Genomic DNA, 56030 nt, shown 5'->3' on the forward strand with positions numbered 1-56030 from the left:
TGAAGTTCTCCACACCATTGCCGCCACCGCCCAGGTTCTTGAAGTCCGGGGCGTTGGGGTTGAGCGTGTAGGTGTAGGAACCGTCCGCGGCGAGAACCAGTGTGCCGTAGGTGCCGGTATAGGTACCGGCGATTACCGGGCCGCCTGCCACGCGGTCAGCGCCCTGGATATCGTTGGTCAGCACATTCCCGGTCAGCTCGACTTGTTGCTCGGTCGCCTTGACCACGTTGTCATCATCGAACGCCTGCGGCGCATCATCATGGATGATCACATCCAGCAAGCCCTGGGCGACATCACCGTTACTGTCACTGACCAGGACCGGCAGGTGCTCGGTCAGCGACTTGGCCCCATCGTTCTCGATATGTTGCCCGGATGCCGTGAGCGTGTAGGTGTAACTCACCTCGCCCGTGCTCGGGTTGTAGCCGGTAATCGTCAGGATATTGCCCAGCCCGGTGGTGATCGACTGGCCAACGCCGGTCACCACACCGCCCGTCACCACGTTGATGCCACCAACACTAAGGTTGAACACGCCATCCTGAGCCACCACGGTAAAGCTGCCCTGCCGGGTCAGCGCCGCCGCATCACTGGCAGACCCCAGTGGCAGATTCGCCTCGTTCAGGTTCAGTTCACCCGGGGCGATATCCAGGCCCAGCAACGTGACTGGATGATTTTCGTCTACCGTCGGGATGGACGGTTCTGTAGGTACCGTGCCGCCGTCACCACCGACAGGCCGACCGTTGAGCGAACTGCCATTGCTGGGGTCAAGGCCGCCCACTTCGCGGTTGGCAAGTTCGGGAAAGCCATTGAAGCCTGCCGTCGGGAAGCCCACCACGGGATCGACACGGGCGCCGACTTCATCGAGCATGACGAAACTGTGGCCACCTCCCAGTGCCCCGGATGCGCTCGGGCTGCCTGACCCGGCGGCGGTCGCCTCAGCGCTCTGGGTCGGGTCGTCGCCCGCGGCAATCGCCTGCTGGATACGCTCCACATCACTCAATTGCGCGTCGCTCGGCGCTACGTCGTGGCCCGGCGCATGGGGGGCCCGGTTGGCGAGCAGGTCCGGCGTCATCTCCAGGCTGCTGTCACGGCCCAGGGTCAACTCGGCACCGTTCTGCAGGCGTACCGCCACAGCCCCTGCAGCACCCGTTTCCAGTTGCTCGCCAGCGAACAGGCGATCGCCTTCGATCAGAGGGCGCCGACTACCATCGCTGGCGACTGCGAATACCTGGCCAATTACCTTGCTGACCACACCGACTAACTTAGCCATGAGCGAACACCTCCCCTTACTGATCGGCTACATCAGCCAATGACATTGCGCAGGCAGGTGTGGGCATGGAGTCCGAAAAATCTCAACGGCGAGAATCGTTCTCTCAGGCACTACTTTGGCGATAGTAATAATGTAAATTGGCCATCAAAAGCTGCCAATTTTTTGTCGCCAATACTGCTTTCACCTATCCGTTCCGCGTCCTTAGCTGTAAAAAACCTGGAACTTGCTGAAGTGCTTGTACGTCGCGCCTTGCAACGGTTCGCGAATTCACTTGAATGAAACAATGTCTTGCTTTGCATAGACCGCATAAGTTTTTTTTCGCATAGGTGTTATGAAAAAATCTTCTTAGCTCGCGCGTTAAATGTTCTTAGCTCTGTTGTTACAAACATGAAACGGTTTGAACTATAAAAATCGTCATTTTATTGGCGAAAAGCAGGATTTTTTTGTGACCAGGGAGAAGTAGCCCATGCGCGTTCTAACCCCCCTCGCCAGCGCAATGCTGGTGGCCATGGCATGCACGAACGTCGAAGCAATGTCCCTCAACGAAGCCATCCAGAGTGCCGTGGATTACCACCCGCAGATCAGCTCGAACCGCAACAGCAAGCTTTCGGCCGATGAGGATGTCAAATTCGCCCGTGGCGGCTACTACCCGACCGTGGATCTGGTGGCAGGTTATGGCCGCCAGCGCTCTGACAACCTCAACACCCGCAGTCTCAACCCGAACGGCACGACCAACCACAACAAGGAAACCCTGAACTACACACAGTCGGAACTGCGCCTGCGGCAGATGATCTTCGACGGTTTCAACACCGCCAACGAAGTGGGCCGCACCGAGGCAGTTGCGACTTCTCGGGCCTACTACACCCAGGCCGTTGCCCAGGACGTGGCCTTGCGTACCGTCGAGGTGTATCTGGAGGTACTCAAGCGTCGAGAGTTGGTAGACCTGGCCAAGAACAACCTGCAGGCACACTTGCGCGTCAACGACCAGATCGGCCTGCGCAGCGAGCGCGGCGTAGGCAGCACTGCCGACCTCGACCAGTCCCGCGCCCGTCGCGCCCTGGCAGAAAACAATCTGGACACCGCCGAAGTCGACCTCGCCGATGCCGAAGCCAACTTCTACAGCGTGGTCGGCCGCGTGCCAGACGAACTGGAAGGCCCACGGTCGATCAAGGTGGAAATACCCGCCACGCTCGACCAGGCACGCGAAGGCATGCGCCAGAACAACCCGTACCTCAAGTCGGCCCAGGCCGACGTCAATGCCGCCGAACAGCAGTACGAAGTGGCCAAGTCGCCGTTCTACCCACGCCTGGACGCGGTGCTGGCCACCGGCGCCAACAACAACATCGGCGGCGAGCAGGGCCATGCCAACAATGACTGGCAGGCGGGCGTCGAGCTCAGTTACAACCTGTTCCGTGGCGGCAGCGACAAAGCCCGGCTGCAATCCGACGCGCACAAGATCAACCAGGCCCTGGACATCCGCAACAATGCACTGCGCGAGCTGACCGAAAACCTCAGCCTGTCCTGGAACGCCATGAACAACGCCCGCAAGCAAACCCCGACCGCACGTGAATACGCCGAGACCACCCAGCGTGTGCGCGCCGCCTATCAGGATCAGTTCGGCCTGGGCCAGCGCACCCTGCTCGACGTGCTCGACAGCGAAAACGAGCTGTACAACGCCAACCGTCGCTACACCGAAGTGCGTTACACCGAAGAGTTTTCGATGTACCGGGTGCTGGCGACCATGGGGGAACTGCTGAGCAAGCAACGCATTTCACTCCCACCAGAGGCTATCGCCAACAACGAGGTCCGGACCGAAGCCAGATTGCCCGAGATGCGCTGAGCGTCGCACGCACTGGCACGGATCGCCTGCACAGCAACCCATCCACCCTGGCGGGAGTAGGCCATCGTGACCAGTATGCAAAGTGCGCAACCGCGCCCGGATGTCGATGACCCACTGCTTGATGGCCTGCTGATCCTGTGCCGGCTGCACGGCCGCCCGGCCAGCCGCGCCAGCCTGTGCAGCGGCCTGCCATTGGCCCAGCAACGCCTGGGCATGGCCTTGCTGCCGCGGGCTGCAGCGCGTGCCGGCCTGCAAGCACGGGTGCTGGCACGGGCGCTGGATGACATTTCGGCGCTCAACCTGCCCGTGCTGCTGTTGCTCGACAATGGCCGCAGCGCGGTGTTGCAACGCTGGGGCGATGACGGCCGTGCGCTGATCCTGCCCTGCGAAGCTGAAGGCGGCGAGCAATGGGTCGAGCGTGAAGCGCTGCAACAGGCCTACAGTGGCCAAGCCCTGTTCGCCCGCCCCCGGCATACCCTCGAAGACGTGCGTTCACCGCTGCTGCCGCGGGTCAACTCCTGGTTCCGCGACACCCTGCGCCATTCCCGCTGGTTGTATGGCGATGCCCTGCTGGCCAGCCTGCTGATCAACCTGCTCGGCCTGATGGTGCCGCTGTTCGTCATGCAGACCTACGACCGCGTGGTGCCCAACCAGGCACTGTCGACCTTGTGGGTGCTGGTCGCCGGCCTGTTCCTGGGCACCGCTTTCGAGCTGGTGCTGCGCATGGTCCGCGCCCACTTGCTGGACCAGGCCGGCAAGAAGACCGACCTGATCCTCTCCGCCACCCTGTTCGAGCGCATCACCGGCATGGCCATGAAGGCCAAGCCCGCCACCATCGGTGGTTTCGCCCAGAGCATCCATGACTTCCAGGGCCTGCGCGAATTTCTCACCGCCGTCACCCTGACCAGCATCATCGACCTGCCCTTCGTGGCCCTGATGCTGCTGGTAATCGGCCTGCTCGGTGGCTGGCTGGTACTGATTCCGCTGATTGCCTTCCCGCTGGCGGTGGGCTTTGCCCTGATCATCCAGGCCCGTCTGCGCGACACCGTGCAGAAAAGCCTGAGCCTCGGCGCCATGCGTCAGGCCCTGCTGATCGAAACCCTGGGCGGCCTGGAAACCCTCAAGGCCTGCGGCGCCGAAAGCGAACGCCAGTACCAGTGGGAGCACACCAACGCCGCCATCGCCCGCCTCGACGCCCACGCCCGCAACCTGGCGTCACTGGCCAGCAACGGCACGCTGTTCATCCAGCAGTTCTGCGGCATGGCCACCATCGTCGCCGGGGTGTACAGCATCATCGCCGGCAACCTCAGCGTCGGTGCCCTGGTCGCCAGCTACATGCTCGGCAGCCGGGTGCTTGCCCCGCTCGGCCAGATCGCCGGGCTGATCACCCGCTACCAACAGGCGCAGCTGACCATGCGCAGTACCGATGCACTGATGGCCCTGCCCCAGGAACGTCAACTCGACCAGCAGGCCCTTGAGCACACCACGCTCAAAGGTGGCCTGGCGCTGAGCCACATCACGTTCCGTTACCCGGGGCAAGTCAGCCCGGCATTGCACGATGTGAACCTGGCCATCACCCCCGGCGAGCGCATCGGCATCATCGGCCGCAGCGGCTCGGGCAAAAGCACCCTCGGGCGCCTGCTGATGGGCTTCCATCACCCCGACGAAGGCCAGGTGCTGCTGGACAACCTCGACCTGCGCCAGCTGGACATCGCCGACCTGCGCAGCCAGATCGGCTACGTGGCCCACGACCTGCCGCTGCTGGCCGGCAGCCTGCGCGACAACCTGACCCTCGGCGCGCGCCACATCAGCGATGCACGCATGCTCGAAGTGGCCGAACTGACCGGCGTCAGCGAACTGGCCCGGCAACACCCCAACGGTTTCGACCGCCCGGTGGGCGAGCGCGGCCAACTGCTCTCCGGCGGCCAGCGCCAGGCTGTACTGCTGGCTCGCGCGCTACTGCTGGAACCACCGATCCTGATCCTCGACGAACCGACCAGCCACATGGACAACAGCAGCGAAGAACAACTGCGCCAGCGCCTGCTGGCCTGGGTGCCGGGCAAGACTGTGCTGCTGGTCACCCACCGCACCTCGATGCTCAGCCTGGTGGACCGCCTGGTGGTGCTGGACAACGGCAAGATCGTCGCCGACGGGCCGAAGGATGCGGTGGTCGACGCCTTGCGCAAGGGCCGTATCGGCTCGGCCCTGTAGGAGCTCCCTATGCCTCTCATGCAAAGCGTACGCAGCAGCCATGGCACCGACAAACGGGCCGAACGTGACTACATGCCGGAACTGGCCGGCGCTACCTTGCAGGATTCGCCACGCCTGTCGCGCCTGACCGTGTGGCTGGCTGCGGCACTGCTGCTGGTGGCCCTGGTCTGGGCCAGCCTGGCGGTGCTCGACGAAGTGACGGTCGGCGAAGGCAAGGCGATCCCGTCGAGCAAGGTGCAGGTGGTGCAGAACCTCGAAGGCGGGATCGTCACCGAGATCTTCGTGCGCGAAGGGCAGATGGTCGAGAAAGGCGCCACGTTGCTGCGCCTGGACGACACCCGGTTCAAGTCCAACAAAGGCGAAAGCGAGGCTGACCGTTATGCCCTGACCGCCCAGGTCGAACGCCTCTCGGCAGAAGCCGAAGGCCGCCCGTTCGTGCTCTCGGACGAAGTACGCGCCAAGGCGCCCCAGGTCGCCGAAGACGAGATCGCCCTGTACAGCTCGCGCCAACGGCGCCTGGCCAGCGAAAAGCAGACCCTCAACGAACAGCTGCGGCAGAAGAACCAGGAGCTGGCCGAGTTCCGTTCCAAAGTCGATCAGTACCGTTCGGCCGTGGCACTGCTGCAGCAGGAGACGGACATGTCGGCGCCGCTGGTGAGTAAAGGTGCCATCTCCCCGGTAGAGATCCTGCGCCTCAAGCAACGCACCGTGGAGGCCCGCGGCCAGCTCAATGCCACCAGCCTGGCGATTCCCCGCGCCGAAGCGGCGATCGCCGAGATCAAGAGCAAGATCGAGGAGTCTGACGCCAGTTTCCGCTCGGACGCTGCCAAGGAGCTGAACGACAAGCGCACCGAGCTCTCCAAGATCACCGCCACCAGCATCGCCATCGACGACCGGGTCAACCGCACTACCGTGGTGTCGCCAGTGCGCGGCATCGTCAAGCTGCTGAAGGTCAACACCATCGGTGGCGTTGTGCAGCCGGGCAGTGACCTGGTGGAAATCGTGCCAATCGAGGACAACCTGTTGATCGAGGCCAAGGTGCGCCCGCAGGACGTAGCCTTCCTACACCCGGGGCAACCGGCGATGGTCAAGTTCAGTGCCTATGACTACACCATCTACGGCGGGCTCAAGGCCAAGCTGGAGCTGATCAGCGCCGACACCGTCACCGATGACAAGGGCAATGCGTTCTATCTGATCCAGGTGAGAACCGAGAAGAACCACCTCGGTGGGGACAACAAGCCGTTGCTGATCATCCCTGGGATGGTAGCCACGGTAGACATCATCACCGGGCAGAAGAGCGTGCTGGATTATCTGCTCAAACCAGTGCTCAAGGCGCGAACTGAGGCGCTGCGGGAAAGGTGATTGGTTTGGATTGCGTTTGGGTTGCCAGGTGCATGTCGGGGGATTTCACAGGCTCCCATGATTGCGCTCGAACACATCAGCCCCCATCGCCTTGATCTGCCCTTCGATCAGTGCTTCGAAGGGCCGTAACAGGTCATCGAAATTCACTGGCGACTCCAACTCATTCAACGCCTGCACCACCGCCTCAATGGTCGACACCGCCCCCGGCTCCGGCGCCTTGCGCAGGCGGTAGCGAGATGGCGCCACTTCGGCCAAGGTCACCCGTGGCAGCGCGTCGAGCAGCGGATTCATGTACAGCAACTTGCGTGCCTTGCGCCAGGTGCCGTCGGGGACGATCAGCATCAATGGCCCGTCGTCCGTTTCGCCGTAGGCTGTCAGCGCTTGCGCCTGCTCACCCGGGAACAGCAGCACAGGCCGGTAGCCGGGGGTCGCCAACAGTTCGGCAAGGTCAGCGAACACCTCCCCGACCCGCAGTTCGGCATTCACCAGGCCCAGGGCGGCCAGGCGGGCGGTATTCAGGGCGTGGGCGGTTTCACTGGGGTGCTGCAGCAGCACCACACGGGTGCGGCTGTCGAGGCTGGGGATCAGCGGGCAGAGGCAATGGTCGAGCGGGCGCTGGCAGCGTTCGCAGCGGGGTCTGGGCATGGGGTTCTCCGTTGGCGGAGGGATTTTGCCACAGGCTGGACATTTGGGCCCGCTTTGCGGGCCCAAGGGCCTCAGCGGTTGAACCGCTCGGCCAGGCTATGCAGGTACTCGGCCATGCGCTCCAGGTCCTGACTGATCTCGGCCCCTTGCTTGGCCTGCCCCGCCGACTGGTCGCACAGCTGGGCAATGCGCACGATCTGCTGGTTGATGTCCTCGGCCACATGGCTCTGCTGCTCCGACGCCGTGGCCATCTGCTGGCTCATGCCGGTAATGCGGGTGACCGCCTGGGCAATCCCGGCCAGCGCCGTCTGCACGGCCTCGACACTCTGCACGCTGTCCCGCGAGATCTGCTCGCCGCGGCTGGCGGTGCTCACCGCCCGTTCGGCGCCGGCACGCAGCGAGGCGATGATCTGATGGATCTCGTCGGTGGAGGAACGTGTGCGCTGAGCCAGCGAACGTACCTCGTCGGCGACCACGGCAAAGCCCCTGCCCTGCTCGCCGGCGCGTGCCGCTTCGATCGCGGCGTTGAGCGCCAGCAGGTTGGTCTGCTCGGCAATCGAGGTGATCACGTCGACCACACTGCCGATCGACTGGGTCTGCTCGGCCAGGGCATTGACCGCCTGGCCGATGTCGCTGACCGCCTCGTTCATGCTGCCCATGGCCTTCAGGCTCTGCTGCGCAAGCTCGCTGCCGCGCTGGGCCAGTTGGTCGGCGTCACCTGCGGCATGAGCCGTGCTTTGCACGTTGTGGGTGACCTCCTGGATGGTCGCGGCCATCTGCGCGATGGCCGTGGCCGACTGGTCGGTCTCGCTGCGCTGGCGGTCGAGCATCTGCGCCTGGGCATCGGACAGGTCGGCCGATTGCGCGGCGCGAGACTTTACTCCAACGCCGGCATCCACCAGGCGGGTAAGCGCGGTTTGCAAGCGCGCTTCTTCACTGATGATGGCGAGGTCGAGCTGGCCCATCAGGCCAGGGTTATCACTGTAGGTCAGGGCCACCAGGGGGCTGGTGAACGCCTTCGGGTGTTCAGCAAGCGTGCGACGGATCGGTTGGTCTTGCTGACGTTCGATCAGGTACCAGGCCACCAGCAAGCTGGTCATCAGCACACCCAGCGCCAGATAAGGTGGCAGCCAGAGGTAGCCGGCCGCCGACAGCAGGCCAGCGCCGATCAATGGCCCGCCGCCGGCCAGGCCGCGCCCGAACCGGGCAGCCCAGGGCGTCGGCGACTTGCCTGCGCGCAGCCGTGCGTACAGGGCTTCGGCACGGCGGATCTGCTCGCGGGTCGGTACCGAGCGCACCGACTCGTAGCCACTGATGCGGCCGTTCTCGTAGATCGCCGTGACATAGGCGCTGACCCAATAGTGATCGCCGTTCTTGGCGCGGTTCTTGACCACTCCCATCCAGGGTTTGCCTTGCTTGATGGTCTCCCACATATGGCCGAATACGGCGGGGGGCATGTCTGGGTGACGCACCAGGTTGTGCGTCTGGCCGACCAGTTCGTCGTAGGTAAAACCGCTGATCGCGACAAAAGCGTCGTTGCAGTAGGTGATGCGACTATCGAGGTCCGTGGTGGAGATCAGGCGCTGCTCGCGGGTAAAAGTTCTTTCGTGCTCAGTGACGGGCAAGTTCATGCGCATCTTGAACGGTCCTTCGAAGAGGGATATGAGGGGGCAGCGCAACTAAATATCTAGCAGAGCGTGGGGAGGTTAGCGGCTAATTTGAAATATTATTTAGGACATTCAGTCGGATTGTCCTACGAAATCTCACCCTTCAACCGACATTCAATTGGCTCTTGAGCAGATCCCGGAATGTTTGAATCAGCGGCTCACGACTACGCCCCCTGCGCACGATCAGCGAGAATGGCGCCTGATACCCGAAAGTGGCCGGCGATAGCACTCTGAGGTCGCCCTTGTCGACCCATGCCTGGGCGTAGTGCTCGGGCAGGTAGCCAATGTAGGCGCCCGAGAGAATCAGGATCAGTTGCGCCTCCATGCTTTCCACCGTCGCCGCACTGTGCTTGAAGCCGTGCCTGGCCAGTTCGGCCTGGCTCCAGTAGCCACGCCCCACCATGCGTTGCTGGGTCACCACCTGCTCGGGGATGCGCCGCTCGGCGAACAGCGAGTGGCGGCTGCTGCAATAAAGCCAATGCTGTTCGCGGTAAAGCGGCAGATAAAGCAAGCCACTCATGCGCGAGGAAAACGCACCAATGGCCAGGTCCAGACGGTTGTCCTGCACCCCAAGCTGCAGCTCGTAGGGGCTGGACACCGACAGGTGCAGGTGCACCGCCGGGTGTTCCTGGCTGTAGGCCCCGATGGCCTCGGCCAAGGGCAGCGCCTGATCGCCTACGGTGGAGTCGATCACCCCCAGGTTGAGGGTGCCGCGCAGCTCGCCCTTGAGCGCTGCGGCGTACTGTTCGAAACCGTCCAGCTCGGCCAGCAGGCGCAGCGTCTCCTGATGGAACAGCTCGCCCTTGCTGGTCAGGCTGAAGCCGCCACGGCCACGGTGGCACAACACGATACCCAAGGCGCCTTCGAGCTGGCTCATGTAGGTACTGATGGCCGAGGTCGACAGGTTGAGCTCGCGCTGGGCATTGGCGAACCCCTGGTGGCGCACCACGCTGACGAAGATGCGCAGCAGTTTCAGGTCGGGCAAGGTCGAGGCCATGGTGCAACGGTTCCGCAGGGGTATTTGCGCGCAGTCTAACCGCTCCTGCGCGCGTTAGTTCAGAAATTCCTGAAGTAAGTATTTGCCGGTAGCGATTCTTCCCACGCACTACCTTGCGCAGACTTGGCCGAAATGGCCCTGCCCGCCGGCATATCCAAACCTGAACGGCATGCGGCGGCCCAGGTTCGAACAAACAAAACAATCGACCGACTGATGAGGCCCACCGTGGACAAAGTTCTCCACCAACCACTGGGCGGCAACGAAATGCCGCGTTTCGGCGGCATCGCCACCATGCTCCGTCTCCCCCACCTGCAAAGCGCCCAAGGCCTTGACGCCGCGTTCATCGGCGTGCCGCTGGACATCGGTACCTCGCTGCGTTCCGGCACCCGTTTCGGCCCGCGGCAGATCCGCGCCGAATCGGTGATGATCCGCCCGTACAACATGGCCACCGGTGCCGCGCCGTTCGACTCGCTGTCGGTGGCCGACATCGGTGACGTGGCCATCAACACTTTCAACCTGCTCGACGCCGTGCGCATCATCGAAGAAGCCTACGACGAGATCGTCGAGCACAACGTCATCCCGATGACCCTGGGGGGCGACCACACCATCACCCTGCCGATCCTGCGCGCCCTGCACAAGAAGCACGGCAAGATCGGCCTGGTGCACATCGACGCCCACGCCGACGTCAACGACCACATGTTCGGCGAGAAGATCGCCCACGGCACCACCTTCCGCCGCGCCGTGGAAGAAGGCCTGCTCGATTGCGACCGCGTGGTGCAGATCGGCCTGCGCGCCCAGGGCTACACCGCCGACGACTTCAACTGGAGCCGCCGCCAGGGCTTTCGCGTGGTGCAGGCCGAAGAATGCTGGCACAAGTCGCTGGAACCACTGATGGCCGAAGTGCGCGAAAAAGTCGGCGGTGGCCCGGTGTACCTGTCGTTCGACATCGACGGCATCGACCCGGCCTGGGCCCCAGGCACCGGCACCCCGGAAATCGGCGGCTTGACCACCATCCAGGCGATGGAGATCATTCGCGGCTGCCACGGCCTGGACCTGATCGGCTGTGACCTGGTCGAAGTCTCCCCGCCTTACGACACCACCGGCAACACCTCGCTGCTTGGCGCCAACCTGCTGTTCGAGATGCTCTGCGTGCTGCCAGGCGTCGTGCGTCGCTGACACCGCTGTACCCCGGCAGGAGCCATGAGGGAGGGCCATAGAGGCCCGCCAACACAAGACAAGACCGCCGGGCGCCGTGAACACGCCTGCGCGGTCGATCTCGCCATAATAAAGATAATCGGGAGACCCCCAATGGCCTTGGACATCATTGTTGTAATGATCTATACCGCCGGCATGCTCGGGCTGGGCTGGTATGGCATGCGGCGCGCAAAAACCCACGAAGACTACCTCGTGGCCGGGCGCAACCTCGGCCCGACCCTGTACATGGGCACCATGGCCACCACCGTGCTCGGCGGCGCCTCCACCGTCGGTACCGTGCGCCTGGGTTATGTACATGGCATTTCCGGCTTCTGGCTGTGTGCGGCCCTGGGCCTGGGCATCATCGCCCTCAACCTGTTCCTCGCCAAACCGCTGCTGCGCCTGAAGATCTTCACCGTCACCCAGGTGCTGGAGCGCCGCTACAACCCCATGGCCCGCCAAGCCAGCGCGGCGATCATGCTGGCCTATGCGCTGATGATCGGCGTCACCTCGACCCTGGCCATGGCAACCGTGCTGCAAGTGCTGCTCGACCTGCCCTTCTGGGCGTCGCTGCTGCTCGGCGGCGGTGTGGTGGTGATCTACTCGACCATTGGTGGCATGTGGTCGCTGACCCTCACCGACATCGTCCAGTTCGTGATCAAGACCGTTGGCCTGATGTTCATCCTGCTGCCCATCTGCCTGTACAAGGCCGGTGGCTGGGATACCCTGGTGGCCAAGTTGCCGGCGGCCAGCTTCAGCTGGACCACCATCGGCTGGGACACCATCATCACCTACTTCCTGATCTACTTCTTCGGCATCCTGATCGGCCAGGACATCTGGCAGCGGGTATTCACTGCCCGTGACGAGAAGGTCTGCCAGCGCGCCGGCACCACCGCAGGCGTGTACTGCGTGCTGTACGGCCTGGCGTGCGCCCTGATCGGCATGTCCGCCCATGTGCTGATGCCGGACCTGGCCAACCCGAACAATGCCTTTGCCGAGATGATCAAAGGCCAGCTGCCCGAAGGCATTCGTGGCCTGCTGATGGCGGCAGCCCTGGCGGCCATGATGTCGACTGCCAGTGCCGGCCTGCTGGCAGCCTCGACCACCCTGACCGAAGACCTGCTGCCCAAGCTGCGTGGCGGCAAGCAGTCGAGCCTGGGCGTCAGCCGCCTGTTCACCCTGATCACCGGCCTGGTGGTGCTGGGCATCGCCATGGCGGTGAACGATGTGATCAGCGCCCTGACCCTGGCTTACAACCTGCTGGTCGGCGGCATGCTGATCCCGCTGATCGGTGCGATCTTCTGGAAGCGTGCAACCACCGCAGGCGCCATCGCCAGCATGTCGCTGGGCTTTGCCACTGCACTGTTCTTCATGTTCAAGGACGGGCTGGATGCCAACACGCCGATCTACTACAGCCTGGCGGTTGGCCTGGTGAGCTTCGTGCTGGTGAGCGTGCTGTCGCGCAAGCCGGTGGGTGAAGTGAAGCTGGCCTGATCAGGGCGAAACCGCAGAAACAAAGAGGCCGCAGCATCTGACAGATGCTGCGGCCTTTTGCATTTCAGCGACGACGCGGCTGGCGCTTGCGCTGCTCTTCATCAGTCGGGATCGGCACCGGCTGCAAGGGTGGTGGAATCAGCCCCAAAGCGACGGCCAGGTCGTGGAGCCAGTTGAACATTTGGTTTTTCATAATGCCCCCTTGACGGGTCAGCCTCACGGCAATTCAATCCTGCGATGTTTCATACAGATCATAGTCCGATGTCCTGTACTACGCATGCTCTTGTTCCTACAGATATGGGCTAGTTTGACGCGGATCAAGCGGAAACGGCGCATTCCGACGACTGGTTAATCGTTTCGCTTTGTTGCAGGTCGATCCAGGCCTGCAAATTCGCCCCGCACATGCCCTGGCGCCACATCAACCAGGTTTGCGCGTGATCGAATGGCGACTGCAGCCGATGGGCGCGAACCCGATCACGCCCGGGCAGGCTGTCGAGCATCGATTGCGCCATCAAGGCCACCCCCGCCCCAGCGATCACACAGGCCAGCATGCTCTGGTACGACTCGATTTCCATCACCCGGCCCATCGGCGTGTGGTCATGGGCATACCAGGCCTCCAGCCGCATCCGGTAGGAACAGCCCTGGCGGAAAGTGAACACTGCCTTGCCCGCCACGTCCTTGGCACTGCGCACCCGCGGGTGTTCCGGGCTGGTAATCAGTACCAGCACTTCATCGCACAGCGGCACACCATCCAGCCCGGCCAGGCTTGGCGGGCCGTCCACCAGTGCCGCATCCAGACGATGGCTGAGCAGGCCTTCAAGCAGGTCGCCGCTTGGAGCGGCCTGTACCTGCAGGTTCACCGCCGGGTATTGCTGGTGGTAGCGCGCCAACAGCGCCGGCAAGTGGATGGCGGCAGTGCTGTACATGGTGCCCAGCACGAACTCGCCGGCCGGCTGGCCGCCTTGCACTGCCGCAACGGCTTCATCACGCAGCGCCGCCAGGCGGTTGGCGTAATCCAGCAGCACCTTGCCGGCGGGCGACAGCTGCAGGCGCTGGCGTTCACGCAGGAACAGCTCCACCCCCAATTGCTCTTCGAGCTGGCGCAGGCGCGTCGACAGGTTCGACGGCACCCGGTGCAGGCGCTCGGCGGCGCGGGTTACCGAACCTTCCTCGGCCACGGCCTGGAAGATGCGCAGTTGGCTGAACTCCATGACATTCTCCAAAACAGAACAACTTGATCATCATTATTCAATTTTATTGAAAGTAAAAGCGCCCTAACCTGCCATCCATCGCATTGATTCGCGCAGGAGAGTCCTCATGTCGCCGCTCGTACAACTGCTGGCCAGCGCCGTGGCCCTGATGATGGCCATGGGCATTGGCCGCTTCGCCCTCACCCCGCAACTGCCGCAACTGATCGCCGAAGGCCAGTTCGACCTGACCGCCGCCGGGCTGGTGGCGGCAGCCAACTACCTGGGTTACTTTCTCGGCGCCGTGGACGCCATGTACGCCCGTCGGCCTAACCAGGTGAAACTGCGCCTGCACGGCGGCCTGTGGCTGTGCGTGCTGCTGACCCTGGCCTCCTGGGCTGCGCACGGCTTCTGGAGCCACCTGCTGCTGCGCTTCGGGACTGGCGTGGCCAGTGCCTGGGTGCTGGTGATGATCACCAGCCTCAGCCAGCAAGTCGCCAATGCCCACAATCGCCAGCGCCTGGGGGCGCTGGTGTTCGCCGGGCCTGGGCTGGGTATTGCGCTGACGGGTTTGCTGGCGTTGGCTGCGCACCTGCTGGGGCTTGGCTCGGCGGCACTCTGGTTGGTCTATGCCGTTGCAGCGCTGGTCATGCTGCTGGCCGTGCGCCCTTGGCTGCCTCGCGCCCTGCAACCTGCAAGGGTGCCCGCCGCCACGCAGCAGGGCCCGAGCCGCAGCGTCGGCATCGGTCGCCTGGGCCTGGTCTATGCCCTGTACGGTGTGGGCTACATCCTGCCGGCTACCTTCCTGTCGCAAATGGCCAACCAGCAGTTTCGCGGCAACTGGATGGCCGACCTGTTCTGGCCTGCATTCGGCCTGGCGGCAGCGCTGGGTGTGGTACTGGTAAGCCTGCGCCGGGCAGGCCATACATCGGCCTGGCTGACGGTCACCCTGTGGTTGCAAGGGTTAGGGGTGCTGGCCTGCCTGATGGGCGGTGGCGTTGGCCTGGCCCTGGGCGTGGTGCTGTGCGGCGGGCCCTTCCTGGCGTGCATGCAGCTGGTAATGCAGCGCTCGCGGGAACTGGCGCCGCATGCCACGCAGCGCAACGCCGGGCTGCTGACCGCGTGCTTTGCCCTGGGGCAGTTGAGCGGGCCATTGCTGGCGGCGCTGAGCAACCACTACAGCGGGAGTTTGCAGCCGGCGCTGGTGCTGGCTGCAGTGGGCCTGGGGGTGGCGGGCGTGCTGGTGCTGAGCCGGGGACGCAGCCTGCAGGGTTGCCAGGCTGCGCCGCAGAGCGCCGCTTAACCCACAAACTTGCGCAGTTGCTGTTTCACCCAAGGCTCGGCACTCACCAGGATTACCCCCAGCAGCACCATCAACGCCCCCAATACGAAGTTCGCACTCAACGGCTCGCCCAACAGGACCACGCCAAAGGTCACGCCAAACAACGGCGTGATGAACGAAAACACCGCCAGGTTGGAGGCCAGGTACTTGCGCAACAACCAGAACCAGGTCAGGTAGCTGACAAACGACACCACGATCCCCTGGAACAGCACACTGCCCACCGCCAGCGGCGTCAATGTCACTTCACCGACCTGCCCACTGACCAGGGCGATCAGCAGCAAGCCGGCAAAGCCCACCGCCAACTGGTAGAACAAGGTCAAGGTGGCGGGCGCCTCCGAAAGGCGCGAGACACGTACCACCACCGTGGTCGCGCCCCAGGCCAGCCCGGCGAGCACGCCAAAGGCGTCGCCCAGCAGCATCCGCCCATCCATTTCGGCGAACGACAGGCCGCCAGCAAAGGCCACTGCAATTCCGCCGAAGGCCAGCAGAATGCCCAGCCACTGCAACAACCGCAGCCGCTCGCTGGGCAACATGAAGTGCAGGCCCAGCGCCGTAAACACGGGCGCGGTATAGAGGAACACCGACATGTGCGCTGCGGAAGTCAGCTTCAGGCCTTCGGCGATGAACAGGAACTCCAGCCCGAACAATCCACCGGCCACGAGCCCTGCCCGCCAGGTACTGCCCACCTGTTCCCAGCCGCCGCGCCAGCAGATCATCAACCCCACCAGCACAGCGGCGATGCAATTGCGCAGGGCGGCCTGCATCACCGGTGCAATATCCACCGCCGCCGTCTTGATCAGCACCTGCTGGCAGCCCCAGATCAGGCACAACCCCAACATCACCTGGAAGGCAAAGGCGTCAGGATTCTTGCGGGCCGCGCTCATGGGCGGGCCTTTTCGGTGGTCGAGGGCATCGGCAAGGTCTCGGCAGTAATCAAGGAATACCGATTATCGGGTTTCCTGGCCCGCCCGTGCCAGCCTCAAAACGACCTCAAGCGATCTGGGCCTTGGCCGACACCTGCTCGAAGGTGGTTTCATCCAGCCCGTCTTCCTGCTCATCGAGCACCTGGCGCGGGTGCTCGAAGCCGGGGATGCTGCTGTCGATCAGGCTGAGCAACCGCGAACCACGCTCGGTGAGCACGAAGTTTTCGCCATTGCCGCCGTCTTCTTGCTCACGGCTTTCGATGAAACCGCGCTCGAACAGCAGCTTTTCGTACTCGCAGGCACGGGTTTTCAGGTGGTCCAGGTCACCCACCGGCTGGCCCTTGGCAGCCAGCGCGGCAGCGTGCTGCTCGGCATAGGGGCGTGGCGTGAAGCTGTGACCGGCGCCGTTCTGCACCTCGTGCAGCAAACGCTCGATCAGGTCCCAGTCGTAGGTGCTGCTCATGGAGAGGGTCTCCTGCTGTGGACAAAGGGGGTACACAGGTTGGGACCGGTTGGCAGGCGGGAGTGTTCCAAAAGAGTGAGCTGGCAAAAGAGACCGGGCTTTCTCGTGAGCAGCTTTATCGCTCCTTCAGCGAGCATGGCAAGCCGACTCTGAAATCCTTTTTGGTCGTGATGAAGGCGCTGGGTATCGAAATGACTGCCAAACCGCATGTGGCCCATTGATACTCCAACAAAAGCTCAATCACTCCCCTGTCTGACGCCGCTCATGGACAAGGTTTCCGAAAAGGCTCGGATGTAAGCGCTGCGAAACCTATCAGCGCTGGCGTAGTTGTGCTTGCATGTACTGACGCAGCAGGTGGTTTATCCGGGTCTGATATCCAGCCCCCTGCTCCTTGAACCAGGCAAGAACATCAGAGTCCAGGCGTATGGTAACCGTCTGCTTGGCTGGAACTCGCAGTTCGGCCTCGCGGAAGAAGTCTTCTCCAAGCTCGGGGATATCAGAGGTATCGATATCCTTGTCGCCCTGTTGAGCCAGGCGGCTCCAATCAGTTTTCGATGCTTTGGTCATAATGTTTGGCCTCCCATCTGGTGGCTTTTCGCGCAGAGATGATGCGAATGACGTCACCCTGCCTTTCTGTGTACACGACCACACCTATCAAGCATTTCAGCCAGCCCAGGCTGACCCAGCGTTCCTCATCGTGGTCCGGACAATCATCCCGACGAATCAGCATCGGGTGGTTGAACATATCCGGAACATCGCAGAAATCGATGCCGTGCTTGCGGATGTTGATCTCGTTCTTCGCATCGTCCCATTCAAAAAACATGGGACGCTCCGTATTTACAGTTGTACATACGATACCTCCTGATCGGAGGCAAGACTAGGGGCCAACCGCAAGCCCTTCAATAGCCAATGGAGGGTTTAGGAAAAGGACTACAGCTTGTGACTGAATCGGACATGCGGCTTCGCCTGAGCGGGCGGCGTGTGAATCATGGGGCGCTGGCCGAAAGTCGTCGACGCTGAACCAATCGTTGCAAACAGACCTCCACCAGACATCATCACCGCAGGAGGTAAAACGGATGAAATCGCTGCTGCGCATTGCCTGTGTCACAACCCTGTGCTGCGCCCTGCCCGCCTGGGCCTGCACGCCGGAAGAGGCGACTCAGAAACGTGAAGAGCTGGCCGGGCTGGTCAGTCAACTGACTGAACAAAACCCGCAGAAGGCCAAGGAGATCAATGCTGAGCTCCAGGGAATGGAGCTGGGGACGGCGAGCAAGGACTTGCCCGACAAGTGTCAGCTGATCGACAAAAGGATCAAGGAACTGAAGGAAGCTGAGAAAAAAGCTGAGTGAGCCATGAAGGCTGATGGGCCTAGCGCCGGCAAGCCGGCGCTAGGCCCTTGACCAGACTTACTCAGCCGCCGGCTTGCGCTTCTTCAGCGGGGCCAGGCCATCGGCGCTGGCCAGTGGCGCATTCGGCCGTGGCTTGGCGGTCGGCTTGCGCTTGGCGGCGGCCTTCTTCTCGCCAGTCTTCTTGTCGCCCTTCTTCTTCTTGGCACCCACCGCCTTGCCCGAAGCCTTGACCTTCTTCGGCCCGCTGTAGGTGCCTTTGACTTCCTTGATCACCCGGCGCTCGAACTGCTGCTTGAGGTAGCGCTCGATGCTGGACATCAGGTTCCAGTCATTGTGGGTGATCAGCGAAATCGCCAGGCCTTCGCCACCAGCACGGCCGGTACGGCCCACACGGTGCACGTACTCGTCACCGCTGCGTGGCATGTCGAAGTTGATCACCAGGTCCAGGCCGTCGATGTCCAGGCCGCGGGCCGCCACGTCGGTGGCCACCAGCACCTTGGAGCTGCCCTGCTTGAAGCGCTCGATGGCCAGCTTGCGGTCCTTCTGGTCTTTCTCGCCGTGCAGCACGAAGGCCTTCACGTCCTTGGCCACCAGGTGACCGTAGATGCGGTCGGCCAGGGCGCGGGTGTTGGTGAAGATGATCGCCTTGTCGAAGGTCTCGTTGGCCAGCAGCCACTGCACGATCTGCTCTTTGTGCTGGTCGTGGTCAGCGGTGATGACCTGCTGGCGGGTGCCTTCGGCCAGCTGCGAGACGCTGTTGAGCATCAGGTGCTCAGGGTCTTTCAGGACCTTGCCGATGATGTCGCGCAGGGCCGCACCACCGGTGGTGGCGGAGAACAGCAGGGTCTGCTCGCGGTTCTCGCACTCCTTGCACAGGCGCTCCATGTCTTCGGCGAAGCCCATGTCGAGCATGCGGTCGGCTTCGTCGAGGATCAGCACCTGCACGTGGGACAGGTCGAGGTTGCCGGCGTTGAGCTGTTCGAGCAGGCGGCCTGGGGTGCCGATCAGCACGTCCGGCACCTTGCGCAGCATGGCGGCCTGCTCCTTGAAGTCTTCACCGCCGGTGACCAGGCCGGCCTTGATGTAGGTGAACTGCGAGAACAGCTGCACTTGCTTGAGGGTCTGCTGGGCCAGCTCGCGGGTCGGCAGCAGGATCAGCGAGCGGATTTCGACACGCCCGCCTTTCAGGTCGACCAGGCGGTTGAGCAGCGGCAGGACGAACGCCGCGGTCTTGCCGCTGCCGGTCTGCGCGGTCACACGCAGGTCGCGCCCTTGCAGGGCCAGGGGGATGGCCGCGGCCTGCACCGGGGTTGGCTCGACAAATTTAAGCTCGGCCACGGCTTTAAGCAGGCGTTCATGCAGGGCGAATTGGGAGAACACGGAGGTAACCTCAGGCAAGTGCGGGAAATTCAGTTGCATAGGGTAACGTTTTCTGCCGCCTTAGCCGAATTTCTTTTGGCAACTTCGTCGGCTTCCGCGCTCTAATGGCGCTTCGTTTCGCTGTAAAAGACCGGTTACAAGCTTATGGACATCCAACGCATCTGGCGTGACAGCCTCGACCTGTGGGGCACCCTCGACCAACATCCACTCTTGCATGCCGCGATCGGCCTGGCCGTGCTGCTGCTGATTTCACTGGTGCTCGGGCGCCTGGCGCGCTTCCTGGTGCTGCACAGCGCCCGCCTGCTGGCGCGGCAGTCGGCGCTGAAGTGGCTGGACGACCTGCGCCACAACAAAGTCCTCCATCGCCTGGCCCAGACCATCCCGTCGCTGGTGATCCAGTTCGGCCTGAAGCTGGTGCCGGAGCTGTCCGACACCGCCCAGCACTTCCTCGGCAACCTCGCCCTGGCCTTCACCCTGCTGTTCATGACCATGGCCCTGTCGTGCCTGCTCGATGCCCTGCTGGACATCTACGCCCGCACCGAACATGCCCGCACCCGCTCGATCAAGGGCTACGTGCAACTGGCCAAGATGATGCTGTGGATCTTCGCCTCGATCGTCATCGTCGCCACCTTGATCGACCGCTCGCCACTGTTGCTGCTGTCGGGCCTGGGTGCGATGTCGGCGGTGCTGCTGTTGGTGTACAAGGACACCCTGCTGTCGTTCGTCGCCAGTGTGCAGCTGACCAGCAACGACATGCTCCACGTGGGCGACTGGATCGAAATGCCGCAGGTGGGTGCCGATGGTGATGTGGTCGATATCACCCTGCACACCGTGAAAGTACAGAACTTCGATAAAACCATCGTTTCGATCCCGACCTGGCGCCTGATGAGCGAGTCGTTCCGCAACTACCGCGGCATGCAGCAGTCCGGTGGCCGGCGCATCAAGCGCAGCCTGTTCATCGATGCCGCAGGCGTGCGCTTTCTAACTCCAGATGAGGAACAGCGCCTGAGCCAGGTGAGCCTGCTGGGCGACTACCTGGCCGGCAAGCGCCAGGAGCTGCAGCGCTGGAACGAGGCGCTGGGGCCAGTGCCAGAGCTTTCGGCCAACCGCCGCAAGCTGACCAATATCGGCACCTTCCGCGCGTTTGCCCTCGCCTACCTGAAGAACCACCCCAACGTGCACCCGAACATGACCTGCATGGTCCGGCAGATGCAGACCACCGCCGAAGGCGTGCCGCTGGAGATCTACTGCTTTACCACCACCACGGTGTGGGCCGATTACGAGCGGATCCAGGGGGATATCTTCGATTACCTGCTGGCGGTGTTGCCGGAATTCGGCTTGAGCCTGTACCAGCAGCCGAGTGGCAATGACATGCGCGTGGGGCTGGCGGGGCGCGCGGCACCCGAGCCGATGCCGCGCCGCCTTGAAGAAATGCACGAAGTCTGAGATTGCCGGGGCTGCGTTGCAGCCCCTTCACAAAGCCGCTCAGAGTGGAACGGCGGGACTACGGTTTTCAGAGGTTTTCATCATGCCCAGTTCGGCATCATCGAGCAGAGCCTTGGCCATGGCGCAAAGGTAGTGCGAGGCCCAAAGTAGCTGGGGTTTATCTTCCATCAGGCCGTCGATGGACAGGTCCCGGGCATAGCCCATCAGTTCTGAGGCTTGTTCGCGGGCGCTTTGGCAAGGAATGCCAGGTTCGATACGAAATAGTGGATGAGTCTGGTTTTCACCTTGGTAGAAGGTGGTTTTGCCGACAGTGAATTTCGTTTCTTCAGTGGCCATTAATTCATCTCCCTGAATTTGTAGATGCCTGGGATGCCCCGATTGCCGGCAAGCCGGGCTCACACAAGGGCAGCCTCAGGCAAATCATGATGCGGCTTAATGCAATGTCTGTGGGTCCGCTGGCTTTTGGACTTGAGCCAGCGCAGATTCGAGCAATCTGCGAAGGGTTTCCAGTTCGTGCATCGACGTCATCATCAACACCGAGACGGGGGATTTCGGCTGCATCAATACGGCTTGCTGGGCGACGGCCTCTGCGCATAACGCGTAGTCCGCTGCCATCAGCAGCGTGTCTTCCAGGGCGTGGAGATTGTAGGGTGGATCGGGGACTACCTTCAGCATGGTGTAACCCTCAATTTGTGGTTGGGGACTACCGCCATTTGCTGTCAAACAAAGGGTGGCAGCTGTGCACGGGTTGACAGACCGGTCAAATTGAGAAACCCGGCGCACCCGAAGGCGCCCCACGCACAGCCACCATTGAAGGCAAAGCTATGGATTGCAATTTGAGTCGGCCTGTCAAAGCCGGTCGTTGAATGACAACGACCGGCCGAGACTAGTGGCCAACCCGAAACTGCACAATGGGCCGCAGTATCTTTGGGAAATGCCCTACAAGAAAGGGGCAAAATCTGATTTTTTTAGCTGTTAGGCGTAACAGCATGTAACGTTTCCAAGCCATGCGAACAGCTGCGCTACGGTACGCCCTGCTCTTCGAAGTCTGTCTCTGCAAGTGGAAGTTTGAGTTTGCCGGGGCTGCGTTGCAGCCCCTTCTCTCTCAAGGCCGAGTCAAATGCCTAGTTTGCCAAAAGCGGTTTGCTTTCACGGGCGTTGACCATGCAATACAGCGCGCCGGCCAGGATCAAGCCCATCGCCCAACTGATATCCGCCCCCAGCCACTCGGCCACGAAGCCCGTGTAGAACGACAGCTTCATGAACGGGATGGTACCGATGATCGACACCGCATACACCGCCAGGCTTCGACGATTGAAGCAGCCGTAAGGGCCCTTGGCGTCGTACAGCGCCCCCACGTCATACTGGCCCCGGCACACCCAGTAGTAATCCACCAGGTTGATCGCGCTCCAAGGGATCAACAGGTACAACTGGCCGATCAGGATGTCAGCAAAGAACGTATCGAAATTGTATTGGGTAGCGATGGCAATCAGCGTTGCCGCAGCGGTAAGGCCCGCCATCACCAGCGCCTTGGCAGTCGCGGTCACGCGCCTGATGGTCTTGAAAGCACCGAAGATCGTGACCGACGACATGTAGGCGCTGTACAGGCACAGGACGTTGTACTGGATCACCCCCAGCGCAATCACGGCCAGTGCCAACGGCGCCCACGGGCCAAACAACCCGGCAATCGCCGTCGCAGGGTCATGCCCCAGTGCCGAGGGTAGCGCCACGGCCACCAGCGCGCCCAACGCCATCATGGCGAAGGAGCCCAGCGCACAACCGCAATAGGTGGCCCAGAACGTGGCGCGCGGGTTGACGTTGGCCGGCAGATAGCGCGAATAATCCGCCACATAGGGGCCATAGCCCAACGTCCAGGAGGCGGCCTGGGCCACGATCAGGTTGAAGGCGGTGAACGAAAAGCCCGTCGTCACTGCCGTCGTGCCTGCCATGTCGCCAGGGTGCAGCAGGATCAGCACCAGGGCGCCGGCAAACACCAGCGTGGACAGCAGGCTCATCCACGCCCCCAGGCGGTGGATCAGTTCGTAACCGACAAAACCGATGATGAAGGTCAGCACGCCGACCACCACGATGGCCTGGTCGTCGCTCATGGGCACCAGCGCCTGCACGGCGTTACGCATCAGCACGCCGCTGGCGGCAAGGAACAGTACAGCGGCCGTGACCATCACCAGCAACGGCAGCGCCGCGCCATGGACACCGAACTGGGCGCGGCTCTGGATCATCTGTGGCACGCCCAGGTGCGGCCCCTGGGCAGAGTGCGCGGCCATGAACACGGTGCCGATCAGGTTACCGACCAACAGGCCCAGCAAGGTCCAGGCAAAACTCAGCCCCGATGCAACGCCCAGGGTGCCGACCATCAGTGCGGTTATCTGGAAGTTGGAGCTGAACCAGATGGTGAACAATCGTTTAGGCGTGCCATAACGCTCAGCGTGTGGGACGAATTCGATACTTCGCGTTTCTAGCTTCACGCCGGTCTCCCGATTTTATTTTCATGATTATCGGGTAGGCGCCGGCCAGGTTTGGGTTCATTAGCGAACGCGTCTTAGCTAGCTGCGCCATGCCTTGCTTGATAACGTCAGGTTACCCAGGCGGCTCATCCACACCGACGCCAGGATCACCGCCCCGCCGATGAGCAGCCTGCCCAATGGCTCGTGCTGGTTCCAGATGAGCAAATTGAGCAGTAACCCGACCGGTACATGCAGGTTGTTCATTACCGCCAGCGTAGCGCCAGAGACTAGGCACGCGCCCTTGTTCCACCAGTACAAGCCCAGCGCCGTCGGGCACAGGCCGAGGAACAGCAGCACCAGCCATTGCACCTGGGTGGTCGGCAGGTGCTGGGCATTGCCGAACAGCAGGAAGGCCGGCAGCACCACAATCAGTGCGCCCAGGTAGAAGTAGCCGAAGCGCTTGTAATGCGGCAGGTCGCTGGGGTGGCGGGCAACCAGATGGCGGTACAGCACCTGGCCGGCGGCGTAGGTGAAGTTGGCCAGTTGCAGCAGCAGGAAGCCGATGAAGAAGTCGCCGCTGATGCTGTCGAAGCGGATCACCCCGGCCCCCGCTACCGCCACCAGGGCAGCGAGCAGCGCCCAGGGGTTGAAGCGCCGGTTCAGGGCGTCTTCGATCAAGGTCACGTGCAACGGCGTGAGAATGGTGAACAGCAGTACCTCGGGCACGGTCAGCACACGGAAGCTCAGGTACAGGCAAACGTAGGTGATGCCGTATTGCAGCGCGCCGATCAGCAGCATCGAGCGCAGGAAGCGCGGCTCGACCTGGCGCCAGCGGGTCAGCGGCAGGAATACCAGGCCCGCCAGCACCACGCGGGCGAGCACGGCGAAGTAGCTGTCGACGTGCCCGGCCAGGTACTCGCCGATCAGGCTGAAGGAAAACGCCTGGATCAGCGCGACGATTATCAGGTAGCCCATGGTTGCCTCTCGTGGATCAAGGGCGCGACCTTAGCGGGTTGCGCCGAATCAGTTCAACCATGAGGAATGTGGGGCCGAAATAAAAAAGCCCGGCCATCAGGCCGGGCAGCTACACCCAAAGGAGCAAAAACAGGTGTCAGGGATGGGAATTCGTTGAACCTCAGGCCACCGCAGCCAGCTTGGCCTTGGCCTGGTTCAGGCCCTTTTCGTGGAACTCGCCACTCATGTTCAGGCCTTCGGCATGGATGAAGTCGACATCGTGAATACCGATGAAGGCCATCACCTGGCGCAGGTACGGTTCCTGGTGGTCGCTGGTGGCACCGGCATGGATGCCGCCACGGGCAGTCAGGACAATGGCGCGCTTGCCGGTGAGCAGGCCTTGCGGGCCGGTCGGGGTGTATTTGAAGGTGATGCCGGCACGCAGTACGTGGTCCAGCCAGGCCTTGAGGGTGCTGGGGATGGTGAAGTTGTACATCGGTGCGGCCATCACCAGCACGTCGGCTGCCAGCACTTCATCGGTCAGCTCGTTGGAACGGGCCAGGGCCTCCAGTTCGGCGGCGCTGCGCTGTTCTTCAGGCTTCATCCAGCCGCCCAGCAGGTTGGCATCCAGGTGCGGCACCGGGTTCACCGCCAGGTCACGTACCGTGATCACGTCGGCCGGGTGCGCCGCTTGCCACTGCTGGATGAAGTCGCGAGTCAGTTGACGGGAAACGGAATCCTGCTGGCGGGCGCTGCTTTCGATGATCAGTACGCGGGACATGGGGTGCCTCCATCGGCAAAAAGGGTTGCGATTCGATGGAGGTGAGATTAAGGCTTGACCTATCGATAAAAAAGCGTAAAAAGTGGGTTCAATCTATCGATTAATCAGTTTTATTGCGCTTTGCAGTCCAGCGCGATACGCAGCTTGATGATCTGCCGATTGAAATTCGCCGTCACATCGACGCTTTTACCGGCCGGCACGTTGACCCGGCGCACTCGCGGCGCCTCGGGCCCGTTGCGGAATGTCACCTTGCAGGCCGCCGGCACTTGCCCATAGTTGTTCAGGGTAATGGAGCCGATATCGTAGGCCGTGTCGTAGGTGGTGTAGTCCAGCTTGACCCCGGTCAGGTCCTTCTCCACGTCGATGGGGTAAGCCATGGCCCCAAGGGGCAGGCACATCAAAATTGCCGCACAACATTTCTTCATGGGGCGCTCTCCTTGAAAGAGCGCAGCTTAGGACAACAGGAGCCAAACATGAAAGCGCCGCGCGTGACCCTGGATCAGTGGCGGACCTTGCAGGCAGTGGTCGACCATGGCGGATTTGCCCAGGCCGCCGAAGCTCTGCACCGCTCGCAATCGTCGGTCAGCTACACCGTGGCACGCATGCAGGAGCAACTGGGGGTGCCGCTGCTGCGCATCGATGGCCGCAAGGCCGTGCTGACCGAGGCCGGCAGTGTGCTGCTGCGCCGTTCGCGGCACCTGGTCAAGCAGGCCAGCCAGCTGGAAGACCTGGCGCACCACATGGAGCAAGGCTGGGAGGCCGAGGTGCGCCTGGTGGTCGATGCCGCCTACCCCAGCGCCCGCCTGGTGCGTGCCCTGGCTGCATTCATGCCGCAGAGCCGTGGTTGCCGGGTGCGCCTGCGTGAGGAAGTGCTGTCCGGCGTCGAGGAGGTGATGCACGAAGGCATCGCCGACCTCGCCATCAGCAGCTACAGCATCGGCGGCTACCTGGGCACCGAATTGAGCTCGGTGGAGTTCGTTGCCGTCGCCCACCCCGAGCACAGCCTGCACCGCCTGGGCCGTGAGATCACCTTCCAGGACCTGGAAAGCCAGCTGCAGGTGGTGATCCGCGACTCCGGCCGCGCCCAGCCACGCGATGTCGGCTGGCTTGGCGCCGAGCAGCGCTGGACGGTCGGCAGCCTGGGCACCGCCGCCACCTTCGTCGGCAGCGGCCTGGGCTTTGCCTGGTTGCCGCGGCACATGATCGAGCGTGAGCTGCTCGACGGCGTGCTCAAGCCGTTGCCGCTCGATCAGGGTGGCAGCCGCCACCCACTGTTCTACCTTTATTCGAGCAAAGAGAAGACCCTGGGCCCGGCTACGCAGATTCTCATCGACCTGCTGCGCAATTTCGACACCGCGCCACTGGACGTGCCCTTCGCAGCCCCCCCACAAGCCTGAGAGGACCGCGCCCATGGCCTATTTCGAACATGAAGGATGCTCGCTGCATTATCAGGAATACGGCCAGGGCGAACCCTTGGTGCTGCTGCACGGCCTGGGCTCCAGCAGCCAGGACTGGGAGCTGCAGATTCCCGAGCTGAGCCGCCACTACCGGGTGATCCTCATGGACATCCGCGGCCACGGCCGCTCCGACAAGCCCCGCGACGGTTACCACATCGCCACCTTCAGCGAAGACCTGCTGGCCCTGCTCGAACACCTGCAGACCGGCCCGGTGCACTTTGTCGGCCTGTCCATGGGTGGCATGGTCGGTTTCCAGTTCGCCGTGGACCACCCGCACTGGCTGCGCAGCCTGTGCATCGTCAATAGCGCCCCGGAGGTCAAGCGCCGCACCCGCAGCGACTGGCTATGGTGGCTCAAGCGCTGGGGCCTGGCGCGCATCCTCAGCGTCGAGACGGTCGGCCAGGGCCTGGCCGCCAGGCTGTTCCCCAAGCCCGGGCAAGCCGACCTACGCAAGAAGATGGCCGAACGCTGGGCACGCAACGACAAGCGCGCCTACCTCAAGAGCTTCGACGCCATCGTCGACTGGGGCGTGCAGGAACGCATCGGGCAGATCGACTGTCCGACGCTGGTGATTGCCGCCGACCACGATTACACCCCGATACACCTGAAGGAGCGCTACGTCGCCCTGATGCCCCACGCCAGGCTGGTAGTCATCGACGATTCCCGGCACGCTACCCCCCTCGATCAACCCGAGGTCTTCAACCAGACCCTGTTGCAGTTCCTCGCAGCCGCTTCCACCTCTCAAGGATCATTGAGCCCATGCTGAAAAAACTCCTGCTCACCGCCTGCTCGGTCGCCTTCGCCACCAGCGTCATGGCTTCCGACAAGACCCCGCACGTACTGCTGGACACCAGCTTCGGCCAGGTCGAAATCGAGCTCAACGCCGAGAAGGCGCCGGTCAGTACCAAGAACTTCCTGGCGTACGTTGACAGCGGCTTCTACAACAACACCATCTTCCACCGCGTGATCCCGGGTTTCATGGTCCAGGGCGGCGGTTTTACTGAGCAGATGGTGCAGAAAGACACCAAGGACCCGATCAAGAACGAGGCCAGCAACGGCCTGCAGAACACCCGCGGCACCCTGGCCATGGCGCGCACGTCCAACCCGAACTCGGCCACCAGCCAGTTCTTCATCAACGTGGCCGACAACGACTTCCTCAACCCGGGGCGCGACGCCGGTTACGCCGTGTTCGGCAAAGTGACCAAGGGCATGGAGGTGGTCGACCAGATCGTCAACTCGCCAACGACCGTGAAGAAAGGCATGCGCGACGTGCCGACCGACCCGGTGTTCATCAAGTCCGCCAAACGCATCGACTGACCACAGGTTTCACAGGGACGTGAAACCTTCCGGGGTCGGGTAGCACAGGAGTCTTGTCACCCATGCTGTACCGCCGTTTCGAGCAACTGATCGACATCTTCCGCGACGCGCCCAGCGAGTCGCCGCCCGGCCAGGTCTGGCCGTTTTATCTGTACTACCTGCGCCAGGTGTGGCCGAGCTTTCTCGCCCTGCTGGTGGTGGGCCTGTTCGCCTCGCTGATCGAGGTGGCGATGTTCAGCTACCTGAGCCGCATCATCGACCTGGCCCAGGGCACGCCCAACGCCAACTTCTTCAGCGAGCACAGCGGCGAACTGATCTGGATGCTGGTGGTGATCCTGCTGCTGCGGCCGGTATTCTTCGGCCTGCACGACCTGTTGGTGCACCAGACCATCAACCCCGGCATGACCAGCCTGATCCGCTGGCAGAACCACACCTATGTGCTCAAGCAGAGCCTGAATTTCTTCCAGAGCGACTTCGCCGGGCGCATCGCCCAACGCATCATGCAGACCGGCAACTCGCTGCGCGACTCCGCCGTGCAGGCAGTGGATGCGCTGTGGCACGTGCTGATCTACGCCATCACCTCGCTGGTGCTGTTCGCCGAGGCCGACTGGCGCCTGATGCTGCCACTGCTGGTGTGGATCGTCGGCTACATCGCCGCGCTGTACTACTTCGTGCCACGGGTGAAGGAACGTTCGGTGATTTCCTCCGATGCCCGCTCCAAGCTGATGGGGCGGATCGTCGATGGCTACACCAACATCGCCACCCTCAAGCTGTTCGCCCACACCGACTACGAACAGCAGTACGCCCGCGAAGCGATCCGCGAACAGACCGAGAAAACCCAGCTGGCCTCCCGCGTGGTCACCAGCATGGACGTGGTCATCACCACCCTGAATGGCCTGCTGGTCGTCGCTACCACCGGCTTGGCGCTGTGGCTGTGGAGCCAGTCGCTGATCACCGTCGGTGCCATCGCCCTGGCTACCGGCCTGGTGATCCGCATCGTCAACATGTCGGGCTGGATCATGTGGGTGGTCAACGGCATCTTCGAAAACATCGGCATGGTCCAGGACGGCCTGCAGACCATCGCCCAGCCGGTCACCGTCACCGACAAGCCCCAGGCGCCGCCACTCAAGGTCAGCCGCGGGGCGGTACGCTTCATTGATGTGGACTTCCACTATGGCAAGGCCGCCAACGTGATCGAAGGGCTCAACCTGGACATCCGCCCGGGCGAGAAGATCGGCCTGATCGGCCCGTCCGGCGCCGGCAAGTCAACCCTGGTCAACCTGCTGCTGCGCCTGTACGACGTGCAGGGCGGGCGCATCCTGATCGACGGCCAGGACATCGCCGAGGTCAGCCAGGCCAGCCTGCGTGCACAGATCGGCATGATCACCCAGGACACCTCGCTGCTGCACCGTTCGATCCGCGACAACCTGCTGTATGGCCGCCCCGGCGCCAGTGAAGCGGCGCTGCACGAAGCCGTGCGCCGGGCGCGGGCCGACGAGTTCATTCCGCAGTTGTCGGATGCCCAGGGCCGCACCGGCTTCGATGCCCATGTTGGCGAACGTGGCGTGAAACTGTCAGGCGGCCAGCGCCAGCGCATCGCGATTGCCCGGGTGCTGCTGAAGAATGCGCCGATCCTGATCATGGACGAAGCGACGTCGGCGCTGGACTCGGAAGTTGAAGCGGCAATCCAGGAAAGCCTGGAGACGCTGATGCAAGGCAAGACGGTGATCGCCATTGCCCACCGGCTGTCCACCATCGCCCGCATGGACCGCCTGGTGGTGCTGGACAAAGGGCGGATCGTCGAGAGTGGCAGCCACAGTGAGCTGCTGGAACAGCGGGGGCTGTATGCCCGCTTGTGGCATCACCAGACCGGGGGCTTTGTCGGGGTCGACTGAGCCCTGTTCCGGCCCTATCGCCAGCTTGCCGGCGATAGGGTCAGACATCTCAATCCTTGCGGTAAGGCAGCATCCCCCTGGCCTCCTCGGCATACCCCCGCACCCCTTCCCGCTCCTGCTGCAGAAAATCCTCCACCGCCCGCCGCAACCCCGGATGCAGCAGGTAATGCCACGACCGCGTCAGCACCGGCTCGAAGCCGCGAATCAGCTTGTGCTCACCCTGCGCCCCGGCGTCGAAACGCTGCAGCCCTTCGGCAATCGCAAAGTCCATGCCCTGGTAGAAGCAGGTCTCGAAATGCAGCCGGTCGAACTCATCCAGGCAGCCCCAGTAACGGCCAAACAGGCTGTCGCCCCCAATCAGGCTCAAGGCCATGGCCACATCACGCCCGCCCTGGCGCGCCATCACCACCCGCACCGCCTCGGGCATGCGCTCGGCCAGCAGGCTGAAGAACTCCCGTGTCAGATAAGGTGAACGCCTGCGCACCGCATAGGTATTGGCATAGCAAAGGAACACAAAATCCCACTGCGCCTCGTCCAGCTGGTCGCCGCGATACCAGCGGAAATCGATGCCCTGCCCCGCCACCTGCTCACGCTCCTTGCGCATCTGCTTGCGCTTGCGTGAGCTGAGGCTGTCGAGAAAGTCCTGGAAGTCGCGATAACCGTGGTTGCGCCAGTGGAACTGGCAGCCCAGGCGCTCCATCCAGCCCGGCAGGCCGGCCATCTGCGCATCCAGCTGCGGGTCGGTGAAATTGATGTGCGCCCCGGACAAGCCACCTTTACCCAGGTACTCGGGCAACGCCTGCAGCATCAGCAGGCCATCGGCAGGGTCGGCCGCCAGCAGGCGCGGCCCGCTGACCGGGCTGAACGGCACGGCACCGAGCAATTTGGGGTAGTAGGCGATGCCGGCACGCTCGCAGGCATCGGCCCAACCGTGATCGAACACGTACTCGCCATACGAATGCCATTTGCGATACGCCGGCAGCAGCGCACGCACCTGCCCGTCACGCTCCAGCACCAGGTGTTCGGCTGCCCACCCAGTGTTGCGGGCAACACTGCCGCTGTCTTCCATGGCACTGAGAAAGGCATGGCGCAGGAACGGTTGGCCAGGGGGGACCAGGGCATCCCAGGTCGCCGCTGGCAGGTCACGCAGATGGGCAAGGCTGTAGAGACTGGTCACGTTTTCGACTCGCTATGCAAGGCCATCAGTATCAGCCAACAGAGGCCTGTCGCTCAAATGAGGATCGGCCCGTTTCGCCGTTCATTCTCAATTACTTAACAGCAGTGCCACTAATCAGACATTAATCTGTCATTGCCCCCCGCAATACTTGCGCCTGTTTTCCGGAACCCTAGAACCTGTCTAGTCAGGCCCTTTCCGAAGACATGCCAACATGGGGGTGGGCGCTGAGCCTCCCCAAATTTTTCAAGTAGGGAGAACCTTATGCGTCTTGTTTCTACACTTACCGGAGTGAGCCTCACCGGCATGATGCTGGCTCTGAGTACTCCGGCCAGTGCGGCCGTCGACGCCAAGCTGCTCGAAATGCTCCGCGCCAATGGCTCGATCAACCAGGCGCAGTACACCGAACTGCAAGGCGAACTGGCAAAAGAAACCAAGGAAAAGGCCGACCAGAAAGCTCAGTCCGAACGTATGAGCTCTTTCGAACAAAAAGTGGCATGGGCCGCCAAGACCCAGATCAAGGGTGATGTCCGCCTGCGTTACGAAGACGTCAACGTCGACAACCCGATCGCCCGCAGCGGCAACCAGGACCGCGAACGCGTCCGTGCCCGCGTCGGCTTCTACAGCGAGATCAACCCACAGGTCGACGCTGGCGTGCGCGTGGCCACCGGCAGCAGCTCCGATGCCCGCTCGACCAACCAGAGCCTGGACAACTACTTCGACAAGAAGCAGCTGTGGGTCGACCTGGCCTACCTCGACTGGCACCCGACTGCCGTGCCTAACCTGCACCTGATCGGCGGCAAGATGATGCAGCCATGGGTGAGCATGGGCGACATCATCTGGGACAGCGACATCAACCCGGAAGGCGTGGCGCTCACCTACAAGACCAACGCCGGCCCGGCCGAAGTGTTCGGCAGCATCGGCCACTACAACCTGAAGGACAACGTCGACGGCGATGGCGTGCAGTACAAGCACGACGCACAGCTGTACGCTGCCCAGCTGGGTACCAAGTTCAACGCGGCTGACACCGTCAAGGTCACCGTCGGTGCCAGTATCTATGGCTACGACAACGACAAGTCCTCGGCTGTCCTGGCTTCGCTGGGCAACACCACCAACGAGTTCCAGCTCGTGGAAGGTTTCGGCCAGCTCGATTTCACCGGTTTCGCCATCCCGCTGTCGACTTACGGCCAGTACGTGAAGAACACCGAAAGCACCGATGGCAAGGACACCGCCTGGCTGGCAGGCCTGAAGTCCAAGATCGGCGCCTGGAGCCTGGACTACAACTACCGCGACGTACAGCGTAACGGTGTAGTCAGCCTGTTCACCGACTCTGACTTCGGCAACGGTTTCACCGGTTCGCGCGGTCATAAATTCAAGGTCGGTTATGAAATCGACAAGAACTTCGGCGTCGGCGCGGCCTACATGATGGCCAAGACCGACTACTCCAACCTGCCTGACAGCAATGCCAGCGTAGATACCCTGCAGGTGGACCTGGAAGCCAAGTTCTAAGCTGCAAGCTCGTCTGCTTCACTCTGAGGCGGGAAATGCCGACCCCATCCGGCGTTTCCCGCCTTTTTTCTGCCTGCCAGAAATGCCTCCGGCCCTATCGCCGACAAGCAGGCGATAGGGCCGGTACAGTTATTACGAGAATCAGCGTTTACGCAGAATCACACTACCAATCGAGTATCCCGCACCAAACGAGCTCAAGACACCCAGCGACCCTTCGGCCAGGTCATCCTGGTACAGGTGGAAGGCAATCACCGAGCCCGCCGAACTGGTGTTGGCATATCGGTCGAGAATCACCGGTGCCTCTTCCTCGCTCACCTCACGCCCCATCAGCTTCTTGACGATCAGGTGGTTCATGCTCAGGTTGGCCTGGTGCAGCCAGAAGCGCTTGACGTCGGACGGCTGCAGGTTGTTTTCGCCCAGGTGCTTGCCGATCAGTTCGGCGACCATCGGGCACACTTCGCGGAACACCTTGCGCCCTTCTTGCACGAACAGTTTGTCTGGCGCGCCGATACCCTCTTCCGCCGCACGGTTGAGGAAGCCGAAGTTGTTGCGGATGTTATTGGAGAACGCGGTCTGCAGCTTGGTGCCCACGATGTCGAACTGGTGCGCCGACGTGGCTTTGTCGGCACGCTCGACCAGCACCGCCGTGGCGGCGTCACCAAAGATGAAGTGGCTGTCGCGGTCGCGGAAGTTCAGGTGCCCCGTGCAGATTTCCGGGCTGACCACCAGCAGTGCGCGGGCCTGGCCCAGTTGCACGCTGTTGGCAGCGGTCTGGATACCGAAGGTGGCCGACGAGCAGGCCACGTTCATGTCGAAGGCGAAGCCGTCGATGCCCAGTGCCTGTTGCACTTCGATGGCGATGGCCGGGTAAGGGCGCTGCAGGTTGGAGCAGGCGACGATCACCCCGTCTACATCCGCCGGAGTACGACCGGCGCGTTCCAGTGCCTGGCGTGCAGCGGCCACGCCCATTTCGCAGAGGATCGACTGCTCGTCATTGGAACGCTCCGGCAGGCGCGGCTTCATGCGCTGCGGGTCAAGGATACCGGCCTTGTCCATGACGAACCGGCTCTTGATACCCGAGGCCTTTTCGATGAAGGCAGCGTCGGACACAGGGGCTGCTTCGATTTCGCCACGCTCGATGGCGGCAGCGTTGTCCTGGTTGTACTGTTGCGACCAGGCGTTGAAGGAGGCCACCAGTTCTTCGTTGGAAATGCTCTGGGCCGGGGTATACAGGCCGGTGCCGCTGATCACGACGTTATGCACGATTGATCCTCTGCTCAAAGGCCATCGCCACGGGGCGCTGGCCGGGAATATGACAGAATAATGGCACTTTAGTACCAGTTTTACGGCGAGGGTTGCGCCCTCGATCGCGGATGAATCCGCTCCTGCAGAATGGCGCAGGAGCGGATTCATCCGCGATGGGCCGCAAAGCGGCCCTCAAATTCCCTGAAGTGTGCCACAAATCAAGGAAGTTAGCCTTCCACCTGGCTCCACTGCTTGCTCAATCTCTTGTCGGAAATCGGCACCTTGGTGCCCAACTGCTGGGCAAACAGCGACACCCGATACTCCTCCAGCAACCAGCGGTACAAGGTCAGTTGCTCATCGCGCTTGCCTTCCTGGGCATGCTTGTCGGCCCGTGCCTTGTATTGCGCCCACAGGTTGCCCAGCTCGCCGCTCCACACCCGGTCCTTCTGCACCTGGGACCCCAGCTTCTCCAGGCGCAGCTCCACCGCCTTGAGGTAGCGCGGCAACTCCTTGAACCACACTGCCGGGGTCTCGCGCACGAAGCCCGGATAGACCAGGTTGGCCAGCTGTTGCTTGATGTCGTTCAGCGCCACCGCCTGACTCAGGTCGATCTTGCCCTTGAAGCGCTTCTGCAAGCCGTGCCACAGCGTGAGCACTTCCAGCGTCTGGCGGGCCAGGCGTTCGGCATATTCGGCCCAGCTGCCACGCTTGCGCTCGGCCAGCCCGGCCAGGGCTGCACCGTCCCGCGGCAAAGTGGCCTCACCGTCGAGGATGCAGCTGTCCAGACTCGCCAGCAGAATGTCCTCGACCAACGCTTCGACACGGCCCAGCTCGCGGTACAGCAGGCCCAGCTGGGTCAACCCCGGCAGCTTGCCGCGCAAGAATTTGGCAGGCTCGGCCAATTGCTGCAGCAACAGGCGCTGCAAGGCGCGACGGTGCTGGAACTCGGCTTCGGCCTGGGTCGAGAAGCGGCCTTCGCGCACGGTGCCGTTCTCTTCCACCAGCGCCGGGTACACGGTCATCGACAGGCCGGCGATGCTCTGCTGGGCGGTCTGCTTGACCTCGCTGAAGGCCTTGGCCTGCACCGGCTGCTCGCTCTTCTCGGAACGCGGCACGGCCAACGCTGCCTGGCTGGCGGCGGCAAAGCGGGCGGTCAGCTCGGCCAGGTCACGGCCTTCGCCGAGGAACTTGCCCTGGCCATCGACCACTTCGATGTTCATGCGCAGGTGGCCTTCGACCAGGTTGACCGACTCGGCCCAGGCCTCATCGGAAACCCGCGCGCCGGTCATGCGCAGCAACTCCTGGCCCAGTGCCTGGGGCAACGCGCCCTGGCCGAAGGTCATGCGCGCCAGCGAGGCCTTGACGAAGTCCGGCACCGGCACGAAGTTCTTGCGCAGGGCCTTGGGCAGGTTGCGCACCAGCGCCACGCACTTGGCTTCCAGCAGGCCCGGCACCAGCCACTCCAGGCGCTCGCCTGGCAGGCTCGGCAGCAACGGCGCCGGCACCCGCACGGTCACGCCGTCACGCGGGTGGCCCGGCTCGAAGTGATAGGTCAGCGGCAGGCGCAGCTCGCCCACCTGCATGCTGTCAGGGTACTGCGCGGCAGTGACTTCGCTGGCCTCGCGGGCCAACACGTCTTCTTCGCGCATGATCAGCAGGTTCGGGTCCTTCTGGCTGGTCATGCGGTACCAGGCATCGAAGGTCGCGGTCTGATGAATCTCCGCTGGCAAGCGTGCTTCGTAGAAGGCGTAGAGGGTTTCTTCATCGGCGAGAATGTCGCGCCGACGGGCCTTGGCCTCCAGCTCGTCGAGCTGTTCGAGCAGGCGCTTGTTCGCGGCCAGGCATTTGGCCTTCGACTGGATTTCACCGCCAACCAGGCCCTCGCGAATGAACAGTTCACGCGAGGTGACCGGGTCGATCGGGCCAAAGTGCACCGGGCGGCGACCGACCAGGATCAGGCCATACAGGGTGATCTGCTCATAGGCCACCACTTGCCCGCGCTTTTTCTCCCAGTGCGGCTCGAAGTGGTTCTTCTTGATCAGGTGGGTGGCCAGCGGCTCGATCCAGTCAGGCTCGATCCTGGCGACCATGCGCGCATACAGCTTGGTGGTTTCTACCAGTTCGGCGGCCATCACCCACTGCGGGCGCTTGCGGCCGATGCCGGAAGACGGATGCACCCAGAAGCGCCGCTGGCGGGCTCCCTGGTAATCGCCCTCTTCGGTCTTGTGGCCGATCTGGCTGAGCAGGCCGCTGAGGATTGCCTTGTGCACCTTCTGATAGTCGGACGGCTCTTTGTTGACCGTCAGTTGCAATTCGCGGCAGATCAGCGACAACTGGCGATGGGCATCGCGCCACTCGCGCAGGCGAAGATAGTTCAGGAAATTCTTGCGGCACCAGTTGCGCAGCGGGCTGGCCGTGAGCGCCTGGCGCTGCTCTTCGAAGCCCCGCCACAAATTGACCAGCGCAGCGAAATCGGTATCGGCGTCCTTCCACTGCGCATGGGCCTGGTCGGCGGCCTGCTGGCGCTCCGGTGGGCGCTCGCGTGGGTCTTGCACCGACAGTGCACTGGTGACGATCAGCACTTCCTGCAGGCTGCCCTGGCGCGCACCTTCGAGCAGCATACGGCCCAGCCGCGGGTCGATCGGCAGGCGCGCCAGTTGGCGGCCGATCGGCGTCAGCTGGTTCTCGCGGTTGACCGCCGACAGCTCCTGCAACAGGTTGAAGCCGTCACTGATAGCCTTGCCATCTGGCGGCTCGATGAACGGGAAGGCATCGATCGCGCCCAGGCGCAGGTGCAGCATCTGCAGGATCACCGCCGCCAGGTTGGTGCGCAGGATCTCGGGGTCGGTGAAGGCCGGTCGGCCGTTGAAGTCTTCTTCGCTGTACAGCCGAATGCAGATGCCCGGCTCGACCCGGCCGCAACGGCCCTTGCGCTGGTTGGCACTGGCCTGGGACACGGCCTCGATCGGCAGGCGCTGGACCTTGGCGCGGTAGCTGTAACGGCTGATGCGCGCGGTGCCGGTGTCGATCACGTAACGGATGCCGGGCACAGTCAGCGAGGTTTCTGCGACGTTGGTGGCGAGCACCACGCGGCGCCCGGTGTGTGACTGGAAAATGCGCTGCTGCTCGGCCGGCGACAGGCGCGCATACAGCGGCAGGATCTCGGTGTGGCGCAGTTGCGCCTTGCGCAGAATCTCTGCGGCATCGCGGATTTCCCGCTCGCCCGGGAGGAACACCAGCACATCACCGGGGCCTTTGCCCACGCTGCGCTCGTGCTGGGCGATCTCGTCGAGGGTGGCGAGGATCGCCTGGTCGACGGTCAGGTCGTCCTCGACCTGGTTGCCCTCCTCGTCCTGTTCGCTGGTCAGCGGGCGATACCAGGTTTCAACCGGGAAGGTACGCCCGGACACCTCGATGATCGGCGCGTTGTCGAAGTGCTTGGAAAAGCGCTCCAGGTCGATGGTCGCCGAGGTGATGATCAGCTTCAGGTCCGGGCGGCGGTGCAGCAGGGTTTTCAGGTAGCCGAGCAGGAAGTCGATGTTCAGGCTGCGCTCGTGGGCTTCGTCGACGATGATCGTGTCGTAGCGTTCGAGAAAACGGTCGTGCTGGGTTTCGGCCAGGAGGATGCCGTCGGTCATCAGCTTGACCAGGGTGTTGGCATCGCTCTGGTCTTCGAATCGCACCTGGTAGCCGACCAGCCCACCCAATGGCGTGCCGAGCTCTTCGGCAACCCGTGCGGCAACACTGCGCGCAGCAATGCGCCGCGGCTGGGTATGGGCGATCAGGCCATGGCTGCCACGGCCCAGTTCCAGGCAAATCTTCGGCAACTGGGTCGTCTTGCCCGAACCGGTTTCGCCGGCGATCACCAGCACCTGGTTTTCAGCCAGGGCTTTCTTGATCTCGTCACGCTTGGCGGCAATCGGCAGGCTGTCATCGTAGCGGATCTGCGGCACGCTGTTCTGACGTGCGGTGACCTGGGCGCAGGATGCCTGGACCTTTTCCACCCACTGCGCCAGCTTGGCCTCGTCGGGGCGCTTGCGCAGTTCATGCAGCTGCCGGCGCAGGCGGTGGCGCTCGGCGATCATGGCGTGGTCGAGGTTTTGCAGCAGTTTGTCGATGGCTTGGTCAGTCATGGGGCTTTTTAGTGATGCAGGTGGGCCTGCTTTTTCATGATCGGCATTCGAAGGATGCGCGATTGTCGCAGATTTGCCGGCTCTCTGCTGGCTGGACGAATGTTTAGCCAGGAGCGATGTGAAGGTTGCCATTCACTGCTTTAATCAACCTTACGCCGCATGTGAGTATCAAAGGCATGACTCCCGTCCAGACCATCGCCCCACCGTCGCCCCGCCCTTCGCTCGCGAAGGCCCGGTCCCGCGCCGGTGAAAATCCGCTGGTCCACATCATTCTCGCCTTCTGGGCCCTGTGGCACTGCCGCCACGCACGCCCACCAGATTTCTCGCTCACGCCCTTGTGACCCAACTCGGCCGCAGCCCGGCCGTTTGACTCAAGTGGACCGCGCCTGCGCGCCGGTCCCGTGCGCCTGTGAGCGAATCGATCATGCACTTTGCACCTGTAGAGCACGCCAGCCGTTTCCTGGCCGAAAACCCTGATATCGAACTGTTCGAACTGTTCATCCTCGACGCCAACGGTGTGCCACGCGGCAAGCTGCTGCACCGTGAGGAACTGCTGGCGGTGTACCAGAGCGGCCGCCCGCTGCCCAGCACCATCCTCGGCCTGACCCTCAATGGCGACGACGTGGAAAACTCCGGCCTGGTCTGGGATGTCGGCGACATCGACTGCCGCGCCTACCCGCTGGAAGGCAGCCTGGTGCGCCTGCCCTGGCGCCGTGTGCCAACTGCCGCCGTGCAGGTCAGCATGCACCCGAGCGAAGGCCTGCCTGCCAGTGTCGCCGACCCGCGCCACGTACTGCTGCGCACCATCGAAGCGCTCAAGGCTGACGGTTACCACCCGGTAATGGCCTGCGAGCTGGAGTTCTACCTGCTCGACCAGCAGCGCGATGCCCAGGGCCGCCCGCAACCGGCACTGGACAACGACGGTGGCCGGCCACGCACTACCCAGGTTTACGGCCTGCGTGAACTGGAACAGATCGAGCCCTTCCTCGCCGACCTGTATGCCGCCTGCAAAGCCCAGGGCATCCCGGCGCGCACGGCGATCTCGGAGTATGCCCCGGGTCAGGTAGAAATCACCCTGGAGCATGGCGATGCGCTGGAGGCGATGGACCAGGCGGTGCGCTACAAACGCCTGGTCAAAGGCGTGGCCCATGCCCATGGCATGCAGGCCTGCTTCATGGCCAAGCCCTTCGCGCAACTGGCCGGCACCGGCATGCACATGCACCTGAGCCTGGCCGACAGCGCCGGCAACAACCTGTTCGCCAGCGAAGACAAGGCCGGTACCCCGCTGCTGCGCCAGGCAGTGGCCGGCATGCTCCGCCACTTGCGTGACTCGCTGCTGCTGTTCTGCCCCAACGCCAACTCGTTCCGCCGCTTCCAGGCCAACAGCTATGCCCCGCTGGCGCCGACCTGGGGTGTCGATAACCGCACCGTCAGCCTGCGCGTACCTGGCGGCCCGGCCAACAGCCGACACGTCGAGCACCGCATCTGTGGCGCCGATGCCAACCCGTACCTGGCTGCCGCCGCCATTCTGGCCGCCAGCCATCGCGGCATCCGCGAGCAGCTGGACCCAGGTGCGCCGGTCGAAGGCAACGGCTATGCCCAGGCCACCGAGCACCTGCCCACCGACTGGCTGACCGCCCTCGATGCGCTGGAGCGCTCGCACTGGGCACGGGAAGCGCTCGGCGAGGCGTTTCTCGGCGTCTACCTGAAGGTCAAGCGCGCCGAGTACCGCCAGTTCATGGCCGAAGTCAGCGAACAGGACTGGCGCTGGTACCTGCACCAGGCCTGAGCCTTACCCTATTCAGCACAAGGAACACCCATGAACGCAGCATTGAACAACGGCCCGGCCCAGCGTGCGCCGTCCTATTACAGCGCCTCGCTGAACGACCACACCGAGTACCCGCAACTCAAGGGCACGGTGCAGGTCGACGTGGCGATCATCGGCGGAGGTTTCACTGGCGTGGCCACCGCGGTGGAACTGGCCGAGCGCGGCCTGAAGGTGGCTATCGTCGAGACCAACCGGATTGGCTGGGGTGCCAGCGGGCGCAACGGCGGCCAGGTCACCGGTAGCCTGTCGGGTGACGAGGCCATGCGTACGCAGATGCGCAAGCACCTGGGCGCCGAGGTCGATGATTTCATCTGGCACCTGCGCTGGCGTGGGCACCAGGTCATCGAGCAGCGGGTCGAGCGCTACGGCATCGACTGCGACCTCAAGCGCGGCCATCTGCATGCGGCGATGAAACCTTCACACCTGGAGGAGCTGCGCAGCTTCCAGGCAGAGGCTGAACGCCGCGGCATGGGCGACCAGGTGCAACTGCTTGACCGCAACGGCGTTGCCGGGCACCTGCAGAGCCCGTTGTACCTGGGCGCGCTGAAGAACCTGCGCAACCTGCACCTGCACCCGCTCAACCTGTGCCTGGGCGAAGCCCGCGCCGCCCACAGCCTGGGCGCGCTGATTTTCGAGAATTCCGAAGTGCTGGACATCGTCCATGGCCCACGCCCGGCGGTCGTCACCGCCCACGGGCGGGTCGAAGCGCGCCAGGTGATGCTCGCCGGTGACGTCTACCACAAGCTGGAAAAGCGCCAGCTCAAGGGCAAGATCTTCCCGGCCATGGGCGGCATCGTCACCACCGCCCCGCTGGGCGAACTGGCAGAGCAGATCAACCCGCAGGACCTGGCGGTGTACGACTGCCGCTTCGTGCTCGACTACTACCGCCTGACGGCCGACAAGCGCCTGCTGTTCGGCGGCGGTGCCAACTACTCGGGCAAGGATTCGCGTGATATCGAAGGCGAGCTGCGCCCGTGCATCGAGCGCACCTTCCCGGCGCTCAAGGGCGTGCCGATCGAGTTCCAGTGGAGCTGCGCGATGGGCATCGTGGTCAACCGCATCCCGCAACTGGGCAAGCTGTCGGACAACGTGTGGTACTGCCAGGGCTATTCCGGGCACGGCATCGCCACCAGCCACATCATGGGTGAGATCATGGCCGAGGCACTGACCGGCACGCTGGAGAAGTTCGACACCTTCGCGCAGTGCAAGCACGTGCGGGTGCCGATGGGGGACTTGTTGGGCAATCCGCTGCTGGCGGCGGGGATGTGGTACTACCAGATGCTGGAAAAACTGCGCTGACGGCAATGGCCCCTTCGCGGGACAAGTTCGCGAAGGGGCCAATGAGATGGATCAGGCGATCTTCTTCAGCCCCTGCTTCTTCAGCTCTTCATCGCGCAGCTCACGACGCAGGATCTTGCCGACGTTGGTGGTCGGCAGCGCATCGCGGAACTCGATGTAACGCGGCACCTTGTAGCCGGTGACGTTGGCACGCATGTGCTCCATCACCTGCTCCTTGGTCACGGTCATGCCCGGCTTGACCACGATGAACACCTTGATCACTTCACCCGACTTCTCGTCCGGCACACCGATGGCTGCGCACTGCAGCACGCCCGGCAAGCCAGCGAGCACGTCTTCCAGCTCGTTGGGGTACACGTTGAAGCCCGAGACCAGGATCATGTCTTTCTTGCGGTCGACGATGCGCATGTAGCCATCTGGCTGGATCAGCGCGATGTCGCCGGTCTTCAGCCAGCCGTCGCTGTCGAGGATCTCGGTGGTGGCGTCTTCACGCTGCCAGTAGCCCTTCATGACCTGCGGGCCCTTGACGCACAGCTCGCCGGTTTCGCCCAGCGCCAGCTCGTTGCCGGCGTCGTCGATGACCTTGCACAGGGTCGATGGCACCGGGATGCCAATGGTGCCCACCTGGTTGGCCTCGGCTGGGTTCACCGCCGCCACCGGGCTGGTTTCGGTCATGCCGTAACCTTCGCAGATGGCGCAGCCGGTGACGCTCTTCCAGCGCTCGGCCACGCTCAGCTGCAGGGCCATGCCCCCGGACAGGGTGATTTTCAGCGCCGAGAAGTCCAGGGCGCGGAATGCCTCGTTGTTGCACAGGGCAACGAACAGCGTGTTGAGGCCGACGAAACCGCTGAACTTCCACTTGCCCAGTTCCTTGACCATGGCCGGCAGGTCGCGCGGGTTGCTGATCAGCACGTTGTGGTTGCCGATCAGCATCATCGCCATGCAATGGAAGGTAAAGGCATAGATGTGGTACAGCGGCAGCGGGGTGATGAGGATCTCGCAGCCTTCCTTCAGGTTGGAGCCCATCAGCGCCCTGCACTGCAGCATGTTGGCCACCAGGTTGCGGTGGGTCAGCATCGCGCCCTTGGCCACGCCGGTGGTACCACCGGTGTACTGCAGCACGGCCACGTCGTTGGCTTGCGGGTTGGCTTCAGTGACCGGCTGGCCCTTGCCAAGCGCCAGGGTATCGTTGAAGCGCACGGCGCGCGGCAGGTTGTAGGCCGGCACCATCTTCTTCACGTACTTGATCACGCTGTTGATCAGCAGGCGCTTGAGCGGTGGCAGCAGGTCGGCCACTTCGGTGACGATGACGTGCTTGACCTGGGTCTTGGGCACCACCTTCTCGGCCAGGTGCGCCATGTTGGCCAGGCACACCAAAGCCTTGGCACCGGAGTCGTTGAACTGGTGCTCCATCTCCCGCACGGTATACAGTGGGTTGGTGTTGACCACGATCAGGCCGGCGCGCATGGCACCAAATACCGCTACCGGGTATTGCAGGACATTGGGCAGCTGGACGGCAATGCGGTCACCTGGCTTGAGGTCGGTGTGCTGCTGCAGCCAGGCCGCGAAAGCGCCTGACAGCGCATAGAGCTCGCCGTAGGTGATGGTCTTGCCCAGGTTGCTAAAGGCCGGTTTATTGGCAAAGCGTTGGCAGGATTGCTTGAGTACCGCCTGGATATTGGGGAATTCGTCAGGATTGATTTCCGCCGTAATCCCGGCTGGGTATTTATCCTTCCAAAAATTTTCGATCATGGAAGCCCACTCCTTCAGCAACAGCGAAGTTCGATTCACGCGTCGATGCGTTTATTATTGATATGAGATGGCGGTTCGTTGCAAACCGAATCATCTGAAAGCGCGCCGAGAGTAACAGCTTTGTTTGGGGTCGCCTAGAGGCCAAGATCGGCCTCTCAGTCACAAAAATGACTCAATGAACAATATAAGTCATTTTTAGAGTAATTAACTTAAAGCTACGAGTTTCAAGCTTCAAGCGACAAGCTAGAGCGCGCCCGATGCTCTGACTTGCCGCTTGTAGCTTCATGCTTGAAGCTGCTTCAAGCGATGTCGCGCAACTCCCTGCGCAAAATCTTGCCCACCGGTGTCATGGGCAGCGACTCGCGCACCACGATGTGCTTGGGCACCTTGTAGCCGGTGAAGTTGGCCTTGCAGTAGGCCTTGAGGTCATCGATGCTCAGCCCACCCTCACGCGCCACCACAAACAGCTTTACCGCCTCGCCCGAACGCTCGTCCGGCACGCCGATGGCCGCGCAGTTGGCCACCTGCGGATGGCCCATCACCACATCCTCGATCTCGTTGGGGTACACATTGAACCCGGAGACGATGATCATGTCCTTCTTGCGGTCGACGATGCGGGTGAAGCCGTCCGGGTCGATCACCGCGATATCGCCGGTCTTGAACCAGCCCTCGGCATCCAGTGCCTGCGCCGTGGCCTCCGGTTGCTGCCAGTAACCCTTCATCACTTGCGGGCCCTTGATGCATAACTCGCCGCGCTCACCCAGTGGCTGTTCGTTGCCATCATCATCGATGACCTTGAACGCCGTGCCGGCCACCGGAATACCCACCGTGCCCAGCCGCGCCAGCTGGCCGTAGGGGTTGGTACTGGCCACCGGCGAGGTTTCGGTCAGGCCGTAGCCCTCGACGATGCGGCAACCGGTGAGTTGCTCCCAGCGCTCGGCAGTGGCCTTGACCAGCGCAGTGCCACCGGAGTTGGTGACTTTCAGCGCTGAAAAGTCCAGCTGACGGAAGCCCGGGTGGTCCATCAGCGCGACGAACAGGGTGTTCAACCCCAACAGCGCCGAAAAACGCCACTTGCCCAACTCCTTGATGAAGCCGGGGATATCACGCGGGTTGGTGATCAGCACGTTATGGTTGCCGGTGACCATCATGCACATGCAGTTCGCGGTGAAGGCATAGATGTGGTACAGCGGCAGCGGTGCAATCATCACCTCCTGGCCTTCCTTGATCAGCCGCTGCCCGTCCGGACCGTGCTGGGAGAAGCAGGCCAGCACCTGCAGCATGTTGGCCACCAGGTTGCCGTGGGTGAGCATGGCCCCCTTGGCCAGGCCCGTGGTGCCGCCGGTGTACTGCAGCACGGCGATGTCATCGAGCGAGAGCGGCACCGGCTTGTGGGTCAGGCTGCGGCCTTGGCGCAATACCTGCTTGAACGGGATGGCCTGGGGCAGATGATAGGCCGGGACCATCTTCTTGACCTTGTCGACCACGGTATTGACCAGCCAGCCCTTGGCCGCTGGCAGCAGGTCGCCCATCTTCGCTTCGATCAGGTACTCGATGCCGGTATCGGGCAGCACCTCCTGCACGCGCTTGCCGAACATGTTCAGGTACACCAGGGCGCGGGCGCCGGCATCCTTGAACTGGTGACGCATTTCGCGCTCGGTGTACAGCGGGTTGGTGTTGACCACGATCAGCCCGGCGCGCAGGGCGCCGAACACGGCAATGGGGTATTGCAGGACGTTGGGCATCTGCACCGCGATGCGGTCACCAGGTTTGAGGTCGGTGTGCTGCTGCAGCCAGGCAGCGAAGGCTGCCGAATGGCGCTCAAGCTCGGCGTAGCTCAGGGTCACGCCGAGGTTGCTGAACGCCGGGCGCTCGGCAAAGCGCTTGCAGGAGCGTTCGAACACCTCGACGACCGAGCTGTATGCGTGGATGTCGATGGTGGAAGGCACGCCCTCGGGGCGTTTGTCATTCCAGAAGTCGGCTTGCATTTATTATTGTTCCTCTGCCTGAGCTCGCACGGATTCCTTGCCCTGTTTGCCAGATGGCAAAAAGGCGTTGAACCGACGTTAGCAGGTAAGCCGGAGGTGGCATATACGCCAAGTGCCGCCATTAACATTGTGAATCTTATTTGTGCCCTTCCTGCAATCGGACCGGTTATGCATACACTGTGCAGGTAACCTTCGCGCAAAGGATTCGCCATGCCCCATGACGCCTTCTGGCTATCTGCCAGCGAGCATTGCAGGCTGTACGTGCACCAATGGCTGCCGGCCACACCGGTCAAGGCCGTGGTGCTGCTGGCGCATGGCATGGCCGAGCATGCCGGGCGCTACCAGCGCCTGGGCCAGGCCCTCAGCGATGCCGGCTACGCCCTGCTGGCACCGGACCTGCGCGGCCATGGGCGCACCGCCGAGCAGGGCAGCCTCGGCCTGTTCGCCCGGCAACATGGCTGGAATGCCGTGGTCAACGACCTTGGCCAGCTGGCCCAGCACATCGGCCAGCAGTTCCCTTGCACACCGTTGTTCCTGTTCGGCCACAGCATGGGCAGCTACATTGCCCAGGCCTACCTCATGCACCACAGCGCCAGTCTGCAAGGGGCGATCCTCAGCGGTTCAAACTTCCAGCCCGCTGCGCTGTACCGGGCGGCGCGCCTGATTGCACGCCTGGAGGCCTGGCGCCAGGGGCCACTGGGCAAGAGCGCGGTGATAGAATGGCTGTCGTTCGGTTCGTTCAACAACGCCTTCAAGCCCACCCGCACGGCGTTCGACTGGCTCAGCCGTGACCCGGCGGAAGTGGACAAGTATGTCAACGATCCACTGTGCGGCTTTCGCTGCAGCAACCAGCTGTGGCTCGATCTGCTGCAGGGGCTGGCGCAGATCAGCCAGGCGCACAACCTCGCGCAGATCGACCCGAACCTGCCCCTGCTGGTGATTGGCGGGGAATGTGATCCGGTGAGTGCCGGCAAGCGTCTCACCCATCTGGCCGACGCCCTGCGCGCGACCGGCAATCGACATGTACAGCTGCGCGTCTATCCTGAGGCACGCCACGAAGTACTCAACGAACTCAATCGCGACGAGGTCACCGCTGATATCCTCGCCTGGCTTGAGCAAGCGCTGGCCCTAGGCCGCCCTGCCCGCAGTGAATGATATCGGCCTCGTCCGCCCATCAAGGAAACGCTAATGACCCAGGTCACCAACACGCCTTACGAAGCTTTGGAAGTCGGCCAGAAAGCCAGTTATGAAAAGTCTGTAGAAGAACGTGACATCCAGCTGTTCGCCGCGATGTCCGGTGACCACAACCCGGTGCACCTGGATGCCGAATTCGCCGCCAAGAGCATGTTCCGCGAGCGCATCGCCCACGGCATGTTCAGCGGCGCCCTGATCAGCGCCGCAGTGGCCTGCACCCTGCCTGGCCCTGGCACCATCTACCTGGGCCAGCAGATGAGCTTCCAGAAGCCGGTGAAGATCGGCGACACCCTGACCGTGCGCCTGGAAATCCTCGAGAAACTGCCGAAGTTCAAGGTGCGTATCGCCACCAACGTCTACAACCAGAACGATGAGCTGGTAGTCGAGGGCGTGGCCGAGATCCTCGCGCCGCGCAAGCAGCAGACCGTCGAGCTGGTATCGCCGCCAAACTTCGTCGCCAGCTGATATCGGTGCTGGATTATTCGCGGGTTCACCCGCGAATAGCCCGGTAAAGCCTCTACATCAGTTCGCGCAAGCGCCGCTCGATATGCCGCCGCTCCGGCTCCTGCCGGGTCAACTCCAGGGCCTGTTGCCAAGCCATCCGCGCCTCATCGGCATTCCCCAACTGCTGATGCATCTGCGCCCGCGCCGCATGAGCCAGGTGATACTCCCTGAGTTCCCCCGCCGCCAGAATCGCCTCCACCGCGTCCAGCCCCGCCTGCGGTCCATCGCGCTTGGCCAGCGCCACCGCCCGGTTGAGCGCCACCACGGCTGACGGCCAGTGCCGTTGCAGCACATCGTATAGCCCGACAATTTCCGCCCAGTCGGTCTCTTCAGCTGTCCCTGCCTCGGCATGCACCGCCGCGATCGCCGCCTGCACGGTGTAGGCACCAAAGGCCCGGCTGGCCAAGGCCAGGCGCACCAGCTCGCAGCCTTCGGCGATCTGCTCGCGGTCCCACAGGCTGCGGTCCTGCTGCTCAAGCAGCACCAGGTTGCCCTCGGCATCAGTGCGTGCGCGCTGCCGCGATGCCTGCAGCAGCATCAGTGCCAGCAAACCTACCGCTTCGGCGTCCGGCAGCAGCTGAACCAGCAGGCGCCCGAGGCGGATCGCTTCGTCACTCAGTTCCTGCTGCAGCAAGGCCTCGCCAGAGGACGCCGAATAGCCTTCGTTGAACACCAGGTAGATCACCCGCAGCACACTCTCCAGGCGCTCGGGCAGCTCATGCAGCTCCGGGACCTGATAAGGAATACCGGCATCGCGAATCTTGGCCTTGGCGCGGACGATGCGCTGGGCAATGGTCGCAGGGCTTTGCAGGAAAGCCCGGGCGATCTGCTCGGTAGTCAGGTCGCAGACTTCACGCAGGGTCAGCGGCACCTGGGCATCGGCCGCCAAGGCCGGGTGGCAACAGGTGAAAATCAGGCGCAGACGGTCATCGGCCAACAGTTCCTCTTCACTGGGGTCCTGCCCCTGGCCTTCGATCAGCATGATCAGGTCGGCCTGGGAGCGGTCAAAGCGGGCACGCCGGCGCACTGCGTCAATGGCCTTGAAACGCCCGGTCGAAACCAGCCAGGCGCGCGGATTGTCGGGGATGCCATCCCGCTGCCAGCGCTCGACGGCAATGAAGAAGGCATCGTGCAGGGCCTCCTCTGCCAGGTCGAAATCCCCCAGCAGGCGGATCAGCGTCGCCAGGATGCGCCGCGAATCCCGCCGGTACACGGCTTCGACTTCGGCACGGACCTGCGCCAGCTCCGTCATCAGTCAGGCATCCGCTGGGTCACCACCTCCACCAGGCGGTCCAGGCTCTCTCCCCAGCCCTGATGGAAACCCATTTCTTCATGGGCGCGGCTGTCGGCGGCATTCCAGTGCCAGGCACGGGCGGTGTAGCGGGTCTTGCCGTTTTCTTCGTCAAAACTGATCACTGCAGTCATGAAAGCCTTGTCCGACGGCACCCAACCCGGCCCGAAGGCATCGGTGAACACCAACCGGCGCGGGGCGGCAATTTCCAGGAACACGCCCTGGGTCGGGTACTCGGAGCCATCCGGGGCACGCATGAGGGTACGGAAAAGGCCGCCGACCCACAGTTGCATTTCGCATTCCGGGGTGGTCATGCCGTGGGGCCTCCACCACTGCATCAGCCATTCAGGCTCGGTCCAGGCTCGGAACACCTTGGCAGGCGGGGCGTCGATCAAGCGGCTGATGGACAGTTCGTGCTGCGCGGGCGCGGGTTGGACAAGGGTCATTCTTGTTGTTCTCCGTTGCAGTCAGGGTTGCAGATCGCGCACCGGCCGCACTTCCACGCTGCCGACTCGCGCCGCCGGAATGCCCTTGGCAATGTTCAGTGCCTCGTTGAGGTCACGGGCATCGACCAGGTAAAAGCCGGCGAGCTGCTCTTTGGTTTCGGCGAACGGGCCATCGGTGATACTCATTCGCCCGCCGCGCATGCGCACGGTGGTGGCGGTCTGCACGGTTTTCAGCGCCTCGGCCGCGATGATGCGCCCGGCGCTCTGCAGCGATTCGGCGTAAGCCATGCACTCGGCGTCTTCCGGGCTGTCGGGCAGGCTGTGCAGCAGCCCTTCGTCACAATAGACCAGGCACAGGTATTTCATGGTCGTCTCCAGGCGTTGGCAACGTGCATTTGGCGATAGCCGATCAAGGCTTGAGATCGAACAGTGCTTTCTGGGTTTGCATGTCGAAGGGTGCCGACCAGTGTTCGTGGATCACCTGCCACTGGCCACCGACCTTGCGATAGCCGACAGTGGCGCGCATGAAGCCGCACTGGCTCTCATCATCCCCCGGCCCGCAGCGGTTGAGCCAATGGGCAAGGGCCAGGTCGCCTTCGGCGTGCACGGTCAGTTGGGCGAGTTCGAAAACCATGGGCCCGGTACACAGGTTCATGCACATTTCCCAATGCGCCTGGTAGGCGGCCTTGCCCTTGAACTGCAGTGACTGGATGGCGTCGAAGGCGACGATGTCGTCGGCGTAGGGCGCGGTGATAGCGGGGATATCACGGTCACGCACGGCCTGCATCCAGCGTTCGACAAGCTGACGGATTTCGTTTTCGGCTGCCGTGTTCATCGGGTGTTCCTCCGATCGTTCGTAAGCATTTCAATACAAGGTTGTCTTGTATCTTCAGCTTTTGGTCGAACGGTAGTCGCCAAGATCGACAACCTGCCGGAATTATTTGCGCAGCAGGGGAATCCAGATTTCCATGACCGCATGGTCGTCGGCAGGATCGAACCCGGCCGGGTAGCGCTCGAACAGGGGCGCATCGGCCTGCTCTTCACCCGACTGCGGCAACCACTGGAAAATGCCATCGAAAGTCGCCTTCAGGCGCTGCAAGCTGCCATGGTGCTCGAACACTGCATAATGCTGCGGGGCCAGCGCCATGGTACTGAACCCGTCAGGCAGGGGTTGGCCCGCGTTGACTGCCACAGCCGCCAGATAGTCGAAGCCGCCCTGCGCGTCGGGGTTATAGCAGACCCCATAACTGTCATGATCGCGCTGCCCGGGCACATGCCCAAGGTGCGGCGCGAAGCGTTGCCAGAGCAAGGGCAACCCGCTCAGGTCGCCCATGCTGAAACGTTCGGCGAAACCGGCCAGGTTGAGCTTACGGCCGTCTTCGTAACGCGCTGGGGAAATGGGTTGCAGGGTCATGACTTTGCCTCAGGTGAGCGGTGGGCTGGCGAGAATGAATTCACGGTAGCCCGAAATGATCACGTACACCGCGAAATAGCAGAATATCGCCGCTGACAGCAGGTATGACCAAGTCAGCAGGCGGTCCCCCAGCAAGCGCCCGCCTTGGCTGGCGATGCCGCACAAGCTCATGCACCAGACCAGCCCGGCGGCGAAGAAACCGCCCAGGAACAGCCCGGCATCCAGCGCGCTGCCACCACCGGAGCGAGCTATCAGTACGCCACCGACCGCAGCGAACCAGAGGATGGCGCTGGGCGACGACATGGCCAGGAAGATGCCCCGCAGAAACTCGCGCCAGCCCGACTCCACCACCACCTCCGCACTGGCTTCCATATGCCCGCCCCTCCAGGCGGCCAGCAGCATCTTGATCGCGAACCACACCAGCAACGCTGAACCGCCAAGCCACAGGGCCCAGCGCACACCTTCGAACTGCAGCAACACGGTCATGCCGGCGAGCGCCGCGATGGCGTAGACCAGGTCGCCTACGCAGGTCCCCAGGCCGAGCCAGAAACCCTGGAGGAAGCCACGCTGCATGGCCAGTGTGATCATGGCGATGTTGGCCACCCCGATGTCGAGGCACAGGGACAGGCTGAGAAGAAAACCGTTGGAAAAAGGCATTGAACACTCGTAGTCGGGGCAATCAGGCGCGCTAGAGCCTGCCACGAGTGGTTATGGGATGGAAGGGTAATCGATCAGGCCAGCGCTGCTTGCTCGAACACCTCATCCGCCCACTGGTTAAGACTTTTACCGGCAGCGCGGGCGGCAACGCTGGCTGCCGCATGCACCTCTGGACGGATGCGCAGCATGACCTTGCCTGAAGCAGGTTTTTCCGGGGTAATGCCTTGCTCCGCGCAATCGGCCAGATAGTCCTCCAGCGCATCCCTGAAAGCTTCATGAAGCTCAGGCACCGAGCTTGCGTGAAAACTGATGATGTCGCGCATGCCCAGCACACGGCCAACAAAAATGTCGTCACGCTCATCGTATTCGATACGGGCCGCGTAGCCCTTGTAACGCATGCAACTCATAGGCTGACTCCTGCCCGCAGCAAGAATTCGCGGGCTTCTTCAATCTGATACCGTTTGGCTTCCTTGCCAGGATGGGGGCGATGACACCTCCAAGTCTGGCCGCCAAGCACCAGCTTGACCCTGGAGCCTTGCCGCTCCAGTACTTGCCCGCCAAGGTGAAGCACCAGGGCTTCGACCTCGGAAAACGCCAAAGAGGCCGTGGTGGGCGTCCTGAAGAGAGCGTCGTAGATTTTGCGGTATCGAGTGTTCATCGGAAAATGCTATCAAATTAAGATAGCACTTTTTCCCCGATACTCATTCAGGATTTTTCAGTGCCCGCCAGCACCTGCGCATAACGCTCGCGATCCACATTGGCCCCGCTCAGCACCACTGCCACGCGCTTGCCGGCCTGGCGCTCGCGCTCCTGCAGCAACGCGGCCAGCGCTGCAGCACCGGCGCCTTCGGCAGTGTTATGGGTGGTTTCGTGATAGATGCGCATGGCCGCTGCCACTTCGCTGTCGGTGACCCGCACGATGCGCGCGGCATGCTCACGAACGAAGGCGAAGGCATCCGGGTGCGGTACCCGGCAGGCCATGCCATCGGCAAAGGTGTCGGCAGTGGCCGTGGTGACGATGCGGCCCTGTTCGAAACTCTGCGCATAGGCATCGGCCGCACTGGACACCACACCGACGATCTCGGTCTTCAGCCCCAGCAGGTTGCGCGCCTGGATCAGCCCGCAGATACCCGAGCCCATGCCGATCGGCACGTACACGCAATCCAGCTCGCTTACCGCCTCGAACAGCTCCAGGGCATAGGTGGCCACCCCGCGCACCAGCTCTGGGTGGAACGACGGCACCATGTCATAGCCCAGCTCGTGCGCCAGGCGGGCTGCCTCTTCGCGGGCCACGTCGAAGTCGACACCGTGCTCCACCAGCTCGGCGCCCAGTGCACGCATGGCCGCGTTCTTCTCTTTCGAGTTGCCCTCGGGCACTACGATCACCAGCGGCACACCGGCCTGGCTCGCGGCCAGCGCCATGCTCTGGCCGTGGTTGCCACGGGTGGCGGTGACCAGGCCCCGCGGGGGCTTGCCGGCGGCCAGCAGCGAACGCACATAGACCAACCCGCCACGTACCTTGAAGGCACCCGTGGGGGCGTGGTTTTCGTGCTTGACCCACAGCTTGCAGCCGACCCGCTCGGCCAGCAGCGGCCACACGCGCTGTGGCGTCGGCGGAACGTGCTGGTGAACGAAATCGGCGGCTTCGCGCAGGGCGGCGAGGTCGAACATGGCGATCATCCTTATCGGTACGTGAGGCACCGATCCTAATCGCCTTGGGCAGGTTTGGTAAATTGCCAATGGCCCTGTCACCCACTGAGCGGCGACAGGGCCGTGGTGCATCAGCCTTGCTGGCAACCTTCGCCCATCGCCCGGTACTGAATGGTATGCACCTGGCCTTGATGGTCTTCATAGGTCATGGTCGCAGGCACCACTTCACAGACATTGGGGATGGTCGACAGGTTGATCACCCGTTTGATGTCGAGGTTCATGGAATAGTCGTACTGCTGGGCCACAGGCTCGCTGGAGACCGGCTTGGCCTCATCGGCGAGGGCGAACGAGGACATACCGACCAGTGCAAGAATCAGTAATGGTTTCATGGGGTTTGGCCTTTAAAGCAATCCAGCTGATCGAGTGACTTCTGATGCCATCAATGGCGCGGAGAAGTTGTCATCAACTGCGAAGATGACACGAAGTACCGATGCCGCTTCGTCTACTGCCAGTGGGAATAGGTAAAATTCTACTCCTGACCGGCAATAGTTGAACCCTGAAGTCGGACATTCACCCTTGCAGGATTTGCAACAATCTGCGACAAAGCGCAACAGCTCGATGCCCTGAAATCACCGGGCCAGAGCCAATCGTTCCAGGTATCCCCATGACTGCCCTGCACTGCGCCCTGCTCAATGGCCCCGAGCGTCGATTGCTCGCACACTTCTACAAGCAACAGGGGTCGCGCATGCGCCCAGCCAATGATGGTGAATCGTGGGTGGCGCGCAGCGACGGGATCGTTGCCGGCCTTTGCCTCAGCGCCGTCGCCGACGGCCACTGGCTCACCGGCCTGTTCGTCGCCCCGCAGCAGCGCAAGCGTGGTGTAGCGGCGCAGCTGATCGAGGCGGCCCTGGCCGGGCACAGCGGCCCGACCTGGTTGTTCTGCGATCCCGACCTCACGGCCTACTACCAGCGCCTTGGCTTCAGCATCACGGCACAATTGCCCGAAGCCCTGGCCTCGCGCCTGCAACGCTACCAGCGCAGCAAAAACCTGCTGGCCATGGTGCGGGGTCAGTCGTCGCGATCATCCAGCCCCGGGAACAGCACATCGGTGTAGCCAAACCGGGCAAAGTCCTGGATGCGCGATGGGTAGAGCCGGCCGATCAAGTGGTCGCACTCGTGCTGCACCACCCGCGCATGAAAGCCATCGGCAAAGCGGTTGATCGGATTGCCCTGCGGGTCGATGCCTTCATAGCTGATGTGCTTGAAGCGCGGCACCACCCCACGCAGGCCGGGCACCGACAGGCAGCCCTCCCAGCCGTCCTCGATCTCGGTGGTCAGCGGAGTGATCAGCGGGTTGAGCAGGATGGTCTGCGGCACCGGCTCGGCATCCGGATAACGCTCACTGCGCTCGAAACCGAAGATCACCAGCTGCAGGTCGATGCCGATCTGCGGCGCCGCCAGGCCCACGCCACCGACGTGGTGCATGGTTTCGAACATGTCGTCGATCAACTGCTGCAGTTCGCGGCTGCCGATCAGATGCTCAGGCACCGGTGGGGCGATGCGCAGCAAGCGCTCGTCGCCCATCTTGAGAATGTCACGGATCATCGCGGATTCGGCTCGGTCGGTTGTGGCTCGACCGGGTGTTCATGGCCGAGCACGGTGATGGTTTCCTGGGGTTTGCTGCCCTCGAATTCCTTCTCGCCCGGGTTCTTGCCCTCGCTCGACATGTGCTCGATCACCGCGTTCATTTCAGCCCCCAGCAACAGCACGGCGGCAGAGATATAGAAATACAGCAACAGCACGATGATCGCACCGATGCTGCCATACATGGCGTTGTAGTCGGCAAAGGTCTTGACGTAGTAGGCAAAGCCCAGGGAGGCGATGATCCATACTACTACCGCCAGCACCGAACCGGGGGTGATGAAGCGAAACTTCTGCTTCACGTCCGGCATCACGTAATAGATCAATGCCACCGCGACCATCATCAGGATGATGATGGCGGGCCAGCGCAGCACGGTCCAGACGGTGACGATCACTTCCTGCAGGCCGACTTGCGCGGCGATCCACTCCATCACCTGCGGCCCCAGCACCATCAGCGCAGCCGCTGCCAGCAGCATGCCGGCGATACCGACGGTGTAGATGATCGACAGTGGAATGCGCTTCCACACCGGGCGGCCCTCGGGCACGTCATAGGCGGCATTCATGGCGCTCATCATCAGCCGCACGCCAGCCGAGGCAGTCCACAGCGCGATGACGATACCCACCGACAACAGCCCGCCCTTGGACTGCTGCAACTGGTCGATGACCGGGTTCACCTGCTCCAGCGCCTGGGGTGGCAACACCAGTTCCGATTGCAGGCGCAACCAGGAAAAGAAGTCCGGCAGGTGCAAAAAGCCGATCAGGGCAATCAGGAACAGCAGGAACGGGAACAGCGAAAACAGCATCTGGTAAGCCAGCGCAGACGCATAGGTGGACATCTCGTCATCGAGGAATTCCTTGACGGTACGTACCAGCACGCGGTGCAGGGGCAGGCCGCGCAGGTCGGGGAAAATCATAGCGTCTCCTTTCGCCGCTTGATTCTTGAGTACAACGGGTAAGTCTAATAGACCACGCCGGTGATGTACTGCTCCCAGCCATGCCAGAAGAAAATGCCTACACCTGTTTCTGCCTCTCACCGAGGCAGAAACAGGTCATCTCACCTCAAGGCTTTTTCACCGCATCCTTCACATCGCCCTTGATCTGCTGCGCCTCGCCTTTCACTTCCTGAGCCTTGCCCTCGGCCCGCAGCTTGTCGTTGCCGGTCACCTTGCCGACGCTCTGCTTGACGTTACCGACTGCTTCGTTGGCCAGGCCTTTCGCTTTGTCTTTGGTGCCGCTCATGGCAAATCTCCTGCAAATGGAGACACGTGGACCGTGTCGACACTCGGTGGACCGGACCCCTTCTCCAAGAGTTTCAAACAATTTGCTCCGCTCAAGCCAAGCGGCGAATCTGCGGGCGAATACCGCACCGAATAGGGCCACCGCACTGCTCAAGGTCCGAAGGCTGCCCTAGAATCGCTGCCAACCTGCGTATAAAAACAACAGTTTCCGGATATTTGCCCCATGCGTCTGATGCCCCTGTTTGCGGCCTTGCTGCCGCTGCTGCCCTTGCCTGCCTTGGCCGCCGCACCGGCCAGCGAGACCCTGAAAGTCGAGCGTTATGCCGACGATGGCCAACCCGGCACCCTGCGCTGGGCCATCGAAACCAGCAACCAGAACCCCGGCCACTACCGCATCGAGATCGCTGCTGTAGGCAAGCCGCCCTATGTGATCCGCCCGACCCGCGCGCTGCCGGAAATCAAGGGCCCGGTGCAGATCACCGGTCTGCCCTGGGCCCGTGACGGGCAGTACATCGCCATCGATGGCTCGGGCTATATCAAGGATCAGGGCGTGCGCACCTGCCCCGGCGCCCTGCCCGGCCAGTTCGGCACCAACGTGCGCACCACCACCCACCCGGGGCTGGTGCTGCGTGACACCCAAGGCGTGCACGTGAGCGGCCTGGAGGTGCGCAACTTCTGCATCGGTATCCTGGTCAACCGCGCCAGCGGCAACGTCATCGAAGACAACCGCATCGTCGCCAACAAAGGCGGCGCTGGCATCATGCTCACGGGCGACGACGGTGCTGGCAACCCGACCGCCACCACCACGGTCAACAACAAGGTGCTGCGTAACCAGCTGATCGACAATGGCGATGGCCTGGAACTGACCCGTGGCGCGGCCTTCAACCTGGTGGCCGACAACCTGTTCCGCTCCACCCCGGCCAACCCCGAACCGTCCCAGGGCATCGAGATCCTGCTGGGCAACGACAACAGCGTGGTGCGCAACCGCTTCGAAAACTACTCCGACGGCCTGCAGATCAACTGGGGCAAGCGCAACTACCTCGGCGCCAACACCTTCAGCGGCAACTCGATCGGCGTGAGTGTTACCGGCGAAGGCAACATCCTCGACGGCAACCTGATCCACGGCAACCGCATCGGCGTGGCCCTGCGCCCCGAGCCGGACGTCACCACCACGCGCCTGAGCGGCAACCGCATCTGGGGCAACAGCCAGGACATCCGCCGCTGTGAAGCCGGCGGCTCATGCGTGCCGAACCAGCGTACCGGCGCCATCGTCTTTGGCGTGCCGGCCCAGGCCCATGCGCTGTACGTAGGTTCGCGCGGAGTCGGCGCGGATTTGCCGAAGAAGGACCAGGCGATCATCTGCGATGCCAAGGGCGAGCCCAAGCCGTGCCAGCCGCTGCCTAACCACAACCAGCAGCCGCCACAGCTGATCGC

General features: G+C 62.8%; 54 protein-coding genes and 1 pseudogene (1 of these 55 running past the window's edge). 20 read left to right on the forward strand and 35 right to left on the reverse strand.

Annotation, left to right across the window (positions count from 1 at the left end; genetic code table 11):
• Positions 1-1267: retention module-containing protein (locus F6X59_RS00690; protein ID WP_152953934.1), on the reverse strand; the 1267-nt coding region annotated here is incomplete at its 3' end.
• A 466-nt stretch (positions 1268-1733) separates the two neighbouring features.
• Here F6X59_RS00690 and F6X59_RS00695 point away from each other — a divergent pair.
• The 3 genes from F6X59_RS00695 (at position 1734) to F6X59_RS00705 (ending at position 6680) form a co-directional block, all read left to right on the forward strand.
• Positions 1734-3107, forward strand: a complete 1374-nt coding sequence (locus F6X59_RS00695) for a TolC family outer membrane protein (RefSeq protein ID WP_152953935.1) — start codon at positions 1734-1736, stop codon at positions 3105-3107.
• A gap of 75 nt (positions 3108-3182) precedes the next feature.
• Positions 3183-5318, forward strand: coding sequence for a type I secretion system permease/ATPase (locus F6X59_RS00700; protein WP_152954067.1), 2136 nt, complete (start codon positions 3183-3185; stop codon positions 5316-5318).
• Between the two features lie 9 nt (positions 5319-5327).
• On the forward strand, positions 5328-6680 hold the full coding sequence (locus tag F6X59_RS00705; RefSeq protein WP_256668984.1) for an HlyD family type I secretion periplasmic adaptor subunit: 1353 nt from the start codon (positions 5328-5330) through the stop codon (positions 6678-6680).
• A 45-nt stretch (positions 6681-6725) separates the two neighbouring features.
• Here the strand turns inward: F6X59_RS00705 and F6X59_RS00710 are convergent, their stop codons facing one another.
• The 3 genes from F6X59_RS00710 to F6X59_RS00720 all read right to left on the reverse strand — a co-directional run bounded on the left by F6X59_RS00710 (position 6726) and on the right by F6X59_RS00720 (position 9989).
• Positions 6726-7325, reverse strand: a complete 600-nt coding sequence (locus tag F6X59_RS00710) for a tRNA-uridine aminocarboxypropyltransferase (protein ID WP_152953936.1) — start codon at positions 7323-7325, stop codon at positions 6726-6728.
• A gap of 71 nt (positions 7326-7396) precedes the next feature.
• Positions 7397-8962, reverse strand: a complete 1566-nt coding sequence (locus tag F6X59_RS00715; protein WP_152953937.1) for a PAS domain-containing methyl-accepting chemotaxis protein — start codon at positions 8960-8962, stop codon at positions 7397-7399.
• 133 nt (positions 8963-9095) lie between these two features.
• Positions 9096-9989: a LysR family transcriptional regulator gene (locus F6X59_RS00720; protein WP_152953938.1), complete on the reverse strand. Its 894-nt coding sequence runs from the start codon at positions 9987-9989 to the stop codon at positions 9096-9098.
• A 225-nt stretch (positions 9990-10214) separates the two neighbouring features.
• Here F6X59_RS00720 and speB point away from each other — a divergent pair, with 225 nt between their 5' ends.
• Positions 10215-11165, forward strand: coding sequence for an agmatinase (speB, locus tag F6X59_RS00725; RefSeq protein ID WP_008090804.1), 951 nt, complete (start codon positions 10215-10217; stop codon positions 11163-11165).
• 132 nt (positions 11166-11297) lie between these two features.
• Positions 11298-12677, forward strand: a complete 1380-nt coding sequence (locus F6X59_RS00730) for a sodium:solute symporter (RefSeq protein ID WP_152953940.1) — start codon at positions 11298-11300, stop codon at positions 12675-12677.
• A 64-nt stretch (positions 12678-12741) separates the two neighbouring features.
• Here the strand turns inward: F6X59_RS00730 and F6X59_RS28795 are convergent, their stop codons facing one another.
• Both F6X59_RS28795 and F6X59_RS00735 read right to left on the reverse strand, forming a co-directional pair.
• Positions 12742-12870, reverse strand: a complete 129-nt coding sequence (locus F6X59_RS28795; protein ID WP_256215799.1) for a PA1414 family protein — start codon at positions 12868-12870, stop codon at positions 12742-12744.
• A 124-nt stretch (positions 12871-12994) separates the two neighbouring features.
• Entirely contained in the window at positions 12995-13888 is an 894-nt protein-coding gene (locus F6X59_RS00735; protein ID WP_152953941.1) for a LysR family transcriptional regulator, read from the reverse strand.
• A 106-nt stretch (positions 13889-13994) separates the two neighbouring features.
• Here F6X59_RS00735 and F6X59_RS00740 point away from each other — a divergent pair, with 106 nt between their 5' ends.
• The gene (locus tag F6X59_RS00740; RefSeq protein ID WP_152953942.1) at positions 13995-15167 is read left to right on the forward strand and encodes an MFS transporter; all 1173 of its coding nucleotides are present in this window, start codon (positions 13995-13997) and stop codon (positions 15165-15167) included.
• Here F6X59_RS00740 and F6X59_RS00745 read toward each other — a convergent pair.
• Both F6X59_RS00745 and F6X59_RS00750 read right to left on the reverse strand, forming a co-directional pair.
• Complete coding sequence (locus F6X59_RS00745) at positions 15164-16090, reverse strand: DMT family transporter (protein WP_152953943.1); 927 nt, start codon at positions 16088-16090, stop codon at positions 15164-15166. The two genes, F6X59_RS00740 and F6X59_RS00745, sit on opposite strands and share 4 nt — an antisense overlap.
• A gap of 106 nt (positions 16091-16196) precedes the next feature.
• Complete coding sequence (locus F6X59_RS00750) at positions 16197-16592, reverse strand: transcriptional regulator (protein WP_152953944.1); 396 nt, start codon at positions 16590-16592, stop codon at positions 16197-16199.
• Positions 16593-16666: 74 nt separating this feature from the next.
• Here F6X59_RS00750 and F6X59_RS00755 point away from each other — a divergent pair.
• A pseudogene (locus tag F6X59_RS00755) lies at positions 16667-16813 on the forward strand (addiction module antidote protein); the annotation flags it as partial.
• Between the two features lie 91 nt (positions 16814-16904).
• Here the strand turns inward: F6X59_RS00755 and F6X59_RS00760 are convergent.
• Positions 16905-17159 carry a BrnA antitoxin family protein gene (locus F6X59_RS00760; RefSeq protein WP_152953945.1) on the reverse strand — a complete coding sequence of 85 codons (255 nt, stop codon included), beginning with the start codon at positions 17157-17159 and terminating at the stop codon, positions 16905-16907.
• The gene (locus F6X59_RS00765; protein WP_152953946.1) at positions 17137-17415 is read right to left on the reverse strand and encodes a BrnT family toxin; all 279 of its coding nucleotides are present in this window, start codon (positions 17413-17415) and stop codon (positions 17137-17139) included. The genes F6X59_RS00760 and F6X59_RS00765 overlap by 23 nt, the downstream gene beginning before the upstream one ends.
• A gap of 253 nt (positions 17416-17668) precedes the next feature.
• Between F6X59_RS00765 and F6X59_RS00770 the strand changes: the two genes are divergently transcribed.
• On the forward strand, positions 17669-17941 hold the full coding sequence (locus F6X59_RS00770; protein WP_152953947.1) for a hypothetical protein: 273 nt from the start codon (positions 17669-17671) through the stop codon (positions 17939-17941).
• A gap of 57 nt (positions 17942-17998) precedes the next feature.
• On the opposite strand, the gene F6X59_RS00775 is transcribed toward F6X59_RS00770, so the two are convergent.
• Complete coding sequence (locus F6X59_RS00775; RefSeq protein WP_152953948.1) at positions 17999-19360, reverse strand: DEAD/DEAH box helicase; 1362 nt, start codon at positions 19358-19360, stop codon at positions 17999-18001.
• Between the two features lie 105 nt (positions 19361-19465).
• Here F6X59_RS00775 and F6X59_RS00780 point away from each other — a divergent pair, with 105 nt between their 5' ends.
• A complete protein-coding gene (locus F6X59_RS00780) occupies positions 19466-20767 on the forward strand; it encodes a mechanosensitive ion channel family protein (protein WP_152953949.1) in 1302 nt (433 codons plus the stop codon).
• A 39-nt stretch (positions 20768-20806) separates the two neighbouring features.
• Here F6X59_RS00780 and F6X59_RS00785 read toward each other — a convergent pair whose 3' ends face one another.
• The 6 genes from F6X59_RS00785 to F6X59_RS00810 form a co-directional block, all read right to left on the reverse strand.
• Positions 20807-21103, reverse strand: coding sequence for a DUF3077 domain-containing protein (locus F6X59_RS00785; RefSeq protein WP_152953950.1), 297 nt, complete (start codon positions 21101-21103; stop codon positions 20807-20809).
• A 96-nt stretch (positions 21104-21199) separates the two neighbouring features.
• The gene (locus F6X59_RS00790) at positions 21200-21442 is read right to left on the reverse strand and encodes a hypothetical protein (RefSeq protein ID WP_152953951.1); all 243 of its coding nucleotides are present in this window, start codon (positions 21440-21442) and stop codon (positions 21200-21202) included.
• A gap of 449 nt (positions 21443-21891) precedes the next feature.
• Positions 21892-23253: a cytosine permease gene (locus F6X59_RS00795; protein WP_372240267.1), complete on the reverse strand. Its 1362-nt coding sequence runs from the start codon at positions 23251-23253 to the stop codon at positions 21892-21894.
• Positions 23254-23331: 78 nt separating this feature from the next.
• Positions 23332-24207: a carboxylate/amino acid/amine transporter gene (locus F6X59_RS00800; RefSeq protein ID WP_152953952.1), complete on the reverse strand. Its 876-nt coding sequence runs from the start codon at positions 24205-24207 to the stop codon at positions 23332-23334.
• Positions 24208-24367: 160 nt separating this feature from the next.
• A complete protein-coding gene (locus F6X59_RS00805; RefSeq protein ID WP_152953953.1) occupies positions 24368-24967 on the reverse strand; it encodes an FMN-dependent NADH-azoreductase in 600 nt (199 codons plus the stop codon).
• Positions 24968-25077: 110 nt separating this feature from the next.
• The gene (locus F6X59_RS00810; protein ID WP_152953954.1) at positions 25078-25392 is read right to left on the reverse strand and encodes a 3-phosphoglycerate kinase; all 315 of its coding nucleotides are present in this window, start codon (positions 25390-25392) and stop codon (positions 25078-25080) included.
• A gap of 48 nt (positions 25393-25440) precedes the next feature.
• Between F6X59_RS00810 and F6X59_RS00815 the strand changes: the two genes are divergently transcribed.
• From F6X59_RS00815 to F6X59_RS00830, 4 genes are all read left to right on the forward strand, one after another.
• Positions 25441-26364: a LysR family transcriptional regulator gene (locus F6X59_RS00815; protein WP_152953955.1), complete on the forward strand. Its 924-nt coding sequence runs from the start codon at positions 25441-25443 to the stop codon at positions 26362-26364.
• A 13-nt stretch (positions 26365-26377) separates the two neighbouring features.
• Entirely contained in the window at positions 26378-27190 is an 813-nt protein-coding gene (locus F6X59_RS00820) for an alpha/beta fold hydrolase (protein WP_152953956.1), read from the forward strand.
• Positions 27184-27741, forward strand: a complete 558-nt coding sequence (locus tag F6X59_RS00825; protein WP_152953957.1) for a peptidylprolyl isomerase — start codon at positions 27184-27186, stop codon at positions 27739-27741. Before F6X59_RS00820 ends, F6X59_RS00825 begins: the two co-directional genes overlap by 7 nt.
• Before the next feature lie 62 nt (positions 27742-27803).
• Positions 27804-29636, forward strand: coding sequence for an ABC transporter ATP-binding protein (locus F6X59_RS00830; RefSeq protein WP_152953958.1), 1833 nt, complete (start codon positions 27804-27806; stop codon positions 29634-29636).
• Positions 29637-29685: 49 nt separating this feature from the next.
• Here F6X59_RS00830 and F6X59_RS00835 read toward each other — a convergent pair whose 3' ends face one another.
• Positions 29686-30813: a GNAT family N-acetyltransferase gene (locus F6X59_RS00835; RefSeq protein ID WP_372240268.1), complete on the reverse strand. Its 1128-nt coding sequence runs from the start codon at positions 30811-30813 to the stop codon at positions 29686-29688.
• 261 nt (positions 30814-31074) lie between these two features.
• Here F6X59_RS00835 and F6X59_RS00840 point away from each other — a divergent pair, with 261 nt between their 5' ends.
• Positions 31075-32319, forward strand: a complete 1245-nt coding sequence (locus tag F6X59_RS00840; protein ID WP_152953959.1) for a putative porin — start codon at positions 31075-31077, stop codon at positions 32317-32319.
• A gap of 141 nt (positions 32320-32460) precedes the next feature.
• Here the strand turns inward: F6X59_RS00840 and F6X59_RS00845 are convergent, their stop codons facing one another.
• Both F6X59_RS00845 and hrpA read right to left on the reverse strand, forming a co-directional pair.
• Complete coding sequence (locus F6X59_RS00845; RefSeq protein WP_372240269.1) at positions 32461-33582, reverse strand: beta-ketoacyl-ACP synthase III; 1122 nt, start codon at positions 33580-33582, stop codon at positions 32461-32463.
• Positions 33583-33791: 209 nt separating this feature from the next.
• On the reverse strand, positions 33792-37697 hold the full coding sequence (gene hrpA, locus F6X59_RS00850; RefSeq protein WP_152953961.1) for an ATP-dependent RNA helicase HrpA: 3906 nt from the start codon (positions 37695-37697) through the stop codon (positions 33792-33794).
• Positions 37698-38121: 424 nt separating this feature from the next.
• On the opposite strand from hrpA, the gene F6X59_RS00855 reads away from it, so the two are divergent.
• Entirely contained in the window at positions 38122-39486 is a 1365-nt protein-coding gene (locus F6X59_RS00855; RefSeq protein ID WP_110637263.1) for a glutamine synthetase family protein, read from the forward strand.
• 30 nt (positions 39487-39516) lie between these two features.
• The gene (locus F6X59_RS00860) at positions 39517-40824 is read left to right on the forward strand and encodes an FAD-binding oxidoreductase (RefSeq protein ID WP_152953962.1); all 1308 of its coding nucleotides are present in this window, start codon (positions 39517-39519) and stop codon (positions 40822-40824) included.
• Between the two features lie 51 nt (positions 40825-40875).
• Here F6X59_RS00860 and fadD1 read toward each other — a convergent pair whose 3' ends face one another.
• Complete coding sequence (gene fadD1, locus F6X59_RS00865) at positions 40876-42573, reverse strand: long-chain-fatty-acid--CoA ligase FadD1 (protein ID WP_152953963.1); 1698 nt, start codon at positions 42571-42573, stop codon at positions 40876-40878.
• 299 nt (positions 42574-42872) lie between these two features.
• Positions 42873-44561 (reverse strand): long-chain-fatty-acid--CoA ligase FadD2, encoded by a 1689-nt coding sequence (fadD2, locus tag F6X59_RS00870; protein ID WP_152953964.1) that lies wholly within the window; start codon positions 44559-44561, stop codon positions 42873-42875.
• 210 nt (positions 44562-44771) lie between these two features.
• On the opposite strand from fadD2, the gene F6X59_RS00875 reads away from it, so the two are divergent.
• On the forward strand, positions 44772-45716 hold the full coding sequence (locus tag F6X59_RS00875; RefSeq protein WP_152953965.1) for an alpha/beta hydrolase: 945 nt from the start codon (positions 44772-44774) through the stop codon (positions 45714-45716).
• Positions 45717-45749: 33 nt separating this feature from the next.
• A complete protein-coding gene (locus F6X59_RS00880) occupies positions 45750-46220 on the forward strand; it encodes a MaoC family dehydratase (RefSeq protein WP_133328098.1) in 471 nt (156 codons plus the stop codon).
• Positions 46221-46272: 52 nt separating this feature from the next.
• Here the strand turns inward: F6X59_RS00880 and F6X59_RS00885 are convergent, their stop codons facing one another.
• The 10 genes from F6X59_RS00885 to F6X59_RS00930 all read right to left on the reverse strand — a co-directional run bounded on the left by F6X59_RS00885 (position 46273) and on the right by F6X59_RS00930 (position 52106).
• On the reverse strand, positions 46273-47511 hold the full coding sequence (locus F6X59_RS00885) for an RNA polymerase sigma factor (protein ID WP_152953966.1): 1239 nt from the start codon (positions 47509-47511) through the stop codon (positions 46273-46275).
• Positions 47511-47996, reverse strand: a complete 486-nt coding sequence (locus F6X59_RS00890) for an SRPBCC family protein (protein ID WP_152953967.1) — start codon at positions 47994-47996, stop codon at positions 47511-47513. Before F6X59_RS00890 ends, F6X59_RS00885 begins: the two co-directional genes overlap by 1 nt.
• A gap of 21 nt (positions 47997-48017) precedes the next feature.
• Positions 48018-48362 (reverse strand): YciI family protein, encoded by a 345-nt coding sequence (locus F6X59_RS00895; RefSeq protein WP_152953968.1) that lies wholly within the window; start codon positions 48360-48362, stop codon positions 48018-48020.
• Positions 48363-48405: 43 nt separating this feature from the next.
• Positions 48406-48831: a nuclear transport factor 2 family protein gene (locus tag F6X59_RS00900; protein WP_152953969.1), complete on the reverse strand. Its 426-nt coding sequence runs from the start codon at positions 48829-48831 to the stop codon at positions 48406-48408.
• 102 nt (positions 48832-48933) lie between these two features.
• Complete coding sequence (locus tag F6X59_RS00905) at positions 48934-49410, reverse strand: GyrI-like domain-containing protein (RefSeq protein WP_152953970.1); 477 nt, start codon at positions 49408-49410, stop codon at positions 48934-48936.
• A gap of 9 nt (positions 49411-49419) precedes the next feature.
• Positions 49420-50067, reverse strand: a complete 648-nt coding sequence (locus F6X59_RS00910) for a LysE family translocator (RefSeq protein ID WP_152953971.1) — start codon at positions 50065-50067, stop codon at positions 49420-49422.
• A 74-nt stretch (positions 50068-50141) separates the two neighbouring features.
• Complete coding sequence (locus F6X59_RS00915) at positions 50142-50474, reverse strand: type II toxin-antitoxin system HicB family antitoxin (RefSeq protein ID WP_152953972.1); 333 nt, start codon at positions 50472-50474, stop codon at positions 50142-50144.
• Positions 50471-50725, reverse strand: a complete 255-nt coding sequence (locus tag F6X59_RS00920) for a type II toxin-antitoxin system HicA family toxin (protein ID WP_152953973.1) — start codon at positions 50723-50725, stop codon at positions 50471-50473. Before F6X59_RS00920 ends, F6X59_RS00915 begins: the two co-directional genes overlap by 4 nt.
• A 47-nt stretch (positions 50726-50772) precedes the next feature.
• Entirely contained in the window at positions 50773-51738 is a 966-nt protein-coding gene (locus F6X59_RS00925; RefSeq protein ID WP_152953974.1) for a threonine dehydratase, read from the reverse strand.
• Positions 51739-51848: 110 nt separating this feature from the next.
• The gene (locus F6X59_RS00930) at positions 51849-52106 is read right to left on the reverse strand and encodes a DUF2790 domain-containing protein (RefSeq protein ID WP_003254632.1); all 258 of its coding nucleotides are present in this window, start codon (positions 52104-52106) and stop codon (positions 51849-51851) included.
• A 356-nt stretch (positions 52107-52462) separates the two neighbouring features.
• Here F6X59_RS00930 and F6X59_RS00935 point away from each other — a divergent pair, with 356 nt between their 5' ends.
• Complete coding sequence (locus F6X59_RS00935; RefSeq protein WP_152954071.1) at positions 52463-52831, forward strand: GNAT family N-acetyltransferase; 369 nt, start codon at positions 52463-52465, stop codon at positions 52829-52831.
• On the opposite strand, the gene def is transcribed toward F6X59_RS00935, so the two are convergent.
• The 3 genes from def to F6X59_RS00950 all read right to left on the reverse strand — a co-directional run bounded on the left by def (position 52786) and on the right by F6X59_RS00950 (position 54597).
• Entirely contained in the window at positions 52786-53322 is a 537-nt protein-coding gene (gene def, locus F6X59_RS00940) for a peptide deformylase (RefSeq protein WP_152953975.1), read from the reverse strand. The two genes, F6X59_RS00935 and def, sit on opposite strands and share 46 nt — an antisense overlap.
• Entirely contained in the window at positions 53319-54272 is a 954-nt protein-coding gene (locus F6X59_RS00945; protein ID WP_152953976.1) for a YihY/virulence factor BrkB family protein, read from the reverse strand. Before F6X59_RS00945 ends, def begins: the two co-directional genes overlap by 4 nt.
• Positions 54273-54417: 145 nt before the next feature.
• On the reverse strand, positions 54418-54597 hold the full coding sequence (locus tag F6X59_RS00950; protein ID WP_152953977.1) for a CsbD family protein: 180 nt from the start codon (positions 54595-54597) through the stop codon (positions 54418-54420).
• 222 nt (positions 54598-54819) lie between these two features.
• On the opposite strand from F6X59_RS00950, the gene F6X59_RS00955 reads away from it, so the two are divergent.
• On the forward strand, positions 54820-56030 hold the 5' portion of the coding sequence (locus F6X59_RS00955; RefSeq protein WP_152953978.1) for a nitrous oxide reductase family maturation protein NosD. Its footprint extends 259 nt past the window's final position; only the first 1211 of its 1470 coding nucleotides appear in the window; its start codon is at positions 54820-54822; the stop codon falls past the right edge of the window.

Origin of the sequence: Pseudomonas sp. MN1F (genome assembly GCF_009391885.1) — a bacterium.
Taxonomy (GTDB): domain Bacteria; phylum Pseudomonadota; class Gammaproteobacteria; order Pseudomonadales; family Pseudomonadaceae; genus Aquipseudomonas.

Bases quoted from the DNA above. Each gene is read 5' to 3' on its own strand.
- F6X59_RS00860 (WP_152953962.1), top strand. From the start codon at position 39,517: ATGAACGCAGCATTGAACAACGGCCCGGCCCAGCGTGCGCCGTCCTAT.
- F6X59_RS00880 (WP_133328098.1), top strand. From the start codon at position 45,750: ATGACCCAGGTCACCAACACGCCTTACGAAGCTTTGGAAGTCGGCCAG.
- F6X59_RS00815 (WP_152953955.1), top strand. From the start codon at position 25,441: ATGAAAGCGCCGCGCGTGACCCTGGATCAGTGGCGGACCTTGCAGGCA.
- F6X59_RS00715 (WP_152953937.1), bottom strand. From the start codon at position 8,962: ATGCGCATGAACTTGCCCGTCACTGAGCACGAAAGAACTTTTACCCGC.
- F6X59_RS00900 (WP_152953969.1), bottom strand. From the start codon at position 48,831: ATGAACACGGCAGCCGAAAACGAAATCCGTCAGCTTGTCGAACGCTGG.
- fadD2 (WP_152953964.1), bottom strand. From the start codon at position 44,561: ATGCAAGCCGACTTCTGGAATGACAAACGCCCCGAGGGCGTGCCTTCC.
- F6X59_RS00950 (WP_152953977.1), bottom strand. From the start codon at position 54,597: ATGAGCGGCACCAAAGACAAAGCGAAAGGCCTGGCCAACGAAGCAGTC.
- F6X59_RS00695 (WP_152953935.1), top strand. From the start codon at position 1,734: ATGCGCGTTCTAACCCCCCTCGCCAGCGCAATGCTGGTGGCCATGGCA.
- F6X59_RS00805 (WP_152953953.1), bottom strand. From the start codon at position 24,967: ATGTCCCGCGTACTGATCATCGAAAGCAGCGCCCGCCAGCAGGATTCC.
- F6X59_RS00780 (WP_152953949.1), top strand. From the start codon at position 19,466: ATGGACATCCAACGCATCTGGCGTGACAGCCTCGACCTGTGGGGCACC.
- fadD1 (WP_152953963.1), bottom strand. From the start codon at position 42,573: ATGATCGAAAATTTTTGGAAGGATAAATACCCAGCCGGGATTACGGCG.
- F6X59_RS00800 (WP_152953952.1), bottom strand. From the start codon at position 24,207: ATGGGCTACCTGATAATCGTCGCGCTGATCCAGGCGTTTTCCTTCAGC.
- F6X59_RS00910 (WP_152953971.1), bottom strand. From the start codon at position 50,067: ATGCCTTTTTCCAACGGTTTTCTTCTCAGCCTGTCCCTGTGCCTCGAC.
- F6X59_RS00840 (WP_152953959.1), top strand. From the start codon at position 31,075: ATGCGTCTTGTTTCTACACTTACCGGAGTGAGCCTCACCGGCATGATG.
- F6X59_RS00945 (WP_152953976.1), bottom strand. From the start codon at position 54,272: ATGATTTTCCCCGACCTGCGCGGCCTGCCCCTGCACCGCGTGCTGGTA.
- F6X59_RS00855 (WP_110637263.1), top strand. From the start codon at position 38,122: ATGCACTTTGCACCTGTAGAGCACGCCAGCCGTTTCCTGGCCGAAAAC.
- F6X59_RS00830 (WP_152953958.1), top strand. From the start codon at position 27,804: ATGCTGTACCGCCGTTTCGAGCAACTGATCGACATCTTCCGCGACGCG.
- def (WP_152953975.1), bottom strand. From the start codon at position 53,322: ATGATCCGTGACATTCTCAAGATGGGCGACGAGCGCTTGCTGCGCATC.
- F6X59_RS00825 (WP_152953957.1), top strand. From the start codon at position 27,184: ATGCTGAAAAAACTCCTGCTCACCGCCTGCTCGGTCGCCTTCGCCACC.
- F6X59_RS00750 (WP_152953944.1), bottom strand. From the start codon at position 16,592: ATGAGCAGCACCTACGACTGGGACCTGATCGAGCGTTTGCTGCACGAG.
- F6X59_RS00935 (WP_152954071.1), top strand. From the start codon at position 52,463: ATGCGCCCAGCCAATGATGGTGAATCGTGGGTGGCGCGCAGCGACGGG.
- F6X59_RS00730 (WP_152953940.1), top strand. From the start codon at position 11,298: ATGGCCTTGGACATCATTGTTGTAATGATCTATACCGCCGGCATGCTC.
- F6X59_RS00720 (WP_152953938.1), bottom strand. From the start codon at position 9,989: ATGGCCTCGACCTTGCCCGACCTGAAACTGCTGCGCATCTTCGTCAGC.
- F6X59_RS00915 (WP_152953972.1), bottom strand. From the start codon at position 50,474: ATGAGTTGCATGCGTTACAAGGGCTACGCGGCCCGTATCGAATACGAT.
- F6X59_RS00820 (WP_152953956.1), top strand. From the start codon at position 26,378: ATGGCCTATTTCGAACATGAAGGATGCTCGCTGCATTATCAGGAATAC.
- F6X59_RS00700 (WP_152954067.1), top strand. From the start codon at position 3,183: ATGCAAAGTGCGCAACCGCGCCCGGATGTCGATGACCCACTGCTTGAT.
- F6X59_RS00810 (WP_152953954.1), bottom strand. From the start codon at position 25,392: ATGAAGAAATGTTGTGCGGCAATTTTGATGTGCCTGCCCCTTGGGGCC.
- F6X59_RS00765 (WP_152953946.1), bottom strand. From the start codon at position 17,415: ATGTTTTTTGAATGGGACGATGCGAAGAACGAGATCAACATCCGCAAG.
- F6X59_RS00905 (WP_152953970.1), bottom strand. From the start codon at position 49,410: ATGACCCTGCAACCCATTTCCCCAGCGCGTTACGAAGACGGCCGTAAG.
- F6X59_RS00710 (WP_152953936.1), bottom strand. From the start codon at position 7,325: ATGCCCAGACCCCGCTGCGAACGCTGCCAGCGCCCGCTCGACCATTGC.
- F6X59_RS00790 (WP_152953951.1), bottom strand. From the start codon at position 21,442: ATGCTGAAGGTAGTCCCCGATCCACCCTACAATCTCCACGCCCTGGAA.
- F6X59_RS00885 (WP_152953966.1), bottom strand. From the start codon at position 47,511: ATGACGGAGCTGGCGCAGGTCCGTGCCGAAGTCGAAGCCGTGTACCGG.
- F6X59_RS00735 (WP_152953941.1), bottom strand. From the start codon at position 13,888: ATGGAGTTCAGCCAACTGCGCATCTTCCAGGCCGTGGCCGAGGAAGGT.
- F6X59_RS00770 (WP_152953947.1), top strand. From the start codon at position 17,669: ATGAAATCGCTGCTGCGCATTGCCTGTGTCACAACCCTGTGCTGCGCC.
- F6X59_RS00920 (WP_152953973.1), bottom strand. From the start codon at position 50,725: ATGAACACTCGATACCGCAAAATCTACGACGCTCTCTTCAGGACGCCC.
- F6X59_RS00775 (WP_152953948.1), bottom strand. From the start codon at position 19,360: ATGCAACTGAATTTCCCGCACTTGCCTGAGGTTACCTCCGTGTTCTCC.
- F6X59_RS00925 (WP_152953974.1), bottom strand. From the start codon at position 51,738: ATGTTCGACCTCGCCGCCCTGCGCGAAGCCGCCGATTTCGTTCACCAG.
- F6X59_RS00740 (WP_152953942.1), top strand. From the start codon at position 13,995: ATGTCGCCGCTCGTACAACTGCTGGCCAGCGCCGTGGCCCTGATGATG.
- F6X59_RS00895 (WP_152953968.1), bottom strand. From the start codon at position 48,362: ATGAAATACCTGTGCCTGGTCTATTGTGACGAAGGGCTGCTGCACAGC.
- F6X59_RS00930 (WP_003254632.1), bottom strand. From the start codon at position 52,106: ATGAAACCATTACTGATTCTTGCACTGGTCGGTATGTCCTCGTTCGCC.
- F6X59_RS00875 (WP_152953965.1), top strand. From the start codon at position 44,772: ATGCCCCATGACGCCTTCTGGCTATCTGCCAGCGAGCATTGCAGGCTG.
- F6X59_RS00745 (WP_152953943.1), bottom strand. From the start codon at position 16,090: ATGAGCGCGGCCCGCAAGAATCCTGACGCCTTTGCCTTCCAGGTGATG.
- F6X59_RS28795 (WP_256215799.1), bottom strand. From the start codon at position 12,870: ATGAAAAACCAAATGTTCAACTGGCTCCACGACCTGGCCGTCGCTTTG.
- F6X59_RS00760 (WP_152953945.1), bottom strand. From the start codon at position 17,159: ATGACCAAAGCATCGAAAACTGATTGGAGCCGCCTGGCTCAACAGGGC.
- hrpA (WP_152953961.1), bottom strand. From the start codon at position 37,697: ATGACTGACCAAGCCATCGACAAACTGCTGCAAAACCTCGACCACGCC.
- F6X59_RS00705 (WP_256668984.1), top strand. From the start codon at position 5,328: ATGCCTCTCATGCAAAGCGTACGCAGCAGCCATGGCACCGACAAACGG.
- F6X59_RS00890 (WP_152953967.1), bottom strand. From the start codon at position 47,996: ATGACCCTTGTCCAACCCGCGCCCGCGCAGCACGAACTGTCCATCAGC.
- F6X59_RS00785 (WP_152953950.1), bottom strand. From the start codon at position 21,103: ATGGCCACTGAAGAAACGAAATTCACTGTCGGCAAAACCACCTTCTAC.